Source organism: Klebsiella sp. 2-CIP_Kleb. (genome assembly GCF_050378715.1).
GTDB classification, from domain to species: domain Bacteria; phylum Pseudomonadota; class Gammaproteobacteria; order Enterobacterales; family Enterobacteriaceae; genus Klebsiella; species Klebsiella quasipneumoniae.
This window is the reverse complement of record NZ_JBNRLG010000002.1, coordinates 112356-168023: the sequence shown is the minus strand read 5'-3', so window position 1 is coordinate 168023 and position 55668 is coordinate 112356. Positions and strand designations below refer to the sequence as shown.

The window sequence follows — 55668 nt, the reverse complement described above, 5'->3', positions numbered from 1 at the left end:
TAATGATAAACTTCATGGCGACAATAGTTCGTTGGCAAGCCCGACGGGGCTTTAAGCAAAAGTTGTAAAGCAGCGCACACCGGTGCCTGCATCCTGGGCGCGGAGTATATCACCATTGCGCGTTATTTGCTTACACGCGTGACTTCGTTACCATACCCGGTATTGCCGTCGCGAAATAACAAGAGTCTATATTCACTATGCCAAAGAAAAATGAGGCCCCGGCCAGCTTTGAAACTGCACTGGGCGAACTGGAGCAGATCGTAAACCGTCTGGAAAGCGGCGATTTGCCGTTAGAAGAAGCGCTCAGCGAATTTGAGCGCGGGGTCCAGCTGGCCCGCCAGGGGCAAAGCCAGCTGCAGCAGGCCGAACAGCGCGTGCAGATCCTGCTGGCGGATAGTGAAGATTCCCCGACCACGCCTTTTACGCCGGACGCTGAATAAATGGATTTCCCGCAACAATTGCAGGCCTGTGTGGAACAGGCTAACGAGGCGCTGCGCCGTTTTATCGCGCCGCAGCCCTTTCAGAACACTCCGCTGGTGGAAGCGATGCATTATGGCGCACTCTTAGGCGGTAAACGCCTGCGTCCCTTCCTTGTCTACGCTACCGGCGAGATGTTCGGCGTGAGCCGCACCACGCTGGATGCCCCTGCCGCCGCGGTCGAATGCATTCATGCTTATTCTCTGATGCATGATGATTTGCCGGCGATGGATGATGACGATCTGCGTCGCGGACTGCCGACCTGCCATATTAAATTTGGCGAAGCCAACGCAATTCTTGCGGGAGATGCCCTGCAAACGCTGGCGTTCTCTATACTCAGTGATGCGCCGATGACGGACGTCCCTGACCGGGATCGTCTGGCGATGGTTTCCGAACTGGCGCAGGCCAGCGGCGTGGCGGGCATGTGCGGCGGCCAGGCGCTGGATCTACAGGCGGAAGGACAGCAGGTGAATCTGCAGGCGCTGGAACGTATCCACCGCCACAAAACGGGCGCGCTAATCCGCGCCGCCGTCCGCATGGGGGCGCTGAGCGCCGGCGAGCGCGGGCGTGCCGCCCTGCCCGCGCTGGATCGCTATGCGGAAAATATCGGCCTGGCCTTCCAGGTCCAGGATGACATTCTCGACGTGGTAGGGGATACTGCGACCCTTGGCAAACGTCAGGGTGCCGACCAGCAATTGGGTAAAAGCACCTATCCCGCCCTCCTGGGTCTTGAGCAAGCCCGGAAGAAAGCGCACGACCTGATCGCTGATGCCCGCCGTTCGTTAGATGAACTGGCCGCACAATCTCTGGATACTTCGGCACTGGAAGCGCTCGCGAATTACATTATTCAGCGCGATAAATAAACAATAAATGAGTCTCTGATGAGTTTTGATATTGCCAAATACCCGACCCTGGCGCTGGTAGATTCCACCCAGGAGTTGCGCCTGTTGCCAAAAGAGAGCCTGCCGAAGCTGTGTGATGAGCTGCGGCGCTACCTGTTGGACAGCGTCAGCCGCTCCAGCGGTCACTTTGCCTCTGGCCTCGGCACGGTGGAACTGACCGTGGCGCTGCACTACGTCTATAACACGCCCTTCGATCGCCTGATCTGGGACGTCGGTCACCAGGCCTACCCGCATAAAATTCTGACCGGCCGCCGCGACAAAATCGGCACCATTCGCCAGAAAGGCGGCCTGCACCCCTTCCCGTGGCGCGGTGAAAGCGAGTACGACGTGCTGAGCGTCGGTCACTCCTCCACCTCCATTTCCGCTGGCATCGGGGTGGCTATCGCCGCCGCGAAAGAGGATAAACAGCGGCGCGCGGTGTGCGTGATTGGCGACGGGGCGATCACCGCCGGGATGGCGTTTGAAGCGATGAACCACGCCGGGGATATCAAACCCGACCTGCTGGTGGTGCTGAATGACAATGAAATGTCGATCTCCGAGAACGTCGGGGCGCTGAATAATCATCTGGCGCAGCTGCTCTCCGGTAAGCTCTACTCCACCCTGCGCGAAGGCGGCAAAAAGGTCTTTTCCGGCGTACCGCCGATTAAAGAGCTGCTTAAGCGGACCGAAGAGCATATCAAAGGCATGGTGGTGCCTGGGACGCTGTTTGAAGAGCTGGGCTTTAACTACATCGGCCCGGTGGATGGCCACGATGTGCTCGGTCTGGTCAGCACCCTGAAGAACATGCGCGACCTGAAGGGCCCGCAGTTCCTGCATATTATGACCAAAAAAGGCCGCGGCTATGAGCCCGCCGAGAAAGACCCGATCACTTTCCACGCGGTGCCAAAGTTCGACCATACCAGCGGCGTACTGCCCAAAAGCAGCGGCGGTCTCCCTTCCTATTCGAAAATCTTCGGCGACTGGCTGTGCGAAACGGCGGCCAAAGACAGCAAGCTGATGGCCATCACCCCGGCGATGCGCGAAGGTTCAGGGATGGTGGAATTTTCGAAGAAATTCCCCGATCAGTACTTTGATGTCGCCATCGCCGAGCAGCATGCAGTCACCTTCGCCGCCGGACTGGCGATTGGCGACTACAAACCAGTGGTGGCCATCTACTCCACCTTCCTGCAGCGAGCCTACGATCAGGTGATCCACGATGTGGCTATTCAGAAGCTGCCGGTGCTGTTTGCCATCGACCGCGCCGGGATTGTCGGCGCAGACGGCCAGACGCATCAGGGGGCGTTCGATCTCTCCTTCCTGCGCTGTATTCCGGATATGGTGGTGATGACGCCGAGCGATGAAAATGAATGCCGCCAGATGCTGTACACCGGCTACCACTACAGCGACGGCCCCTGCGCGGTGCGCTATCCGCGCGGCAGCGGCACCGGCGCGACGCTGGAGCCGCTGGCATCGCTGCCGATCGGCAAAGGGGTAGTGAAACGCCAGGGCGAGAAGGTAGCGATCCTCAACTTCGGCACCCTGCTGCCGGAGGCCGCAGCGGTGGCGGACAAACTCAACGCCACCCTGGTGGACATGCGCTTTGTGAAGCCGCTGGATACCGCGCTGATTCTGCAGCTGGCAGGCGAGCACGACGTTCTGGTGACGCTGGAAGAGAACGCCATTATGGGCGGCGCCGGCAGCGGCGTGAATGAAGTGCTGATGGCCCATCGCCGGGCGGTACCGGTGCTCAATATTGGCCTGCCGGACGTCTTTATTCCGCAGGGCACTCAGGAAGAGATCCGCGCCGACCTCGGCCTCGATGCCGCCGGTATTGAAGCCAAAATCCTCGACTGGCTGGCATAATCGCCCCTCCCGCTCCTGCTATGCTTAAGGGATACCCTTGATGAATAGCAGGAGCGCACCATGCACTATATCCCCCTCGGCGATACTGCCTTACGTGTTTCCCGACTCTGCCTCGGCTGCATGACCTTCGGCGAGCCGGACCGCGGCAGACACGCCTGGACGCTTCCGGAAGAGAGCAGTCGCCCGCTCATCCAGCACGCCATTGAAGGCGGCATCAACTTCTTCGATACCGCAAACAGCTACTCCGACGGCAGTAGCGAAGAGATCGTCGGCCGCGCTCTGCGCGACTTTGCCCGCCGCGACGAGGTGGTTGTCGCCACCAAGGTCTATCACCAGGTCGGCGATCTGGCGGAAGGGCTTTCCCGGGCGCAGATCCTGCGCTCTATCGACGACAGCCTGCGCCGTCTCGGTATGGACTATGTCGACCTGTTGCAGATCCACCGCTGGGACTACAGCACCCCGATTGAAGAGACGCTCGAAGCGCTGGACGAGGTGGTGAAAGCCGGCAAAGCGCGCTATATCGGAGCCTCGTCCATGCATGCCCGGCAGTTTGCCCAGGCGCTGGCGCTTCAGCAGCAGAACGGCTGGGCGCGCTTCGTCACCATGCAGGATCACTACAACCTGATTTACCGGGAAGAAGAGAATGAGATGCTGCCCCTGTGCCAGCGTAACGGCGTGGCGGTGATCCCGTGGAGCCCGCTGGCGCGCGGCAGGCTGACCCGCCCATGGGGTGAGACCACCGCCCGGCTGGTCTCGGATGAGTTCGGCAAATCGCTTTACAGCACCAGCGAAGAGAACGACGCGCAGATCGCCGGGAATCTCGCGGACGTGGCGGAAGAGCTCGACGCCAGTCGCGCGCAGGTCGCCCTCGCCTGGCTGTTAAGCAAGCCCGGCGTCGCCGCGCCAATTATCGGTCCGTCGCGTCAGGAACAGCTCGATGACCTGTTGCAGGCGGTGGATTTGACGCTATCTCCGGAACAGATCGACAAACTGGAGGCGCCCTATCAGCCGCATCCGGTGGTGGGATTTAAGTGACGGGCGTGGTTTCCCCGACAGCATGGCGCTGCCGGGGAGAAGCGGTCAAAGCAGACCGATGGGCCAGTGATGGCCAATAACATACAGCACGCCGGCGGAGATCACGCCGGCGACGATATCGTCCACCATGATCCCCATTCCGCCGTGAATATTGCGGTCAAACCAGCGAATCGGCCACGGTTTCCACATATCGAAGATACGGAAAATGACGAAGCCGGCGGCCACCCACTGCCAGTCCAGGGTCGGCAGCGCCATCAGGGTGATCCACATCCCGACGAACTCGTCCCAGACGATGCTGCCGTGGTCATGGGTGCCCATATCTTTGGCCGTGCGATGGCACAGATAGACCCCGATACAGATGCTCATCATCACCACCAGCGAGTAGAGCTGCCAGGGGAGAAAAGTCATCAGATACCAGAACGGGATCGCCGCCAGCGACCCCATCGTGCCCGGCACCACCGGGCTTAAGCCGCTGCCAAAGCCGGTCGCCAGCAGATGCCATGGATTACGCATACTCAGGCGGCTAAGCGCCTCGTCTCGACTACGCAAAGTGATCGTATCCCTTTAAATCAAGCGTGACCGGCTTACCGTCGCGGATAAACTGCAGACCTTCGCTCTCCGGCGCAATCTGTCCGATACAGGTAAAACGCGCGCCAAGATGGCCAAGGGCCACGTCCAGCGCCCCACGGTTCAGTTCCGGTACGGTAAAGCACAGCTCGTAGTCTTCGCCACCGGCGAGCGCCCAGCGCAGCGCCTGCTCAGAATCAACCTGGCGTAGCATCGCGTCAGAGTACGGCATGGCATCAAGCTCGATACGCGCGCCGCAGCCGCTGGCTTTGAGAATATGACCCAGATCGGAGATCAGGCCGTCGGAGAGATCGATCGCCGACGTCGCCAGGTCGCGCAGCGCCTGGCCCTGCAGCACGCGGGGCATCGGACGCAGGTGACGGGCCAGCAAATAGTCGGCGTCAGTCGGCGTATCCACCGTCAGCCGGTTCTGCAACAGCGCCAGGCCGGCGGCGCTGTCCCCCGGGGTACCGGTGACATAGATCCAGTCTCCCGGCTTCGCACCTGAACGTTTCATGGCGCGCCCAGGCGGCACAAAGCCGTGTATACCCAGGGTCATGGCGAGCGGGCCACGGGTGGTGTCGCCGCCAATCAGCTGCATATCGTAGTAGTCAAGCTGGACAAACAGGCTGTCGCTGAAGGCTTCCAGCCAGGCTTCATCCACCTCCGGCAAGGTCAGCGCCAGGGTGAGCCACGCCGGCTCCGCGCCCATCGCTGCGAGGTCGCTCAGGTTCACCGCCAGGGCTTTATAGGCGAGGTCGGCCGGGTCGATATCGGGTAAGAAGTGATTGCCCGCCACCAGAGTGTCGGTGCTGATTGCCAGCGTTTTTTTCTCGGGAATATTCAGGAGAGCGCAGTCGTCGCCGATACCGGTCTCGACATCAAGACGAGCGCTTTTAACGCGATCAAAATAACGGGCAATCAGGGAGAATTCGCCACATGCCATACGTTATGCCTCAGCAAAATAATAAATAAGGCCGGGTTGCGAGACGACCCTCGCAAAACCCGGCCTGCAGTTTACTTCTTGTGGGGACGAATTACCGGAGCCGCTTTGTCCAGCACACCGTTGACGAACTTGTGGCTATCTTCAGCGCCGAAGGTTTTCGCCAGTTCGATAGCTTCATTGATGGCCACTTTATACGGTACGTCATCGCGTTTGGACAGCTCAAACAGCGCGATACGCAGCACCGCTTTTTCCACCTGACCCAGCTCTTCCAGCTGACGGGACAGGTAGGGCTTCATCAGGCCGTCGAGGTACGCGCTGTTAGTCGCCACTCCGGACAGCAGTTCGCGGAAATACAGAACATCAACATCTTTTACGTCCTGTTCCGCCAGGAACTGGTATTCGACATCAGCGATGTCGTTCTGGGACAACTGCCAGGAGTAGAGCGCCTGAACGGCACACTCACGGGCGCGGCGACGAGCAGCAGGTTTCACGGAATTCCCCTTACAAAAATCAGGCCTTGATGGCTTTCAATACGTTAATCATTTCCAGCGCGGTCAGCGCAGCTTCTGCGCCTTTGTTACCGGCTTTGGTGCCAGCGCGCTCAATGGCTTGTTCAATACTTTCAGTGGTCAGAACACCAAAGGCTACCGGGATTTCGCTGTCCTGAGCGACGTGCGCCAGGCCATTGCTGGCACCGCCTGCCACATATTCAAAGTGGGCGGTACCGCCGCGAATCACCGTACCCAGCGCGATCACCGCGTCATATTTACCGGTTTTCGTCAGTGCGCCAGCCGCCAGCGGCAGCTCATACGCGCCTGGAACCCAAACAACGGTGATGTTTTCATCTTTTACCTGACCAATGCGTTTCAGGGCGTCAATCGCACCTTCCAGCAGGCTGTCATTGATAAAGTTGTTGAAACGCGCAATGGTGATGGCGACGCGAGCGTCCGGGGTAGCAACGTTAGCTTCAATAATGTTCATACTCTTCCTTCGGGTTCATGTGCCCCGCAAGGGGGGCGGATTTTATCATATTATTCTGAGCGCTGCTTCCTAATAATCAGGAAAGCCTCACGCAGTGGTTAAATGCAGGCAGACATCCGGGCCAACCTGACGTATCTCATTGAATTTAAAATGGGGCGCCTGGCTCAGTTCTTCAAGCCCCGGCAGCGCGCATAATCCACGCGCCGCATTGCCTAACAGTTTAGGCGCAATATAGACGATAAGCTCGTCGACCAGCCCCGCCTGCAGCAGCGCCCCGGCAAGCGTGGCCCCCGCCTCCACCCAGACGCTGTTGATCTGCTGTTTGCCAAGCAGCAGCATCAGCAGCACCAGATCGAGATGGCCGTTATGTTCCGGAACCAGCAGCGTGCGCACGCTGTCCGGCCACTGGCGCTCATCGGCGCCCAGGCGGGCAAACAGCGTTTCCCCCGCCTGCTGCACAATACGATGCTCAGGCGTGACGCGGTTCTGACTGTCGATCACGACGCGCAGCGGCTGGCGCAAATTCTCTTGGGGATACAGCGCCTGGGTATCGGCGCTCAGCTCCTGCCAGCGCACGGTCAGCGCCGGATCGTCCGCCAGTACGGTGGCGCTGCTGGTCAGAATGGCATGGCTCTGTGCGCGCAGACGCTGCACGTCGCGTCGCGCCTGCGGGGAGGTGATCCACTGGCTTTCGCCGCTGGCCATCGCCGTGCGGCCGTCCAGCGAAGCACCCAGCTTGAGCTGCACCCAGGGAAAACCGGTGCGCATCCGCTTCAGGAAGCCCTTGTTCAGCGCTTCCGCCTCGTTCATCATCAGCCCGTGGCTGACTTCAATACCGGCCTGCTGCAGACGGTACAAGCCGCGCCCCGCCACCTGCGGGTTCGGATCCTGCATCGCGGCGACCACGCGGCTGATGCCGGCGGCAATCAGCGCATCGCAGCACGGCGGCGTACGGCCGTGGTGGCTGCAGGGCTCAAGGGTGACATAGGCGGTGGCGCCTCGCGCCTGTTCCCCCGCCATCCGCAGGGCGTGCACTTCGGCGTGCGGCTCGCCGGCGCGATAGTGGAACCCTTCGCCGACGATCTCGCCGTCTTTTACAATGACACAGCCAACGTTAGGGTTAGGATGGGTGGTAAAGCGACCGCGGGCGGCGAGCTTAAGCGCACGCGCCATGTACATTTCGTCCTGCATGGCTTAGTCCTGTAAGCGGGCGATCTCTTCGCCGAATTCTTTGATATCTTCGAAGCTGCGATAGACCGACGCGAAGCGAATATAGGCGACTTTATCCAGTTTTTTCAGCTGTTCCATCACCAGATTGCCGATCATTTTGCTGGCCACTTCGCGCTCGCCGGTGCCGCGCAGATGGGTTTTGATATGGTTGACCGCCATTTCGACGTCATCGGCGCTGACCGGACGTTTCTCCAGCGCTTTCAGCATCCCACTGCGCAGCTTGTCTTCGTTGAAGGGTTCACGCACATCGTTACTCTTCACCACCCGGGGCATCACCAGCTCCGCCACTTCGAAGGTGGTAAAGCGCTCATTACAGACCAGACACTGCCGACGGCGACGCACGGAAGAGCCTTCCCCCACCAGACGAGAGTCAATCACTTTGGTATCCACGGCGAAACAGAAAGGGCAATGCATAGCGCGTCCTGACAGGTAGTTAAACTGAAGGGTAGTTTACCGCGAAGTGACCTGACTACAAAGAAAGAGCTTTTGAGACAAAGGATCTATGGGAGAGACAGGCGGTTTGGCTACCATTAAGCATCCTCTGCAAACGGAATCCTGACCATGACAAGACGTTACCTGAAACTCGCCATCGCGGGCAGCCTGTTTACCCTGACCGCTTGCGCCCAGCAAAGCGAAATCCGCCAGATGCACCAGAGCGTGAGCACCCTGAGCCAGGAGATGACCCAGCTCAATCAGCAAACGATCAAAATTACCCAGCAAAACGCGCTGAACGCGAAATCTACCCGCGGCGTCTATTTGCTGCCGGAGGCGAAAACCCCGGCGCGGCTGGAGAGCCAGATCGGCACCCTGCGCATGTCGGTGGCGAGCATTACGCCGGATGGCGACGGATCACGCCTGACGTTACGTATTCAGGGCGAATCCAACGATCCGCTGCCGGCCTTTACCGCCACCGTCGCCTCCGGACAGATCACCGGCACTACCCACAGCTATCAGGAAGTGAATGTTCAGGATCAGTTGATCAGCGCCCCGGCCAGCATCCTCGCACCCAGCGATGTCAACATCCCGCTGCGCCTGAACGTAACGCCGGACAAAGTCGGTTTTATTCGCGTCCACGATATCCAGCCCGCCGCCGCACAGTAAGCCTTTGCGCCGGGCTTTCCCTGCCCGGCGACACCCTGCCCCGTCATTCTTCTCCACTTACAACTTTTCGCAAGAGTTCATTAGAAATCGTTCTGCATCGCGATTTTCAGTAGCATTTTGTCAAGAAATGCATAGAATCGTGAACGCAATCGATTACGCATGTTCTGGTTATGTGAAACAACACGTATTTTTGTGAGCAATGATTCCTATAATAGACCCCCACAGAAAGACGAAATATTTAGAAACGCTTCGGCACTTCTTTTAACGCCTTCAGGCTCAATTTAAACAGTGGCATTACTATGAAAAAAACATTACTGGCAGCGGGTGCGGTTGTGGCGCTCTCCACTTCTTTTACCGCGGGCGCGGCAGAAAACGACAAACCGCAGTATCTGTCTGACTGGTGGCACCAGAGTGTTAACGTGGTAGGGAGCTACCACACCCGTTTCGGACCGCAGATCCGTAACGATACCTACCTGGAATACGAAGCGTTCGCCAAAAAAGACTGGTTTGATTTTTACGGCTATATCGATGCTCCGGTGTTCTTCGGCGGCAATAGCACGGCAAAAGGTATCTGGAACAACGGTTCTCCGCTGTTTATGGAGATCGAACCGCGCTTCTCTATCGACAAGCTGACCAACACCGATCTGAGCTTTGGGCCGTTCAAAGAGTGGTATTTCGCGAACAACTATATCTACGATATGGGCCGCAATGATTCCCAGGAGCAGAGCACCTGGTATATGGGTCTGGGTACCGATATCGACACCGGCCTGCCGATGAGCCTGTCGTTGAACGTCTACGCCAAATACCAGTGGCAGAACTACGGCGCGTCCAATGAGAACGAGTGGGACGGCTACCGCTTCAAAGTGAAATACTTTGTGCCGCTGACCGACCTGTGGGGCGGTTCGCTGAGCTACATCGGCTTCACCAACTTCGACTGGGGTTCTGACCTCGGCGATGACAACTTCTACGATCTGAACGGGAAGCACGCGCGCACCAGCAACTCCATCGCCTCCAGCCACATCCTGGCGCTGAACTACGCGCACTGGCACTACTCGGTAGTGGCCCGTTACTTCCATAACGGCGGCCAGTGGGCTGACGATGCCAAGCTGAACTTCGGCGATGGCGATTTCAGCGTCCGCTCAACCGGCTGGGGTGGTTACTTCGTGGTTGGTTACAACTTCTAATTGCTGAAACGGCAAGACAGCGCCCGGGCCATCCGGGCGTTTTTATTTCTCCCACACGTCGCACCGAACCTTGCGCAGAAAATCATTTAACGAGCGGTCGGCGCACTCGCTGAATCGACGCTCGGTCACCCTGACCGCCAGACAGCGGTCGAGGCGAAAGTTGCGATAATCATTGCGCAGCTCACACCAGGCTACCAGCAGCCAGCGCTCCCCCCAGAAAAACAGCCCCAGCGGCAGCACGTCGCGCTCGGTCACCCGACCGGACTCATCCTGATAGCGCAACGCCAGCACCTGCTGGCCGGAGACCGCCTGATGAATGATGTCAAAGAAGGTTTTGGCATAGCGATGGGCGCCGAGATCGGGGGCAAACAGGCGGGTCTGCTCCGCCTGGCGTCGGCGCGCCTCCGGCAGGATCGCCAGCATCTTCTCCTGTGCGGATTCCAGCGATTGCGACAGCGCCTCGCCGCCCCAGGTTTTCAGCAGCCGGATCGCGGCGATCAGCGCTTCGGATTCTTTGGTGGTCAGCATTAGCGGCGGCAGATCGTAGCCCGCCAGCAGCCGGTAGCCGCTACCCGCCTCCCCCTCCACCGGCACGCCGGAGAGGGAGAGATCGCGAATATCGCGATACACGGTGCGCTCCGACACGCCCAGCCGCTCCGCCAGCAGCGAGGCGGTGGTGAGCCGCCTGCCGCGCAGGATCTGCACAATCTGAAATAAACGGTCGGCGCGTCGGGTCATGTTTCACTTCACAAAAAGTTCAGGTTAAGCCGGTTGGTGCAGGCCGACGCGGTTGCCCTCGCTGTCAGTAAACAGCGCGATGGTGCCAATATTATTCGGCAGCGTCAGCGGCCCGAAAACACACGCCCCACCCGCCGAGGCGACGCGGTCGAGTGTGGCGGCAAGATGGTCTGTATGCAGGTAAATAATAGCGCCCTGCGCTGAAGGCGCGATACCCTCAAATTTGGCCAGCGCGCCGCCGGGGGCCGGATCCTGATGCGGGAACACCGCCAGCTCGGCGCAGTCCATGGTTTCGCGACGCAGCGTCACCTGCATCACCGGCTCATAAAACGCGACGGCGCGATCCATATCGGCGACCGGAATTTCAAACCAGTTAATCACGTTATTCATACTTCCTCCTGCTCGTTATTGAGTTCAAAAGGAGTGTATGGGAGGGCTCCTGACAGCATACTGTCAGCAGGTTTTGTCGCGGGCAAAAAAAATCCCGGCCGCCTGGGCCGGGATTGCTTTATTTCAACTGAACCGTATTACGGCAGAATTGACGGCTGGTCCGCCCCTTCTTTTTCCACCTTCTGCTGCAGCAGATGCTCGCGCTTCATGCCCAGCTTCAACGCCAGCGCGGAGGCGACGTAGATAGAAGAAGCCGTACCGATGGAAACACCGATCAGCATGGTCAGCGAGAAGCCTTCCAGAATCGGGCCGCCGAACAGGAACAGCATCAGGATCACCATCAGGGTGGTCCCGGAGGTGATCAAGGTACGGTGCAGCGTCTGGGTCAACGACACGTTGAAGATCTCGTACGGCGTACCGCGGCGGATCTTACGGAAGTTTTCACGGATACGGTCCGATACCACGATACTGTCGTTCAGCGAGTAGCCGATAACCGACATCAACGAGGCCACAATGGTCAGGTCGATTTCGATATGGAACAGCGACAGCACGCCCATGGTGATCACCACGTCGTGCGCCAGGGCGATAACCACCCCCGCCGCCAGACGCCATTCGAAGCGGAAGCCGACGTAGATCAGGATACAGACCAGCGCGGCAATCAGCGCCAGGGCGCCGGTTTGCGCAAGGTCCGCACCGACGCTCGGGCCGACAAACTCAATGCGCTTCACCGCCGCGTTCTGGCTGGTCGATTCGTTAATCACCGTCACGACCTTACTGCCCAGCTCCTGGCTGCCGTTGGCGTCATGCACCGGCGGCATACGTACCATGATGTCGCGGCTGCTGCCAAAGTTCTGCACCTGCGGCTCTTCAAAGCCCGCTTTTTGCAGGGAATCGCGCATCTGGTCGAGATCGACCGGCTTCTCAAGGGTAATTTCGATCACCGTACCGCCGGTGAAATCGAGACCCCAGTTAAAGCCGCGGACGCCGATGATGGCGATCGACACAATCAGCAGAAAACCTGAAATGCCGAAGGCCCAGTAGTCCCAGCGCATAAAGTCCCAGACTTTACGGCCGTGGTTCAATTGTTCAACAGTATATTCCTGTGCCACAACGCACTCCTCAGATAGACAGCTTTTTAACGCGCTTGCCGCCGTACAGCAGGTTCACGATGGCACGGGTGCCGACGATAGCGGTAAACATTGAGGTCGCGATACCGATACCGGTAGTAATCGCAAACCCTTTAATGGCACCGGTACCGACCGCGTACAGGATGATCACTTTGATAAGCGTCGTCACGTTGGCGTCGAAGATAGAGCTGAACGCGCCGCGATAACCTTCGTCAATCGCCTGCTGAACGGTACGCCCGTTGCTCAACTCTTCTTTGATGCGCTCGTTGATCAGAACGTTAGCATCGACCGCCACCGCAAGGGTTAACACGATACCCGCGATGCCCGGCATGGTCAGCGTCGCCCCCGGGATGAGGGACATAATGCCGACAATCAGCACCAGGTTGGCAATCAGCGCCGAGGTCGCAATCAGACCGAACTTCTTATAGAAGAGGATCATGAACAGGATGGAGACCACCAGGCCGGCCAGACAGGCTTCCAGACCCTGCTTGATGTTCTGCATACCAAGGGTTGGGCCGATAGTCCGCTCTTCGACGATCTGAATCGGCGCAATCAACGCGCCGGCACGCAGCAGCAGCGACAGCTGGCGCGCTTCGTTCGGGTTGCTGATACCGGTAATACGGAAGCTGTTACCCAGACGCGACTGGATGTTGGCGATGTTAATCACCTCTTCCTCTTTCGCCAGGATAGCCCGACCGTTGGCGTCTTTCTTACCGCTGTCTTTATACTCCACGAACAGGGTCGCCATCGGCTTGCCGATATTGTCCTTGGTGAAGTTGGACATGATGTTACCGCCCGCGCTGTCCAGCGAGATGTTGACCTGCGGCTGGTTGTACTCATCCATGCTGGAGGTCGAGTCGGTGATATGGTCACCGGTCAGGATCACCCGCTTGTACAGCACCACCGGCTGGCCTTCACGCGTCTGCTTCACTTCCGAGTCGCCCGGTACGCGGCCAGAGGCGGCGGCGGACTGGTCAACGTTGGTATTGACCAGACGGAACTCGAGGGTCGCGGTCGCGCCAAGGATCTCCTTCGCCCGCGCGGTATCCTGGATACCCGGCAGCTCAACGACGATGCGGTCAGCGCCCTGACGCTGAACCAGCGGTTCGGCGACGCCTAGCTGGTTCACACGGTTACGCAGAATGTTAATGTTCTGCTGAACCGCGTACTCACGGGCTTCTTTCAGGCGCTCATCGGTCATCACCGCTTTCAGGCTGTTGTCACCCTGAGAGGAGATCACCAGATCGCGATGGCGAGGGCTGAGATAAGAGATAGCCTGGTCGCGCGCCGCGCTGTCGCGGAAGACGATGCTCAGACCGTAGTTGTCTTCCTTGCGCACGGTCGCGTAAGGAATGCCTTTGTCGCGCAGCTCGCTGCGCAGGCTATCGATGTTCTGTTCCTGCAGTTTGCCTAACGCGGTGTCCATGTCGACTTCCATCAGGAAGTGCACGCCGCCGCGCAGATCAAGACCCAGCTTCATCGGTTCGGCATAGAGTGCCGCCAGCCAGCGTGGGGTTGCCGGAGCAAGGTTTAGCGCCACGACGTATTTGTCACCCAGCACGGTAAGCAGCGCTTCACGCGCGCGCAGCTGGGTATCAGTGGTGTCGAAGCGCGCAAGAATAGCGCCCTCTTCCAGTGCCACAGACTTCGCGGTAATTTTTTCTTCTTGTAAAGTTTTCTGGACCTGGATCAGCGTTTGCTCACTGGCGGCGACGCCGCGCGCGCCAGTGATTTGAACAGCCGGATCCTCACCATACAGGTTGGGAAGCGCATAGATCAGGCCGACGACAATGACGACGACCAGCATGACATACTTCCACAAAGGATAACGGTTTAACACGGCAGTTCCCTTTGGGAAAAGTTAGATTACAGCGCCTTCATGGTGCCTTTCGGCAGAACGGCAGCAACGAAGTCACGTTTGATAACCACTTCAGTGGTATCGTTCAGCGCGATAGCAATGTAGCCAGTTTCCGCTACTTTGGTCACGCGACCGACCAGACCGCCGTTGGTCAGCACTTCATCACCTTTGGCGATGGAGTTCATCAGGTTCTTATGTTCCTTGGTGCGCTTCTGCTGTGGACGCAGGATCATGAAGTAAAAAATCAGACCGAACACCACCAGCATCAGAATCAGAGACATCGGGCTGCCCTGCGCCGGTGCACCCGTTGCCGCTACCGCATCAGAAATAAAAAAGCTCATTGAAATTCCCTCATTATTAAAATTAATCAACGTTCAAAGGAGGCACGGTGCGCCCCTGACGTTGGTAAAAATCGGTCACGAAGCTCTCTAATTTACCCTCTTCGATAGCCTTGCGTAAACCAGCCATTAAACGCTGATAGTAGCGCAGGTTATGAATGGTATTGAGACGCGCGCCCAATATTTCGTTGCAACGGTCAAGGTGATGCAAGTAAGCGCGTGAATAATTGCGACATGTATAGCAATCACACTCGGCGTCCAGCGGCGCGGTATCGCTTTTGTGCTTCGCGTTGCGGATTTTCACCACGCCGTCGGTGACGAACAGGTGGCCGTTACGCGCGTTGCGCGTCGGCATGACGCAGTCGAACATATCGATACCGCGACGTACCCCTTCCACCAGATCTTCCGGCTTCCCGACGCCCATCAGGTATCGTGGTTTATCGGCCGGGATCTGCGGGCAGACGTGCTCCAGAATACGGTGCATGTCTTCCTTCGGCTCGCCGACCGCCAAACCGCCGACAGCGTAGCCATCAAAGCCAATCTCTACCAGACCTTTCACCGAGATATCACGTAAATCTTCGTAAACGCTGCCCTGAATGATGCCGAACAGCGCATTTTTATTGCCAAGGCTATCGAAACGGTCACGGCTGCGCTTCGCCCAGCGCAGAGACATCTCCATTGAGCGCTTGGCGTAATCCCAGTCCGCCGGATACGGCGTACATTCGTCGAAGATCATCACGATATCAGAGCCGAGATCGTACTGAATCTCCATGGATTTTTCCGGATCGAGGAAAATCGGATCGCCGTTGATCGGGTTGCGGAAATGCACGCCCTGCTCGGTGATCTTACGGATATCGCCAAGGCTGAACACCTGGAAGCCGCCGGAGTCGGTCAGGATCGGTCCTTTCCACTGCATAAAATCGTGCAGATCGCCGTGCAGCTTCATGATCTCCTGACCCGGGCGCAGCCACAGGTGGAAGGTGTTGCCGAGAATAATCTGCGCGCCGGTGGCTTCCACCTCTTCCGGCGTCATCCCTTTGACGGTGCCGTAGGTGCCAACGGGCATAAAGGCAGGTGTTTCCACCACGCCGCGCTCAAACACCAGGCGACCGCGGCGGGCGCGACCGTCGGTGGTATCCAGTTCAAATTTCATGCTTGCTCCTGCGTCAGAAAAACAGTCCGACGTTTTCATACTCGCCACGGAATGATTCCGTGGCTAAAAAAATGCGTCATGGCGTCCAAAAAGCCGGCGGGCCGGCCTCTTCAGGGACGCTCAGAAATAGCCTGCGGATTGTACGTGATAAACATCGCATCCCCGTAGCTAAAAAAGCGATATTTCTGCTCCACCGCTACCTTATAGGCGTTCATGGTGTGCTGATAACCCGCAAACGCCGACACCAGCATAATCAGTGTGGATTCAGGGAGATGGAAGTTGGTTACCAGCGCATCGATCACCTGGTACTGATAACCCGGGTAGATGAAAATCTGCGTATCGTCGAAGAACGGCGCAATCAGGGCGTCTTTCGCCGCCTGCGCCGCGCTCTCCAGCGAGCGTACCGAGGTGGTGCCCACCGCGATCACGCGATTGCCGCGCGCCTTCGCCGCCAGCACCGCATCGACTACCTCCTGCGGCACTTCCGCATATTCAGAGTGCATGGTGTGCTCTTCAATGCTGTCGACGCGCACCGGCTGGAAGGTACCCGCGCCCACGTGCAGGGTGACAAACGCCATCTCAACGCCTTTGGCGCGCAGTTTATCCAGCAGCGGTTCGTCGAAGTGCAGACCAGCGGTCGGGGCGGCTACCGCGCCCGGCCTGGTGCCGTAGACGGTTTGATAAAGCTCGCGGTCAGCGTCTTCATCCGGGCGGTCAATGTAGGGCGGCAGCGGCATATGGCCAATCCCGTTAAGGATCTCCAGCACCGGGCGCTCGTCGTTAAATTCCACTTCAAACAGCGCGCCGTGACGCGCCAGCATGGTGGCCTGAATGCTCTCGTCGTCGCCCAGCAGCAGCTCGGCGCCCGGCTTCGGCGCTTTCGAGGCGCGAATATGGGCGAGGATGCGCTTATCATCCAGCATCCGCTCCACCAGCACTTCGATCTTGCCGCCGCTGGCCTTACGACCGAACAAACGCGCCGGGATCACCCGGGTGTTGTTAAACACCAGCAGATCGCCAGGATTGAGCTTATCGAGGATGTCGGTGAAGGTGCCATGCGTCAGCGCGCCCGTCGGCCCGTCCAGGGAAAGTAAGCGGCAGCTGCTGCGCTCAGGCATCGGATAGTGGGCGATCAGAGATTCGGGTAGTTCAAAAGCAAAATCGGTAACGCGCATGACGGTAACTCAGACTGAATAAAGAGGCGGGTAGTCTAGTGCCGGGGCGTTCTGCCTGCAACCTTTACCCCTCCGGACGAATGACATAATCTATATTCCAAATCATTCCGAATGCCGCCATGCGGCAGCCGAATGCATCACCGGTGGCAGAGGGCCGCGCGCGGCCAGACAGCACGCCATTCGGGCACCGGGGCTGCCGTTCAGGGCGACGCGCAGCGCTACACCGCTCACTCTGCTCGCCATAAAGTATTTAAAGGATGTCGTCGCTATGAATTTTCTCGCCCACCTGCACCTGGCCCATCTCGCCGACAGTTCGCTGCCCGGCAATCTGATGGCCGACTTTGTGCGCGGCAACCCGCAGGGCGACTATCCGGCGGCGATCGTCGATGGCATCTATATGCATCGGCGAATTGACGTGCTGACTGACAACCTGGCGGAAGTCAAAGAGGCGCGGGAGTGGTTTCGCCCGCAGACCCGCCGCGTCGCCCCCATCACCCTCGACGTCATGTGGGATCATTTCCTGTCGCAGCACTGGGCGCAACTCTCCCCTGACCTGCCGCTGGACGAGTTCGTGCGCTACGCCGAGCGGCAGATCGTGCCGATCCTGCCCGACTCGCCGCCCCGCTTCGTCAATCTCAATCAATACCTGTGGTCGGAGCGCTGGCTGGAGCGCTATCAGGAGATGGATTTTATTCAGCGCGTGCTCAATGGCATGGCCAGCCGCCGCCCGCGTCTCGAGGCGCTGCGCGACTCCTGGCAGGATCTGGATACTCACTACGACCGGCTGGAGGGGCAGTTCTGGCGCTTTTATCCGCAGATGATGCGTCAGGCGAAAAACAAACAGCTGTAATCGCTGCGACATTGATAGGTAAAAGCTGGCTGAACGATTGTCAGCGCCTCTTTGTGTTATTGGCGGACAGGCTCTATACTTGCCCGCGTTGCGTTCCAAATAACCTTAGTAATTACAGGAGAATCAAATGGTTCTGGTCACTCGTCAAGCGCCGGATTTTACTGCAGCCGCTGTGCTGGGTAATGGTGAGATCGTTGAGAAATTCAATTTCAAACAGCACACCAACGGTAAACCTACCGTTCTGTTCTTCTGGCCGATGGACTTCACCTTCGTTTGCCCGTCTGAGCTGATCGCGTTCGACAAACGTTACGAAGAATTCCAGAAACGCGGCGTGGAAGTGGTTGGCGTTTCCTTCGACTCCGAGTTCGTGCACAACGCATGGCGTAATACCCCGGTAGACCAGGGCGGTATCGGCCCGGTTAAATACGCGATGGTTGCCGACATCAAACGTGAAATCCAGAAAGCTTACGGTATCGAGCATCCGGACGAAGGCGTAGCGCTGCGCGGCTCCTTCCTGATCGACGCCAACGGCGTGGTTCGCCACCAGGTGGTTAACGACCTGCCGCTGGGCCGTAACATCGACGAAATGCTGCGCATGGTTGACGCGCTGCAGTTCCACGAAGAGCACGGCGAAGTCTGCCCGGCGCAGTGGGAAAAAGGAAAAGAAGGTATGGCTGCCTCTCCGGAAGGCGTGGCAAAATACCTGACCGAAAACGTCTCCAGCCTGTAATCGGCACACGTTTTTATAAAAGGCCCGCTCAAGCGGGCCTTTTTTGTTAGCGGCGTCAAAATTTAAGAAAATGACCCGCTGATATTTGTGACCAGCAATACACTTCTGCTGAAAAATTTCGCTCTGCCTCTCATTTTTTCTCTGTCAAATTTCAGCGTTAAATCTCAACCACTTCATAACAGTCTGAAAAACAAATAAATTAATTATATGATTTTCAGCCAGCACTTTGCCGTCGATGTGATCGCCATCAATATTTAAAACCGCGGATGTGATCTCATCCATCATTTTTATCAATGTATTTGGTCATGATTTTACTCAGGAACAGGAATACGTTCAGGAGAAGAGAATGGATATTATTTTTGACCCGACGTTAATCGCCCTGAAGCAGAATATTTCCCATGCGGAGGAGGCCATCGAACTGGCGGGTTCATTACTCGCCAGGCGCCAGATTTGCAGCGCCGAATATGTCAACGAGATGCTGACAGTATACGAGGATTTTGGCGCCGCCATCGTGATAGATGACGGGATTGCCATGCCGCACGCCCGCCCGGAAAAAGGGGCATTGCAGACCGGATTTTCGCTTGTCACCACCGCCACACCAGTGACCTTCGGCCACGATGAGTTCGATCCGGTTACCGTCGTCATCGCGATCGCCGGCGCCGATGCTGACAGTCATATCAAAATGATCCAACTGATTGCCTCGCTGATCGAGTCAGATATCGTGACTTTTCTTCAGCAGGAAAATGACGTGAATTCAGTCTTACATTTCATCCAAAAACAAATGGAGTAGTCATTATGTTAGTTATCAGAACGGTTTGTGGTAACGGTATTGGCAGTTCATTGATGGCTGCGAATAATGTGAAGAAGATCTGTGAAGAATTAGGTATCAAAGCGGACGTCGCTTCGGTCGATTTTGCTAACGCCGTCGGGGAAAAAGCCGACCTTTACGTCACGATCAAAGAACTGGCAAATCAATTTCCGGCCCACTGTCATGTCGCCATTATTCGCAGCTACGTCCATAAAGCAAAAATCGCCGAGGATATTACCGACGCGCTGATGAAAATTGCTGCGACTCACTCTTAATCAGCATAGAGGGAACGACCATGCAGGCTATTCTTAGTTTCTTAACGGAAATATTCAGTCAACCCGCTTTTTTAATGGGGCTTATCGCCTTCGTTGGCTTAGTGGCGCTGCGCTCCCCCGGCAACAAACTCCTTACCGGCACATTAAAGCCGATTTTAGGCTATTTGATGCTGAGCGCTGGCGCAGGCGTTATCGTTGCCAATCTCAACCCGCTGGGCGGTATTATCGAAGCTGGATTTAATATCCGCGGCGTTATTCCTAACAATGAAGCCATTGTCTCCGTCGCCCAGAAAATGCTGGGCGTGGAAACCATGAGTATTTTGCTGTTGGGCTTTATTTTCAACCTGATCATAGCCCGCTGCACCAAATATAAATATATCTTTCTCACCGGCCATCATTCGTTCTTTCTCGCCTGCCTGTTCTCCGCCGTCCTGCAGGCGGCGGAGTTCCAGGGCTGGATGTTGATCCTGATCGGCGGATTCCTGTTGGGCTCATGGTCGGCCATTTCCCCGGCCATTGGCCAGCGTTACACCAGGCAGGTAACCGAAGACGGCGGGATCGCCATGGGCCATTTCGGCTCCCTGGGCTACTACCTCTCGGCGTGGATCGCCAGCCGGACCGGCAATCCGGCAAACTCCTTCGCCGATACCGAAATTTCAGAAAAATGGGGTTTTCTGCGCGATACCACCGTCACCACCGGTATCGTGATGTTTGTTATCTACTTCATCTGCAGCGCTGTCGCCGGATCGGCGTACCTGAGCACCATCACCGACCAGAATATGCTGATCTTCTCCGTGCTGACCGGTCTGCAGTTCGCCGTTGGCGTAGCCATTGTCTACAACGGCGTGCGGTTGATCCTCGGCGATCTGGTGCCGGCATTCCAGGGCATCAGCCAGAAACTGATCCCGGACTCCATCCCGGCCGTTGACTGCGCGGTGTTCTTTACCTTTAGCCCCACCGCGGTGGTGGTGGGATTCATCAGCTCCTTTGTAGGCGGTCTGGTCGGGATGCTCATGCTCGGCGGACTGGGCATGGCGCTGATTATTCCCGGCATGGTGCCGCACTTCTTCTGCGGCGGCACCTCCGGGGTCTTTGCCGACAAGCTGGGCGGTAAGCGCGGGTGTATCATCGCCGCCTTTATCGGCGGGATCTTCCTCGCCTTCCTGCCGGCGATGCTGCTGCCGGCGCTCGGCAACCTCGGGTTTGAAAACAGCACCTTCGCCGATTTCGACTTCGCAGTATGGGGCATCATTATTGGTAACGCGTTCACCCAGTTTGGCCAGGTCACTATCTACCTGATTTGTCTGGCGCTGCTCGTCGCGCTGCTGGTGCCTTTCTGCTTCCGTCAAGTACGGGTAGTGGGCAACACGCTCAGCTATGAGGAGCTTACTGCCAAGCAGAAAAATGAATAAGCGAGGTCATTTTTCCCTGCGGGAAGGTCACGCTTCCCGCCGCTGACAAATAATCAGGAGTGGTTATGGCTATTTTGTCCATTGGATTTGCCTGTTTCGATCAGTTTTTCTTTCTCAATGAATGGCCCAAGGAGAATACCAAAAACTTTTGTCATGATTTTATAGAAAGCGGCGGCGGCCCGGCGGCCAATGCAGCCTGGCTGCTGGGATTATGGGGTGAGGAGGTCTATTACATCGGCCATCTGCATCAGGACCTTTACGGTCAGCGCATTATCGATGAGTTTGCCGAAGCGGGGGTGGATACCAGCCAGGTGGTTTTCTCCGATGACATGATCACCCCGCTGGCCTCGGTGCTGGTCAATCGCTTAACGGGTTCGCGGACGATTATTACCCGCAAGATGCAGACACCGCCTTCCCTGACCTACGATCAAAAGCTCAAACTGGACGACCTCGCCGAACGACTGATTGCCGCCGAGGATCCGGTCACCATTTTAATTGACGGCCATGAGCCGGAAATCAGTGAATATTTAATTAAGAAACTGCCCAACGCCAGAGTGGTGATGGACGGCGGGTCACTGCGCGCCAGCAATATAAAACTCGCAGCCTGGACCGACTATTTTGTAGTGAGCGAACATTTTGCCCGCGATTATATGAGCTATCGCTCTTTGAGCACCGAAGCAGAAATTAAAGCGGCGCTGATTGAGCTGAATAAAATTTGCCGCGGTGAAGCATTTATTACCCTTGGCGAAAAAGGCTGCGCTTTTTTAAAAAGCGGTATGCTGCAGATCGTTCCTTCCTGGCTGTGCAATGCCGTTGATACCACCGGAGCCGGGGATGTATTTCACGGCGCCTTCACCTATGGCGTCCACTACTCATGGCACATAGATAATATTATTTTATTTGCCAGCCTGACCGCCGCCATTTCTATTGAGAAAAAAGGGGTACGGGAATCTATGCCGGACCTGGCGGTCGTCCACCACTCGTTAAATAGCTACGAGAGAAACTTAAAGCAATATTTTGAAGAATAACTGCATTTAATAAATATCAAGAGGTGAATATGTTAGTGTCGATGAAGGACATGCTTCAGCATGCCCTGCGGGACGGCTACGCCGTCGGTCAGTTCAACATTAATAATCTGGAATGGGTCGGCGCCGTATTAAGCACTGCCCAGCAGTGCCGCTCACCGGTTATTTTGGGCGTGTCCGGCGGCACGGTTAAGCATATGCTCGGGTTAAAATGTATTCATGACATCGTAGTTAACGCCATGGAGTATTTGCATATTGATGTTCCGGTGGCGCTGCATCTGGATCATGGCACCTCCCGGGAGGCCTGCGAAGCGGCGATCGCCGCCGGCTTCAGTTCCATTATGTTTGATGGCTCGCATCTGCCGTTCAGGGAAAACCTGGCCATTACTCGCCATCTGGTGACGCTGGCGCACAGCAAAGGTATCTCTGTTGAGGCCGAACTGGGGACTATCGCCGGCAGTGAAGACGGCATTGTCAATTCCGAAGTCATCTACGCCGATCCCGAGGAGTGCTACACCCTGGTGACAGAAACCCAGGTGGATTGCCTCGCCGCCGCGCTGGGCTCCACCCATGGCCTGTATAAAGGCAAAGCCCGACTGGGATTTACCGAGATGAAAGCCATTGCCGAGCGGGTGAAGGTTCCGCTGGTGCTGCATGGCGGCACCGGTATTGCCGATGAGGATATGCGCCGGGCGATTGCCTGCGGCACCGCCAAGATTAACGTTAATACCGAAAATATGTACGCCTGGTGCCAGCAGGTGAAGGCGATCTTTGCTGCCGATACCGGGCACGATGTGAACGATCCGCGGAAAGTGATCGCCCAGGGACTGCAGCCAGTACGCGAAATGATTGCCCGCCGCATGGCGCTTTTTGGCTCACAGCAGCGCTATTGATGCGTGAAAGGTGGCTGAGACCTCCGCCCCTTAGCAACCGGGGCGGAGGCGTCAGGCATCAGAAGGCAAAGCAGGAGCAACCCAGCACGCCCCAGAAGGCCTGCTCGTCGGAGACCGGGATCGACGATTTTCGCGCGATATCATGCTGATGGCCGTGGACACCGCAGCTACCGCAGCACTGGTGCATCTGCACTATGGCGCCAATTTTGGCCGCCGCTGGCGGAGCGGAACGGTAATGGCCCGGGACCTTCACCACCGGCGACCACTCCGGCAGCACCGGGATCGGCGGCGGCGCCAGCGGCGAGAAGTGACCGGCGGCGTACACCACTTTGCCATCAACCACCGTCAGCACCGACTCAATGCCTTTGATCTCCTCTTCCGCGACGCTGAAATAGTCCTTCGACAGCACCACCAGATCGGCAAGCTGACCGGCGGCCAGACGGCCCTTTTTACCCTGCTCGCTGGAGAACCAGGCGCTGCCCGCCGTCCACAGCTCCAGCGCGACATCGCGCGGCAGGCGGTTGTTGTCGTCATACATCGCCATCCCGCCAACGGTGCGCCCGGAGACCAGCCAGTACAGCGCGGTCCATGGATTATAGCTGGCGACGCGGGTGGCATCGGTCCCTAACCCTACCGGTACGTCCAGCTCCAGCATTTTCGCTACCGGCGGCGTATGTTTCACCGCCTCTTTGCCGTAGCGATCGACAAAATATTCGCCCTGGAAGGCCATCCGGTGCTGCACCGCAATGCCGCCCCCCAGCGCCTTCACCCGCTCAATGTTGCGCTCGGTAATGGTCTCGGCATGATCGAAGAACCAGTGCAGGCCATTAAACGGAATGTCACGGTTCACCTTCTCAAACACGTCCAGCATCCGGCTGATGGACTCGTCGTAGGTGGCATGCAGGCGGAACGGCCAGCGATGTTCCACCAGATGGCGCACCACCCGCTCCAGCTCATCTTCCATGCCTTGCGGCAAATCCGGCCGCGGCTGCAGGAAATCTTCAAAATCCGCCGCCGAAAACACCAGCATCTCGCCGGCGCCGTTGGCGCGATAGAAATCGGTTCCCTGCCCCGGCTTCAGCATATCGGTCCAGCGCTCGAAGTCCTCCAGCTCCTGCTTCGGTCGCTGGGTAAACAGGTTGTAGGCGATGCGCACGGTCATCTGATCTTTTGCGTGCAGCTGCTCGATAATTTCGTAATCTTCCGGGTAGTTCTGGAAACCGCCCCCGGCGTCGATGGCGCTGGTCAGCCCCAGTCGGTTCAGCTCGCGCATAAACTGACGGGTGGAGTTCACCTGCAGATCCAGCGGCAGCTTCGGCCCTTTGGCCAGGGTGGCGTAGAGGATCATGGCGTTTGGTTTGGCAATCAGCATCCCGGTCGGGTTGCCGTGGCTATCGCGGACGATCTCTCCGCCCACCGGATCCGGCGTCTCTTTGGTATACCCCACGGCTTTCAGCGCCGCGCGGTTCAGCAGTGCGCGATCGTAGAGATGTAGCACAAACATTGGCGTATCGGGCGCCGCGTCGTTTAGCTCTTCCAGGGTCGGCATCCGTCGTTCGGCGAACTGGAATTCGCTCCACCCGCCGACCACCCGCACCCACTGCGGCGACGGTGTGCGATCCGCCTGATCCTTAAGCATTCGCAGGGCATCGGCCAGCGAGGGCACGCCCTCCCAGCGGAGCTCAAGGTTGTAGTTCAACCCACCGCGGATCAGATGCAGGTGAGAATCGTTGAGGCCCGGGATCACCGTATGCCCTTTGAGATCGACGATCTGCGTTCCCTCGGCGGCAAAGCTCATGATCCGATCGTGGCTTCCGGTGGCAACAATTTTTCCGTCGGCGATGGCCACGGCTTCCGCCAGCGGATTCGTACGATCGAGGGTATGAATCTGGCCGTGGGTCAGAATCAGTGTGGCAGTTTGCGACATAACACACTCCTTGGGGAGGCTGACTCAGTTTTTCTTCAACCAGCCAGCAAACAGGCGGGTCACGATGGGCATCCAGAACCAGACCACCAGCGCAACCACGCAGGCATCATTGATCAGGTGCAGCAGCAGGCTCCCCTTAAGCGACGGCAACAGCATGCCGGTCACCGTCGGCACCAGGTTGGTGCTGGGGAAAATCACCAGCAGGGTGATCAGAAACTGTTTCCAGCGCCGCGGCTGGCGCACATTCGCCACCGGCGGGGTAAACCAGAAGGCCGGTTCGGTCCGCACCTCCGTCCGATCGCCCTCCGTCAGCAGCGGGGCAATTTCCGCCACCAGCTGACGACGGGTTTCCGACTGCGTCCAGGCATAGAGATGCTCCAGGGTGTCGAAGCGGATAATCACGCTCCACAGATTCTGCCCTGCGGCGGGCCGGATCACATTCGCCCCGAGATGGCCGGGAAACTCAGCCGCGATGGGCATGATTTTGCCGAGCCACTCTTCGTAGCGCTGGCCGTGTTGCGGATCGAGCAGATGGCTGATGACCAGGGTCACCGATTTTTGCTGCGCCATAAAGATTCCTTGCTTCAGGGGAATGGCAGGATGATTCTCGCCATTAGCCATAGATGACCATACACAACGTCATTCATGCTGCGTCGAGGCGGCAAGCCGGCACGTCCCGGGAGCTGACATCAGTCAGTGACCGGGGCGGGCAAACCCAGCTAACAAAGAGGCAGCCTGAAGGGTGAAGTGTATTTAAGCTTTACGCTCTGGCGCGCCATGCACCATGGTATAAGCGTAATCCACGCCCATCCCGTAGGCGCCGCTGTGTTCGCGCACCAGGTCCATCACCGCATCGTAAGTCGCTTTGCGCGACCAGTCGCGCTGGTACTCCAGCAGCACCTGCTGCCAGGTCACCGGCACCGCGCCCGCCTGCACCATCCGGTCAATGGAGCGCTCATGGGCGTCGACAGAGGTACCGCCGGAGGTATCGGTGACCACATACACTTCGTAGCCCGCCTCCAGGGCCATCAGCGCCGGAAACGTCAGGCAAACTTCGGTCCACAGAGCGGAGATCACCAGCTTTTTACGGCCGGTCGCTTTCACCGCCGCAACGAAGGCATCGTCTTCCCAGGAGTTCATTGAAGTACGCTCAATCGGCTTGACGTCAGGATGCACGGCCAATAATTCCGGCCAAATATAACCGCTGAAGCTTTTGGTCTCTACGGAAGTGTAAATCACCGGTACATTAAAAATTTTGCCGGCTTTAGCCAGCGCCACGGTGTTATTTTTGAGGGTCTGGCGATCGATATTCGCCACGCCAAATGACATCTGTGGTTGATGATCAATAAAGATAAGGGCGGAATTAGTGGGATCGAGCAGTTCACGAATAGACATTAAATACCTTCTTAATCAATTAGTTAAAAAGATGACATGATGGTTAATGCGTCGTGTAGATCCTGACTGATAAAGCATGGTGAGTATAGCGAGTTATTTCTAACAAGTTATTAAAGTTTTTTTGTGGTTTATATTTTGTCAGCGGTTAGTATTTACTCATGCCAGCGTTCATCAAAATTTTACGGCAAACTGTTCTGATTTATTCACTGGCATTGATTATTGCGCTTAGGTACAACAAGGGGAAATTAATGAATGGAAACTCCTGATGCGCGTAAACTTTGATGTTCTGATGATCCTTGATGCGCTGGACCGACACGGATCCTTCGCCACCGCCGCAGAGTCGCTGTATAAAACCCCCGCCGCTCTGAGCTATATGATCCAGAAGCTGGAGAGCGATCTGGAGATCGTCTTGTTGGATCGTTCCGGCCATCGGGCAAAATTTACTGATACCGGGCGGCTGATGCTGGAGAAGGGGCGACAGCTTTTAAGCGCCGCCAAAGATCTGGAAAAGCAGGCCCAGCAGCTGAGCGCGGGCTGGGAGCGAGAGCTGGCGATCGCCCTCGACGCCTCGTTTCCCTTTTCGGCCCTGCTGCCGCTGATCGCCGAGTTCTACGCGCAAAACCCGCAGACCCGGCTGAACTTCAGTCATCACACCCTCGCCGGTTCATGGGAAGAGCTGACCCACCATGGCGCGGATATTATCCTCGGCGCCATCAATGAGCCGCCCACCTCCGCCGAGTGGTCATGGCAAACCCTCGGTGCGCTGGATAACATTTTCGTGGTCGCCCCGGCCCACCCGCTGGCGGGAGCGGAAACGCCGCTCAGCAATAAGCAGCTCAGCCAGCACCGGGCGGTGGTGATCCGCGACAGCGCCCGCTATTGCCATCCGCTGAACAGCAATCTGCTTGATGAACAGCCGCAAATCGGCGTCGATGATTTCGCCAGCAAAGTCGAACTGCTGTGCGCCGGGCTGGGCTGCGGCTTTCTGCCGCGTCATATCGCCCGCCCGTGGCTGGAAAAAGGCTGTCTGGTGGAGAAAAGCGTCGCCGGCTGGCGGGAAAAAGATATCACCTACATGGCCTGGCGCAGCGGGAATGACGGGCTGGCTCAGCGCTGGTGGCGGGAGGCGCTCCTCCGCGACGACCTGCTGAGCCAGCTCTATCGTTAACGACCGGACCAGACGCAGGCGGAGATAGCCGGGAGCGTCAGTACCCCGTTATGGAAGGCGCCGGCGCCCTCCTGCAGCGTCCAGGCTCCCACGTCCAAGAGCGGCGAATCCTCGATAACCACTTCGCAGGCTTCGCCGCGGTTAATCGCCACCAGTACCCGCTGCTGTTTGTAGACGCGGACAAACACCACCACGTTATCCTCGGCGTAAATCACCTGGCAGCCGCCGTAGCGCAGCGCCTGGTGGGCTTTACGCAGTTTCGCCATTCGCTGATACAGCGCCAGCAACTGGGTATCCTGCAGCGCCGGATCCCACGGGAACGGTTTGCGGCAGAACGGATCGTTATTGCCATCTACGCCCACCTCATCGCCGTAGTAGATACACGGTACCCCGGGCCAGCTGAACAGCCACACCACCGCCAGCGGCAGACGCGCTACGTCTTTGCCAAGGAGAGATTTAAAACGCGCCGTATCATGGCTGTCGAGCTGGTTGAACATCCGCAGCTGCTGCTGATGCGACAGCCCGGCGCGATAATTATCCATCCACGCCATACAGGTCTGGGCGTCTATCTTCTGCGGATCGTAAGAGATATCGGTATTGGCGAGGAATCCCCAGATCGGGAAGGTGAAGCCGCGGTAGTTCATTGCCGCATCTTCGGCATCCGCCTGCAGCCACTGGCGCGCGTCGCCAAAATGTTCGCCAAAGACAAAGGCTTCCGGCTGCGTTTGTTTCGCCGCCTGGGTGATGCCGGCGATATGCCGCAGGTTATTCCGCGCCCCGCCGCCTTCGCCCAGCATGTGCACCACGTCCAGACGCCAGCCGTCCATACTCCACGGCGCCTTCAGCCAGTGGCGTACGATGCTGTCCTCGCCGGCATAGATCTCGTTGACCAGGCTGGTCGACCGATAGTCGAGCTTCGGCAGACTGGCATAGCCCAGCCAGTTGTGCGCCTGCCCCTCCCCGGAGAAGGTAAACCAGTCGCGCCACGGGGAGTCCGGATGGTGGCCGGCGCCGCCGCTGCCCTGCTGGTGGCGATCGAACCAGGGATGGGAATCGCCGGTATGGTTGAACACGCCGTCGAGGATCATGCGCATCCCCGCCCGCTGGGTGTTGTGGCGCAAGCGGAGCAGCGCCGCGTCGCCGCCAAACTGCGGATCGACGCGCCGATAATCCTCGGTGTCGTATTTATGCACGCTGGGGGCGGCGAAGACCGGGTTCAGATACAGGGCGGTGACGCCGAGCTGCTTCAGGTAAGGCAGTTTTTCGCTGATGCCGTCGAGATCCCCGCCGTAGAACGTCGACCCGCCCGCCTCGCCGGTAAGCGGTTCGTCCCACGCCTTGCGCACAATCTCCCGTCCCGCCGCGTGATGGTAATAGACCGCATCCTGTTCGGCGTCACGCGCAGCGCTGCGGGCAAAGCGATCGGGGAAAATCTGGTAGAAAACCTGATCGGCCACCCACTGCGGGCCGGCGTCCGGCAGGTCGACGGCGAACTGCTCCAGCCTGGCCGGCGGGAAACGGCTGAAGCCCTGCGGCGTAAACCAGCGCTGATGGTCGGCCCACAGTAGCTTAAAGCTGTAGCGGCGGCGCGGCTGACCGCTGGCGAGATGGATTTCACCGCGCCATGCCACTACACCCGGCCTCGGCGCCTGGCGGAGGCGCTGCATCGGCAGCGACAGCTCTTCGTTATCTTCTTCCGCGCGCAGCGTGATCCGCTGCGGCAGCGACTCACCGCTCAACCACAGGGTAATAAACAGTCGGTCCTGTTGCACCTTGATAAAGGGTGCAACCGGAAGGTGCCATGCCTTCAACATCGTGAATCCTCATTGTGCAGAATGGGCACACCTTGCCATAGCCGTCAGGCGCAGAACTCATCGTCACAGGATTTTTTGGGGGAGGATAACGGGGGAGGACGCGGGTCGGCAAGCCGCCCCGGTCGCGCGATGCTGACCGGGGCGATGTTGATTACTGTGCCTGCGCCAGGCGGCGCTCACGACGGGTCTTAAAGACCCAGCCCAGCAGCAGCAGCGCAATCCACGCCATACCGACGTACAGCGAGATGCGGGTGTCCGGATGATAGCCGATCAGGGCGATAATAAACGCCAGGAACACCAAGCCGACAACCGTGGTCGCCACCCCGCCGGGGACTTTGAATTTCAGGGCTTTGACCTCCTCCGGCGACAGACGGCGGCGGAAGGCAATCTGCGACAGCAGGATCATAATCCACACCCACACGGTGGCGAAGGTGGCCAGCGAGGCGATCACCAGGAAGACGTTTTCCGGCATGATGTAATTGAGGTATACCGCAAACAGCAGCGCAATGGTCATCACCATCACCGTCACCCACGGAATACCGCGACGCGAGGTTTTAGCGAACACCTTCGGCGCGCTCCCCTGCTCGGCCATGCCGTGCAGCATACGGCCCACGCCGAACACGTCGGAGTTAATCGCCGACAGCGAGGCCGTCAGGACCACGAAGTTAAGAATGCTGGCCGCGAAGGTAATGCCCAGATGCTGGAAGGTCAGGACAAAGGGGCTGCCGTCGGTACCCACCTGGTTCCACGGATAGATAGACATAATGACAAACAGCGTGCCGACATAGAACACCAGAATGCGCATCGGCACCGAGTTGATAGCGCGTGGAATGGATTTCTCCGGATCTTTCGCCTCACCGGCGGTAATGCCGATGATTTCGATACCACCGTAGGCGAACATCACCATCTGCAGCGACATCACCATTCCCAGCCAACCGTTGCTGAAGAAGCCGCCGTTGCTCCAGAGGTTATGAATGCCCGTCGGCTGGCCGCCGTTGCCGATCCCCCAGATAATGATGCCGAACCCGGCGAGGATCATAATGATGATGGTGGCCACTTTGAAGAACGAGAACCAGAACTCCAGCTCGCCAAACACCTTGACGCTCATCAGGTTGACGGCGCAGATGATGAGCACCACGCTGAGCACCCAGATCCAGTGCGGCACCGTCGGGAACCAGACGCCCATGTAGATACCGAAGGCGGTGACGTCGGCGATGGCGACGATCAGGATTTCAAAGCAGTAGGTCCAGCCGGTGATATAGCCCGCCAGTCCGCCGAGGTTTTCCTGAGCATAGCGGGAGAATGAGCTGGCGGAAGGGTTATGCACCGACATCTCACCGAGCGCGCGCATAATGATATATGCCGCGACGCCGCCGATAATGTAGGCCAACAGTACGCTGGGTCCGGCCATTTTAATCGCGTCGGCTGAACCGTAAAAAAGCCCGGTGCCGATGGCGGAACCCAGGGCCATAAAGCGGATGTGCCGGGTGCTTAGCCCGCGCTTAAGCTTGTTACTACTTTCCATCGTGGTTTTTCAATGCCGTTTAACACAAAAAATAAAAAACCACGGAACCCGAAGTCCCGTGGTTAAACGCTTGTCCTCAACGCCGGTTAGTGCGCGCTGGAGGTCACCTGACGTCCGGCGGCACGGTCCCAGATCACCGCGAGGATTGCCATCACGGCGGTCGGCATCAGCCAGGCCAGACCTTGCTCCGCCAGCGGCAGACGCGCGGTCCAGGCCGGCAGGATAGCGGCAAACGCCGATGACTTAATCCCGTCAATGATACCAAACATCAGACTGATAAACATGGCCGGCGCGATAACACGTGACGAATTATGCCACCAACTGCGGGTAAAGCTTAATACAACCAGTGCGATACACGGCGGATAGATAGCGGTCAACACCGGAATCGACACCTGAATCAGGTGGCTCAGACCAAGGTTGGAGACCGCCATCGAGAACAGGCCGAGGATGAAGACCAGCGTGCGATAGGAGAACGGCAGATACTGGGCAAAGAACTCAGCGCAGGCGCAGGTCAGACCCACCGCCGTCACCAGGCAGGCGATGAAGATCAGCGCTGCCAGCAGGAAGCTGCCCGCCCCGCCGAAGGTATGCTGCACGTAAGCGTGGAGGATTGCCGCGCCGTTAGCGGACTGGTCCACGAGGGTGGCGCTATCAGAGCCCAGACGGAACAGCGCCAGATACAGCAGGGTCAGACCGACGCCTGCCATCAGGCCCGCCCAGACGGTGTAGCGGGTCAACAAACGCGCTTCGCTGACGCCGCGGGAGCGTGCGGCATTGACAATCACGATCCCGAACACCATCGCGCCGAGGGTGTCCATGGTCAGGTAGCCGTTGACGAAGCCATTGGAGAATGGCGCGGTACGATACGCTTCCATCGCGTCGCTGATCGGGCCCGCCGGCCAGACAACTGCGGCAACCGCCAGCACAATCAGGGCGATAATTTTCAGCGGCGCAAGGAAATTTCCCACCGTATCCAGCAGTTTGCCCGGATAGAGTGAGACCAGGATCACCAGCGCGAAGTAGATAACGCTATAGATCAGCAGCGGCAGCGGGCCGTCGCCGGTCAGCGGCGCAATCCCGACCTCAAAAGAGACGGTCGCGGTGCGCGGGGTCGCGAACAGCGGTCCTACCGCGAGATAACACACCACCGCCAGCAGGATACCCGCCACTTTACCAATCGGGGTGCTCAGGCTTTCAACGCCGCCGCCGACTTTCGCCAGCGCCACCACCGTCAGCACCGGCAGACCCACCGCAGTGATCAGGAAGCCGATCGCCGCCGTCCAGACGTGCTCGCCCGCCTGTAAGCCAACCATCGGAGGGAAAATAATATTGCCTGCGCCAACGAACAACGCGAAGGTCATAAAGCCCAACGCTATGATGTCGCGAGATTTTAACTGATGGGTCATAAATTCATTACTGCCTGTGGATGTGGTGTTGTAAAAAAATGGAAAAATACCGCGCTACCCTCTCAGGGACGATACAGCGGCGATTGCCGGTAAACTCAGCGAGATATGCTCCCGAAGCGGCGTGGGAAAGAATTGTTTTTGGTATTACCACGCAAAAGCAGTCTGTCATCGACTGCGCAGGCGCAATTTAAACGCTTATAACGTTTTAAAGCAAGGCACGATCGCAAAAGCAGATGATTATGCCAATTATCAGTTTAACACCAGAATCATTTACCATATTGATGGAAAACCCGTGGCTTATCATGCGAACAAAAAAGCAGCGCACGTTCATTAAATAGGCGAGGGGAAAATGACTGCCAATGAAAATGACCAGCCGAAGCTGGTCATTGGCAAGATAAGCTGACAGTGCGCCGCTCAGGTGTCGTTTCTGGCAATTAATCGTTCCGGGAGCAGGAAGCTAAAACGGGTTCCCTTGCCCACCGTACTCTCTATTTCCAGTCGGCTGTCATGATGGTTGACCGCGTGTTTGACAATCGCCAGCCCCAGGCCGCTCCCCCCCGTTTGCCGGGAGCGGGCTTTATCCACCCGATAGAAACGCTCGGTCAGACGGGGAATATGCTCCGGCGCAATGCCTGGCCCATTATCTTCGACGCTGAACAGCGCCCCCTGCGGCGTTCGCTGCCAGCTGACGCGAATTTCAGTGCCCGGCGGGGTGTGGTTCACCGCGTTATAAACCAGGTTAGAAATGGCGCTGCGCAGCTGCTCCTCGTTGCCCAGCACCTTGAGCTGCTCATCGACGGTAAAAAACAGCGTCTGCTTATCCTGGCTGAGGGTCTGCGCCTCGCGCTCCACCACCCGCAGCATCATCGGCACGTCGATGCGGTCATTCATCGCCAGCGCCGGCGCGGCTTCAATACGCGACAGCGTGAGCAGCTGCTTCACCAGCCCCTCCATACGCTGGGTTTGCTCACGCATGGTGTGCAGGGCCTTTTCACGGGTCGCCCCTTCCAGCACCTGCTCCTGCATCATCTCCAGATAGCCTTGCAGCACCGTCAGCGGGGTGCGCAGCTCATGGCTGACGTTAGCGAAGAAGTTACGCCGCGCCCCTTCCAGTTGATGCATCTGCGTCACGTCGCGCGCCACCATCAGCCACTGCTTGTCGCTGTAGGGCATCACGCGAATTTCCAGATGACGGGCATTATTCAGCACCAGATTGAGCGGTTTTGAAAAATCACGCTGTTTCAGGTAGGTGGCGAATTCAGGATAGCGCAGAAGGTTAAGAATGTTTTGCCCACTGTCGTCCGGCCAGCGCAGGTTTAAAATCTGCTGCGCCAGGCCATTACACCAGAAAATGGCTCCCTCCTCCGTGGTCAGGACCACCGCGTCCGGCAACGATTCCGCTCCACTGCGGAAGCGTTTAATCAGACTTCCCAGCTCACGTCGACGCTTTTTATTACGCATCTGCATCTGGTGCAGACCATACAGCAGCGGCTCCCAGCTGCCGCGGCCGGGCGGAGGGGTCATGCTCCGGTCCACCCACAGCCACCACGACAGGCGCATCAAATTCCAGAAATGCCAGATCAGCAAACCGGTCACTGCCGCCAGTAAAAACCACGGCAAATGACCCACAAACGCCCCCAGAATCAGGGCCGGAATACACGCTAAAAAGAGCTCCAGCGCCAGCCTTTTCCATGACAGCCGTTCCAGCACGGGTCACACTCCTGTCAAAATTCAGAAACGGGCGGAGAAACGATACCCCGTGCCGCGAACCGTTTGCACCATCCGATCATGGCCACTGTGTTCCAGCGCTTTGCGCAGGCGACGAATATGGACGTCCACCGTGCGGTCTTCCACATAGACGTTGGTTCCCCAAACGTGGTTCAGCAGCTGCTCGCGGCTGTACACCCGCTCCGGATGGGTCATAAAGAAATGCAATAATTTAAATTCCGTTGGCCCCATGTCCAGCGGACTTTCGCCGGTCATCACCCGGTGCGATGAGGGATCGAGGCTCAGCCCCTGCATTTCAATCACCTCTTCCACCGCCATCGGCGAAATACGGCGCATCACCGCTTTGATTCTCGCCACCAGCTCCTTCGGTGAGAAAGGCTTGGTAATGTAGTCGTCCGCCCCGGTCTCCAGGCCGCGAACGCGATCCTCTTCTTCTCCGCGCGCGGTCAGCATCACCACCGGAATATCACGGGTCATCGCCTCGCGCTTGAGCAGCTTAATAAACTGCAGCCCAGAACCGCCCGGCAGCATCCAGTCAAGGAGAATCAAATCAGGCCAGGGTTCATTGAGTTGATTCACCGCGCTGTCATAATCTTCCGCTTCGACAGGCTGAAAGCCATTTTGCTCCAGAACAAAGCAGACCATTTCGCGGATTGGAGCTTCATCTTCAACGACCAGAATTCTTCTCGCCATTATTTACCCTGTGTTTTTTAGCCATCAGTATAGAAGTGCGGCGTCATTATGCGTCACTTTTGTGACAGATTTATGAAAAAAATGACCGTCTGATGATCGGGTATTTTGAAGCATGACGCGGACTTACCCCTCTCCGACAAATGGTATACTGCCGCTCATGCTTTTTTCGCTAGGGAAGATTTATGCGCATCCTTCACACCTCCGACTGGCACCTGGGCCAGAATTTTTACAGCAAAAGCCGTGCGGCCGAACATGACGCCTTCCTGACCTGGCTGCTGGCCCGCGCGCAGGAGCATGAAGTCGACGCCATCATCGTAGCCGGCGATATTTTTGATACCGGATCGCCGCCGAGCTACGCTCGCGAACTGTATAACCGCTTTGTCGTCCAGTTGCAGCAGACCGGCTGTCGCCTGGTGGTGCTGGCGGGCAACCACGATTCGGTGGCGATGCTCAATGAATCCCGCGATATCCTCGCCTTTTTACACACCACCGTCGTGGCGAACGCCGGCTGCCCGCCCATTGAGCTGCCGCGGCGCGACGGCACCCCTGGGGCTATCTTCTGCCCGGTGCCGTTTTTACGCCCGCGCGAGCTGGTCATCAGCCAGGCCGGCCACTCCGGTCGGGAAAAACAGCAGCAACTGCTGCACGCCATCAGCGACTATTATCAGGAACAGTATCATCAGGCCTGCGCGCTGCGCGGCGATCGCCCCCTGCCCGTCATTGCCAGCGGCCATCTGACCACCGTCGGCGCCAGCAAAAGCGATGCCGTTCGCGACATTTATATCGGCACGCTGGATGCTTTCCCGGCGCAGCACTTCCCCCCTGCCGACTACATTGCGCTGGGCCATATTCACCGGGCGCAGGTGGTCGGCGGCTGCGAGCACATCCGCTACAGCGGCTCGCCGCTGCCGCTGAGCTTTGATGAAACCGGCAAAGCGAAATCGGTGCATCTGGTGAGCTTTAGCGATGGGCGACTCAGCGCCGTGGAAACCCTCGAGGTGCCCGTCACCCAGCCGCTGGCGGTCATCAAAGGCGATCTGGCCGCCATCACCGCCCAGCTGGAGCAGTGGCGCGGCGTTGAACAGGACCCGCCGGTGTGGCTGGATATCGAAATCACCACCGAGGAGTACCTGCACGATATTCAGCGTCAAATTCAGGCGCTGACGGAGGATCTGCCGGTGGAAGTATTGCTGGTGCGCCGCAGCCGCGAGCAGCGCGAGAAAATACTGCTCAACGCCCAGCGGGAGACCCTCAGCGAACTGAAGGTGGAAGAGGTGTTCGAGCGCCGGCTGGCGCTGACCGAGATTGACGATGAGAAGCGCGCCCGGCTGCACGAGCTGTTCGCCCATACGCTGCATACGCTCACCGCGGAGGACGAAAACGCATGAAAATCCTCAGTCTGCGTCTGAAAAACCTTAACTCCCTGAAAGGGGAATGGAAGATAGACTTTACCGCCGAGCCGTTCGCCAGCAACGGCCTGTTCGCCATTACCGGCGCCACCGGCGCCGGGAAAACCACCCTGCTCGACGCCATTTGCCTCGCGCTTTACCACGAAACGCCGCGCCTGAATAAAGTCTCCCAGTCGCAAAACGACCTGATGACCCGCGATACCGCCGAGTGTCTGGCGGAGGTGGAGTTTGAAGTGAAGGGCATCGCCTACCGCGCCTTCTGGAGCCAGAACCGGGCGCGTAACCAGCCGGATGGCAACCTGCAGGCGCCCCGCGTCGAGCTGGCGCGCTGCGCCGACGGCAAAATCCTCGCCGATAAGGTCTCGGATAAGCTGGAGCAAACCGCGACGCTCACCGGCCTCGACTATGGCCGCTTCACCCGCTCGATGCTGCTCTCCCAGGGACAATTTGCCGCCTTCCTGAACGCGAAGCCGAGCGATCGCGCGGAGCTGCTGGAGGAGCTGACAGGCACGGAAATCTACGGTCAGATTTCGGCGATGGTCTATGAGCAGCACAAAGCCGCTCGCCATACGCTGGAGAAGTTCGAAGCCCAGGCGGCGGGCATCGTACTGCTGACGGAGGCCCAGCAGCAGGCGCTGCAGGAAAGTTTGCAGGTGCTTACTGACGAAGAGAAAGCCCTGCTGGCGCAGCAGCAAAACCAGCAGCGGCAGCTCCAGTGGCTAACGCGCCGCGACGAGCTGGCGCAGCAGCAGCAGCAGGCGGTCAGCGGCCAGGAGCAGGCCCGCCAGGCGCTGGCCGACGCCGCGCCGGCGCTGGCGAAGCTTGAGCTGGCCCAGCCCGCCGCCCAGCTGCGCCCCCTGTGGGAGCGCCAGCAGGAGCACGCGGCAGGCCTGGAGCAAACCCGCCAGCGAATCAATGAAGTAAATGCTCGCTTACTTGCCAGCACGGCGCTGCGCGCGCGCATCCGCCGCAGCGCCCTGCACGCTCAGCAGCAGCGGCAGGCTGAACTGACCGATCTGGCGCAGTGGCTGGCGGCCCATGAGCGATTCCGCTTGTGGGGCCAGGAGATTGCCGGCTGGCGGGCGCAATTTTCGCAGCTAACGCGGGATAAACAGCAGCTGACGGCCCAGACCAGCCGCCTGGCCGCGCTGCGCCAGAAGCTGACCGCGCTGCCAGCCAGTCCTCTGTCGCTGAGCGCCGATGACGTTGCGGCGGCGATAGCGCAGCAAACCCAGTCGCGACCGCTGCGCCAGCGGCTGCTCTCCCTGCATGAACAGCATCAGCTGCTGCGCAAGCGTCTGCGCCAGAACGCCGAAAGCGTACAGCAGGCGCAGGCGGAGCAGGCAAAACTCAACGCTACCCTGGCGCAACGCCGGGCGCAGTACAAAGAAAAAAACCAGCACTATCTCGACCTGAAAGCGCTCTGCCAGCGGGAAGAAACGATTAAAGATCTGGAAGATTACCGCGCCCGGCTTGAGGCGGGTAAGCCCTGCCCGCTGTGCGGCTCCTGTGAACATCCGGCGATTGAGCAATACGCTTCGCTAACAGTCACGGATAATCAGCGCCGCCGCGATGCGCTGGAAAAAGAGGTCGCCGCGCTAAAAGAAGAAGGTCTGCTGATCCTCGGGCAGGTCAACGCCCTGACGCAGCAGCTCCAGCGTGAGACCGAAGCGGCCGGGCGGCTCGCTGAGGAAGAGCAAGCGCTCACTAAAGCGTGGCAGGAAACCTGCGCCTCTCTGCAGGTCACGCGGGATATTGCGCAAGAGATAAACGACTGGATCCAGGAGCAGGAGCGCTACGAGCAGCAGCTCTACCAGCTCAGCCAGCGCCTGATGCTGCAGAGCCAGCTCAACGATCAGGAGGCGCTGGAGCGCCAGGCTCTGCAGCAGCTGACGGCCACGCGCCAGGGGCTGGAGAGCGCCCTGCAGGCCCTGACGCTGACCCTACCGGAAGAAGGGACAGAATCCGCCTGGCTGAACGCTCGCGAAAGCGAATTTGCCCAGTGGCAGGCGCAACAGACCCGGCATGGCGCCATTCAGGAGCAGATTGCCGCCCTGCAGCCGCTGCTCGAGACGCTGCCAGCCAGCGACGAGGCAGAGGCTGAAGCTGAAGCGGAACCGGCGATCCCCGACAACTGGCGCGCGATCCACGAAGAGTGCCTGGCGCTGCACAGCCAGCTTGTCGCCCAGCAGCAGCTGGAGACCGAAGAGAAGGCGCGCCTGGACCAGTCGCAGGCGCAATTTACCGCCGCCCTGGCCGCCAGCCGCTTTAACGATCGGCAGGCGTTCCTCGCCGCGCTGCTGGACGACGAGACCGCCCAGCGGCTAACGCAGTTAAAACAGACGCTGGAGCAGCAGCTTCAGCAGGCGACGGCGCTCTGCGAGCAGGCGACCCGGCAGCAGCAGGCGCACCTGGCGCTGCGTCCGCACGGGACGGACGCGGACATCCCCGCCCTGCAAACTCAGCTGCACGACCTGGCCCAGCGGCTGCGGGACAACACCACCCGCCAGGGCGAGATCCGTCAGCAGCTCAGGCAGGACGCAGAGAGCCGTCAGCATCAGCAGGCGCTGGGGCGGCAGATTGCAGAGGCGGCGCAGCTGGCGGATGACTGGGGCTATCTCAACTCGCTGATCGGCTCCAGCACCGGCGATCGGTTCCGCAAATTCGCCCAGGGGCTGACGCTGGATAATCTGGTCTGGCTGGCAAACCAGCAGCTTAACCGCCTGCACGGGCGCTATCTGCTGCAGCGCAAAGCCAGCGAAGCGCTGGAGCTGGAGGTGGTCGATACCTGGCAGGCCGACGCCGTGCGCGACACCCGCACCCTCTCCGGCGGCGAAAGTTTCCTCGTCAGCCTGGCGCTGGCCCTGGCGCTGTCAGACCTGGTGAGCCATAAGACGCGGATTGACTCTCTGTTTCTTGATGAGGGCTTCGGCACCCTCGACAGCGAAACGCTGGACACGGCGCTGGACGCGCTGGATGCCCTCAACGCCAGCGGCAAGATTATCGGGGTGATCAGCCACGTGGAGGCGATGAAAGATCGCATTCCGGTGCAGATCAAAGTGAAGAAGATAAATGGCCTGGGCTACAGTCGGCTGGATAGAGCGTTTGCGGTGGAGTGAGGTCTGAGTCATTACGATGTTCCCTCACCCTAACCCTCTCCGGGGGGAGAGGGAACCGTCCGGCGCTGGTTTTCCGTTTCGCACGTTGTTGCGATTACCCCTCTCCCCGCAAGAGACCGGGGGTTCCTGCCACACCCCCAACCACCGACGCCGCCTTTCCCCCTCTCCCTCCGGGAGAGGGCCGGGGTGAGGGGAAGTGGTTCAGGTCCCCTGTAGCGGCCACAGCCATGCCGCGCCGCGTACTCCGCTGGAGTCGCCGTGCATCGCTTTACGGATCGGCGTTTCACACTCGCCGCCGAAGACCCACTGTTTCACCAGGTCCGGCACCGTCTGATACAGCCGCTCGACGTTGCTCATCCCGCCGCCCAGCACGATGACGTCCGGATCGAGGATGTTGACCACGTGGGCGAGCGATTTCGCCAGCCGCTGTTCATAGCGGCTCAGCGCCAGTTCGGCTTTTTCGTCACCTTCACCCACCAGGCGCATAATCTCGCTGCCGCTTAACCCCTTGCCGCTCAGCCGCTGATAGTCAGTGGCAAAGCCGGTGCCGGAGATAAAGGTTTCGATACACCCCTGTTTACCGCAGTAGCAAGGCACTTCCGCACGGTAGCGCAGCTCATCGTCGTTCATCCACGGCAATGGGTTATGTCCCCACTCGCCGGCGTTACCGTTGCCGCCGATATGCGCCCGCCCGTTGAGCGCTACGCCCGCGCCGCAGCCGGTGCCGATAATCACCGCGAACACCGTTTGCGCCCCCGCCGCCGCGCCGTCCACCGCTTCCGACACTGCCAGACAGTTGGCGTCGTTAGCCAGCCGGACTTCACGGTCAAGGCGCAGGCTGAGGTCCTTATCGAAAGGCTGACCGTTGAGCCAGGTCGAGTTGGCGTTTTTCACTACCCCGGTATAGGGCGAAATCGAGCCCGGGATCCCCATCCCCACGGTGCCACGCTGTCCGGTCGCCTGCTCGGCCATCGCCACCAGGGTAGCGATAGTCTCGATGGTTTGCCGGTAATCCTCCCGCGGCGTGGGTAACCGATGGCGAAACAGCTGCTCTCCCTGGTCGCTCAGGGCTATCACTTCGGTTTTTGTACCACCTAAATCAATACCAATACGCACGCTCAGCTCCTCACCCCGATTAACAATGCAAGCATAGCGACAATTCGCTATCATGCCCGCCTGATTTAACGACAAAGCCGTGGAAATTATCATGCTGTGGTTCAAAAATTTAATGGTTTACCGTCTCAGCCGCGATATCGAATTGCGCGCCGAGGAGATGGAAAAACAGCTGGCCGAGCTGACATTTACCCCTTGTGGCAGCCAGGATATGGCGAAAACCGGTTGGGTATCGCCGATGGGATCGCACAGCGACGCGCTGACGCATACGGCGAACGGCCAGATCATTATCTGCGCGCGTAAAGAAGAAAAGATCCTGCCGTCGCCGGTGATCAAGCAGGCGCTGGAGGCGAAGATCCAGAAGCTCGAAGCCGATCAGGGGCGCAAGCTGAAGAAGACTGAGAAAGATTCCCTGAAAGATGAAGTGCTGCACTCGCTGCTGCCGCGCGCCTTCAGCCGCTTCAGCCAGACGATGATGTGGATCGACACCGTCAACGGCCTGATCATGGTGGACTGCGCCAGCGCGAAAAAAGCGGAAGATACCCTGGCCCTGCTGCGTAAAACCCTCGGCTCGCTGCCGGTGGTGCCGCTGACCCTGGAGAATCCGATCGAGCTGACGCTGACCGAGTGGGTCCGCTCCGGCACCGTAGCGCAGGGCTTCCAGCTGCTGGACGAAGCCGAGCTGAAAGCGATGCTGGAAGATGGCGGCGTGATCCGCGCCAAGAAGCAGGATCTGGTCAGCGACGAAATCGCTGTGCACATTGAGGCCGGGAAGGTCGTCACCAAGCTGGCGCTGGACTGGCAGCAGCGTATTCAGTTTGTGATCTGCGACGACGCGTCAATTAAGCGCCTCAAGTTCTGCGATGAATTACGCGACCAAAACGAAGATATCGATCGGGAAGATTTCGCCCAGCGCTTTGACGCCGACTTTATCTTAATGACCGGCGAACTTGCTGCCCTGATCCAAAGCCTGGTGGAAGGGCTCGGCGGCGAAGCGCAGCGCTAAGCGCAGCGCTAAGCGCCGCTTTCTTTCCTGCCTGACAGGAAAAAAATACAACCCGGCGGCAAGCGCCGGGCGTTACGCTGACTTACAGATAGCGGCACAGATAGGAGGTTGGCTCAGCCACCTGCAGATGGAATTCGCTGTTGCCTGGCACATTGAAGGCTTCGCCGGCGGCGTAAACTTTCCACTCAGTCTCACCCGGCAGCAGGACATTCAGCGCCCCGCTGACCACCGTCATCTCTTCCGGCTGCGCCGTACCAAAGGTGTATTCTCCTTCCGCCATCACGCCAACGCTGGCGCGACCGGTACTGCTGCTGGTGAAGCCAATGGATTTCACTTTTCCGTCAAAGTATTCATTGCTTTGAAGCATAAACAAGCCCTTCTGATCGTCGTTGAAAGGCTCAATATAGGGGGCGCTCCTTGCCCCTGTCACGTGAAATTAACACATTAGACTAATAGTTCTGCCGCCAGTCGGGAAACCAGCACATTCGACAGCAAAACCGGGACATCAAGGGCTTTTTGTAACACATCGCGATGATGCTGATAGTAACCGAGACAGTCGAGGACCAGCACGTCGGCCCCCTGCTCCAGCAGCGCTTGACCGGCGGTTAACAGCTCACTGTCGCTACCGGTAAACGGGTTGGCCAACGCGTAGTACGGTGACTTCTCCAGTGAATGCCACTTTTGTCGCTGCATGGGCATGATCTCTTCCACCGGCACGATCACCCCGACCTGGTGCCCATCGACGATCGACGCCACCAGCGGCGGAATGATCCGCTGCGGCTCGAGGAGGATCGCGTGGTGGGTGGTAAAACCGGTCAGCTGTTCGGAGCTGAGCAGCAGGATCACATCAAAATGCTGTCGATCCAGCATGGCGATCACGCTGCGAACATCACGTTCAATTTTTTGTCGCGACACCATCACCAGCTGGTTATCGCTGAGCAAGGTCAACAGACCCTGTTCGCCGTCACCCACGGCGTACTCTGCCATCACGTCGTCACGCGTCATCTCGCCCAGCAGGCTGATGTGAGCGATCTGTTCTTCCCTGATATGTTCGGTCAGGAGCGGTAATACTCCCGCCAGCGGCACAACGCCGATGGTCAAAATTGCCATCGTTGCACTACTCATATCATGTACCTTTTCACTACCACTGCTTCAACACAGGCTTACCACACACAGCATTCGCCCCCCTGGTGAGTAAAAATCAACCGTCGAGAAGCGTAGCAGCTCCACGCCGCGGTTGAATGTAAAGATTACCGGGCGGCGGCGGCGTGCCTGAAAAATCCGTGTGTTAGAAATTCATTAGTACGACTGATAAATAAAAAATGTGAGATACGCCCGATATTGCCCGCAGGACAGGCAATCCGGGCTCAGGGGTTAAGACTTGTCGGGATCTTCATAACGCCGCTTGGCATCCACGGCTTCCTGCTCGGTAGGATGTTCGCTGATTAGCGAATCGGGCTCAGGATAGTCCGCGCGGAGTTGATACCAGGTCACCGTCTGACCCTGAGGACCTTTCTCTACCGCAACCACGCGCGCTTCTCTCGGATATGGGGGTCTGTTTGGCATAGTTCTTCCTTCTTCCGGTATCAGAACTATCAAGTATAGGCGCCCCTCGCCGCCTTAATGTAAGTAAATTCTTAACTTACCGGAGCTGCCGTCGCGCCGCACAGCATGGTCATAATTTGCTCCACCACCCGATCCGGGGAGGCTGTAGCATCGACAATATGATGGGCAGCATCACGGTATAACGCTTCACGCTGCGCCAGCACCTCGCCCACTTCCTCACGCACCGGTTTCCCGGTGAGCGTCGGCCGTTGTTCGGCTTTCGGGTAGGCTTCCAGACGGTCAATCAGCGCCGACACCGACGCCTGAAGATAAATCACCACGCCGTTCTCCCGCATAAACTGACGGTTACATTCCGCGAGGATGATGCCGCCGCCGGTGGCGATCACCGTATTCGGCAGGGTCACGGCCTTTAGCGACAGGGTCTCCAGCTCGCGAAAGCGCGCCCACCCTTCCGCCTGCACGATCTCCGCCACCGTCCGCTGCTCATGGGCCTGCAGCCGATGATCGGTATCGGAGAACTGAAAATGTCGCGCTCGCGCCAGCGCATGGCCGACGGTGGTTTTACCGCAGCCGCGTGGCCCGATGAGAAAGATTGGCTGTGTCATAACCGAAGACCCCCTGGTTCCGTCTGTCGCAAAAAAAGGAAAACGAAAGAACGTATTATCGCTGTCTGTTCCGCAACGTAGTCGTAAATAAAACGTTACACAACTTCTTTACACCCCATCACCGCAGTGAGACAAAGGGCTCTTAATGTAAACTTATCATTGCATTTGGTGTTTAACCAGCTTTACTTTTCTGCCTGGCGTTATTTTTTATCCACTGCTGGCGTAAACGGTAACACATTTATGCATAGCTTTACGAAGCAACATATTTACAACATCGTGTTTCAGACGCACCCTGATGCCTATTCGACAGTGTGACAGAGGAATGTAACATGCAATCTGAAGAACAACGCCTTATTGATGGACTGTTTTCCCGGCTGAAAGAGGCTGAGGCGCACAGTGCATCGCGCGATGCCAGCGCCGAGGAGCGGATTGCCCAACACGTGAGCGCGCAGCCGGCGGCCCCCTACTATATGGCGCAAACCATCCTTATCCAGGAAGCCGCGATTAAACAGCTCAACGATCGCATCCAGGCGCTGGAGAGCCAGGTCAGCCAGCTGCAGGCGGCGAAGCCCAGCAGCGGCGGTTTCCTCTCCGGCCTGTTTGGCGGCGGCGGCTCGTCACGCGGTTCTGACCCGATCCCGGGCGCGGAGCAATACGGTCGCCCGCAGGCCAGCTCACAGCCGCAGTATGCCCCACAGCAGCAGCAGAGCTATGCCCCGCAGGCTGCCGCACGCGGCGGCGGCTTTATGGCGGGCGCGCTGCAAACGGCCGCAGGCGTAGCGGGCGGGGTGGTGCTGGGCAATATGCTGACCAGCATGTTCAGCGGCTCGCACCCGCAGGAGATTGTGAATATCATCGAAGAGAAGCCGCAGCCTGATGCTGACGCCCCCGCCGCACAGGAGACCGCCGCGGGTGACGATCCGTTCCGTCAGGGAGACGATCAGTTCCTTGCCGACAACACCTGGAACGACGACTTCGACGCCGGCTTTGGCGATGATGATATTGGCAGCGATGACGACAGTTGGGTTTAACCCTGCTGACGTTTAACCGCCAGCAACCACTTCTCCAGCTCGGCGGCAAACTGTTGCCGATCGCGCTGCGATAAACTATCCGGGCCGCCGGTCTGAACGCCGCTGGCCCGTAATGTCTCCATAAAATCCCGCATCGTCAACCGCTCGCGGATCGTCGCTTCGCTGTAGCGCTCTCCGCGCGGATTGAGCGCCGCCCCGCCCTTCGCCAGCACCTCCGCAGCCAGCGGAATATCGGCGGTGATCACTAAATCCCCCGCCGCGCACTGACGGACAATTTCGTTATCCGCCACGTCAAAACCCTGCTCAACCCGCAGGGTGCGGATGAAACGCGACGGCGGTACGCGCAGCGGCTGGTTCGCCACCAGCGTCAGCGGCGTCTGGGTCCGCTCTGCCGCGCGGAACAATATCTCTTTAATCACGTTCGGACACGCGTCTGCATCCACCCAAATGGCCATGCCAGCTCCTGTTACCTGCAATAAGTGTCGCCAATGTTACCTGCTTTTCTCCCCCATGAAAGCGCCAGGATGATAAGCTAATCAGATCGTAACGAAAAAAGCAGAGGGGAATGGTGATGGATAAGAAAATTGGCTTTATCGGCTGCGGCAATATGGGTAAGGCCATTCTGGGTGGACTGATCGCCAGCGGCCAGGTACAGCCGGGACAAATTTGGGTCTACACCCCGTCGCCGGACAAGGTTGCGGCTCTGCGCGACCAGTACGGCATCAACGCCGCCGATAGCGCCCAGGAAGTGGCGCAAATTGCCGATATCGTCTTCGGCGCGGTGAAGCCGGGGATCATGACCAAAGTGCTGGGCGATATCGCCTCCAGCCTGAATAAAGAGTCGCTGGTGGTCTCCATCGCCGCCGGCGTCACGCTTGACCAGCTGGCGCGCGCGCTCGGCCACGATCGCAAAATTATTCGCGCGATGCCCAATACCCCGTCGCTGGTTAACGCCGGCATGACCTCCGTTACGCCAAACGCGCTGGTGAGCAGCGAAGATGTGGCTGAAGTGTTGACCATTTTCCGCTGCTTTGGCCAGGCGGAGCAAATTGCCGAGCCGATGATCCATCCGGTGGTGGGTGTGAGCGGCTCCGCGCCGGCCTATGTCTTCATGTTTATCGAAGCGATGGCCGATGCCGCCGTCCTCGGCGGGATGCCGCGCGCCCAGGCCTACAAATTCGCCGCGCAGGCGGTGATGGGCTCTGCCAAAATGGTGCTGGAGAGCGGTGAGCATCCGGGAGCGCTGAAAGATATGGTCTGCTCTCCTGGCGGGACCACCATCGAAGCCGTGCGCGTGCTGGAAGAAAAAGGCTTCCGCTCCGCGGTGATCGAAGCCATCAGCCAGTGCATGGAAAAATCAGAGAAACTGAGCCGCTCCTGAAGCTGAGCTGGCGGGCTGCAAGCCCTGAGAGGTCAAAGAACAAGGGAGCGCGTGCGCTCCCTTTTTTTCAGGCTTTCTTCAGGCAGCTACTCATGAAGGTACTGCGTTCATCGCCCTTCAGTGATTTTGCCGAAGCCGCTTTGTTGCAGTCGCTCATCTTCTGCTGTTGGGGCGTGAGGGGCTTTCCTTGCGAGGTCGTGGTCTCTTTTTTGAGACACTGACTCATAAAGGTTTTGCGCTCCTCCCCTTTCAGCGTTTTGGCTGACGCTTGCTGATTGCAGTCCGTCATCCTTTGCTGCTGAGGAGTGGGCGTTTTTTCTGCCGCGCCAACCGCGCTGATAAAGATCAAGCCAAACAGTAGGGTCATCAGTAAGGTTATTTTCATCGCACCATCCTTCTGTGAGTGGATCGTTGTAAGTCTGGACGCAGATAGAAAAAAAACCAGCCGGTGACGCGATTTCGCCACCGGCAGCGACTTATTTCAGACTCAGGGCAGCTTTCATAGTTGAGAAGAGGTCGGTCTGATCGGTCAGGCCGACGACGTTAGCCGCATGCGGACCGTAGGCCGCAATGCGCAGCTGGGTGCCGGTGTGCTCCATCGACTCTTCCTCTGAGTTGCCGTAGCTCATGACCATCACTGCGCCATCGTGAGTATTCAGAGCCTGAGTCAGGCCCGGGGCTTTGCTATCCGCCGGGATGATCTGGCTGGCGTGCGCATGGTCGGCGGTGACGATCACCAGGGTATTGCCGTCTTTTTTGGCAAATTCCAACGCCTTCTGCACCGCCTCGTCGAGATCAACCGTTTCGCCGATCTGGCCGCACGGATTCGCCGCATGATCCTGCTTATCGATGGAGGCACCTTCCACCTGCAGGAAGAAGCCTTTCTCGTGGCGGCTCAGCAGGTCAATCGCTTTCTCCGTCATCTGCGCCAGCGTCGGCACCGAGGCGTCGCGTTTCGGGTTTGGGGTACAGGTTACCGGCGGCTTATCGATATTACCGTGATAAGACGCCTTGGGCCCTTCCCAGCGTACCGGCATATTGCCGTCGGCGAACAGTCCCAGCAGCGGTTTATCCTGGCTGGCTTCCGTCGCGGCGGCAAGAGAGGCCGCGTCGGTCACAATCTGGTAGCCGCGCGCTTCCGCCTGCTCACGCAGGGTTTTGCCCTGCCACTCGCCCGCCGTCGCCGTTTCGGCAAAAGTCTTCGCGCCGCCGCCCAGGGTGACATCCGGCCGGGCATTCAGCAGCTGTTCGGTAATGGAGCCTTTGCCCCCTTTCTCCAGCGCATTGCTGGGGCATTTTTCGCTGGTGACCGTAGGGCCGTAGCATTTACGCGATGTCACATGCGCCACCAGCGCCGCGGGGGTGGCGTCCTGCAGCTCGGCGGTAGAAACGTTGCCGGTGGCCAGGCCCGCCGCTTTCGCCAGCTCGAGGATGGTCTGATGCGCGTTCTCATGAATATCGACGCCCAGCGCGCCGTTATAAGTCTTCACGCCGGTGGTCCAGGCGGTGGCGGAGGCCGCCGAGTCGGTGACGTAGTCCGGTTTACCGGTTTTTTTATCCAGCGAATAGTGCGTGTACTGCCCGGTTAACGGCAGGGCGTCAATGCCTTTAAAGAAACCGCCCGCCCCTTCCGCATAATTTCGCGCAGCGGTAATTTCAGAATCGCCCATCCCATCGCCAATCAGCAAGATAATGTTTTTGGCCGGCTTATTGATTATCGAGGCGCGCAGCGCTTCGGTTTGATCGCCCGTTAAACGACGCGCGCCGCCGGGAGTAGTGATATCTCCCTGGGCAGCGCGATTTTCCAGAACCGGCGCGGTCGTGGTTTCCGCATGAATAACCGGCGAGCCCAGCAGAGGCAGCAGGGCAATAAACAGGGCGCTTAATTTCACTTTTGTCATCTCCATGTAAAAAATACTTAAAAAACAAAACGTGGGAGACTTTATAAAAGGGAGATGACAGAAAAATGACGGCATCCTTGTCGCGTCGCAAAGATTAGCTACGAGGATGCCGCAACAGCTTCTTTAGATATTGCTGCAGCAGGATGGCATCCTGGTCGTTGACCGGCGGACAAGGCGTCACCTGGTCTATCGCCTGCTCAATATCCTGAATCAATGCCTGCTGGGCATCGTGCTCCATATGGCGCAATAATGCGGTGACCACGATCTCCAGCGCTTCAACCTGCACCGTCAGTTCCTTTGCTTCTTCTTCTTTTTGCGCCAGTTTAACCAGTAACTCAGCAATGAGATTCTTCATAGCACCAGTTCCTTATGCGAGGCCTGTTTTTCGATTGAGATGTCATACCTGATGACGGACCCCAGAATTACTTAAAATAAGAATCGTCGCAACACCCAATATACAGCGAAACGTTTTACCACAACAAAATACCACTATAAATAGTATTGTTTAATCACAACCGGGGCTGTTTATAACTAAATGATGTCGGAAATAATAAAATGGAATAGCGCTCACGCAATGGCGATAACAAAAAGTAATGGTAAATCGACCGACGTTGAATAACGCTGACGGTATTGCGTTAAATACCGTCAGCAGAGGTTCAGGCGTTAGCCCGGCGGGTACGGCGCAGCATCCATGCCAGTTGCCAGAGGTTAATGAAAACGATAATGGCGGTAGCAATAAACACCCAGCGGAAGCCGGCCATCGCTGATACGGAAGCGCCAATTAGCGGCCCGGCGACGTTGCCCAGATACATAAACGACTGGTTATAGCCAAAGATGCGCCCGGTGACGCTGTCGCTGCTGTATTTCAGCAGCAGGGTCTGCACCGCCGGAAGCATCGCGCCATCGGCAAAGCCGAGCAGAAAACGCAGCGTACCTAATTGCAGCGGGGTGGTGACAAAGGACATGGCGAAGAACATCACCACCGCGCAGCAGAGCGTCGCCAGCAGGATCCGCGAGGTGCCGATGCGGTCGCCAAGCTTACCCAGCCGTGGCGCAGAGATCAGCGCCGACACCCCGGGCACCGCGGCGATCATCCCGGCCAGAAAAGCGATATTGTTGCTGTCCGGCGCCATCGACTTGATAAACAGCGCCAGAATCGGGCCGATTGAGCCGTTGCACAACTGGATCACCAGAGTGGTGAAAAAGAGGCTGATTACCAGCCCCGGATAGGGCAAGGAGGCAAAGACCTGTTTCCCGGTGAGACGATCGCTTTTGCTGACCTGCGGGCGAACGCCCTCTTTAATCAGAAACAGGGTCACCAGAAAACTGATGGTCAGCAGGATCGCCGTAATAAAAAAGACCATTCGCAGCCCGACGTGGTCCGCCAGGAAGCCGCCCAGCAGCGGGCCGCCGATCACGCCGCTGATTTGCGCCGTCGACAGGGTGCTCAGCGCCCAGCCGCTGCGCTCGCGCGGCACCTGGGAGGCCACCAGCGCCATGGCGTTAGGGATATAACCGGAGGTTAAGCCCATGATCGCCCGCAGAATAAACAGCTGCCAGACGTTGGTGGCGAAGGCCTGCAGCAAAATGGCGATCGCCATTCCCAGCGAGGCGCGCAGCAGCATCAGCTTGCGACCTTTGCGGTCCGCCAGGCTCCCCCACATCGGCGAGACGATCGCCGAGACCAGGAAGGTGACGCTGAAGGTCAGCCCCGACCACATCGACAGCGCTTCATGCGAGGTGACGCCCAGCTGGGAGACGTAGAGCGGTAAAAAGGGGAGAATTTGACTGATCGCCAGGCCGGTAAAAAAGCAACCAAACCAGACAGAGATAAGATTAACCTTCCAGGATTCCATAACTACGCGTATTCATTAATGATTTGCCAATTATTACCTAGCTTAGCAATTTCATTGCACTGGTGTACTACCATAGATGCGCTGGCGGTGAGTTTGGTGTTTTATGACTGCGCATGAGAGGCTGACGAAGCATTTTCTGGTCATTCAGGCTGCTCACAGGGCTTTATGCTCAAAAGCAGAAGCCCTGCCCGCGCATCCCAAAGTGAAAATGGTTGGCGTGCGCCGCGTTGTACTCCGGCCCCAGGGCGTTGCCGAAGTAAGGGCAGCTGTTGCTTAACAGCGCCGCCAGCCAGGGGTGAGAGCGATCGCTGCGCCAGCCCTGCAGGACGCTGATGCGTCTGCCGTCCGTCAGGCGGAAGCCGCTAACATCAAGGGCATCCGCCGTCGCGTGTTCACTACGCCGCGCCTGTTCCCGATGGTAGATATTGCGGCAGGCGAAGCTGCCGAGATGATCGATCTGGCGCAGATCGCTGGCCATCAGCTGACGGGTTAGCGGCTTCGCCTGTTGCTCGACGTACAGCGCGCTGCTGAGCGCCAGCGGGCAGCTGGCGAGGAAACTACTGCTCAACTGCACCGAGCCAAAATTAGCCACCCGCACCACGTTACGCAGCGGGCAGGCGCCCTCGCTGTCGGCCACCGGCTGGCTGGCGATGAGCCGCCGGCGGTTGGCCTCCGCCAGCAGGGAGGCGCACTGGTCGGCCGTCAGGCTGCGCAGCTTGAACGACGTCAGCCAGCCCGGGGGATCGTCAAGGGCCAGCGGCGCCAGCGGATTCAGGTGTGGCGGCAGATAGCGATATCCCACAAGGCCCGCGCCGAGCAGCCCGGCCAGCACCAGCAGCGTCTTTCCTCTCACGCCCGCTCCCGTCAATTGATCAGGTAAATATTATGGCAGGCAGGCGGCGGTTTCACATGGTATGTTATGCCCTTTGATGTAATCTGGATGGAAGTTGAAATGGCAAAGATGAGGGTTGGGATCGTTTTTGGCGGTAAGTCGGCAGAGCATGAAGTGTCGCTGCAGTCAGCGAAGAATATCGTGGAAGCGATTGATAAATCACGCTTCGATGTGGTTCTGTTGGGGATTGATAAACAGGGGCTATGGCACATCAACGACGCCGGCAACTACCTGCTCAACGCTCAGGATCCTGCCCGCATCGCCCTGCGCCCTTCAACGGTGACCCTGGCGCAGATCCCGGGCCGCGAGGCGCAGCAACTGATTAACGCCGAAAGCGGCCAGCCGCTGGCGGCCATCGATGTAATTTTCCCCATCGTCCACGGCACGCTGGGCGAAGACGGTTCCCTGCAGGGGATGCTGCGCATGGCCAATCTGCCTTTCGTCGGATCCGATGTGCTGGGCTCTGCGGCCTGTATGGACAAAGATGTGACCAAACGCCTGCTGCGCGACGCCGGTCTCGCCGTCGCACCGTTTATCACCCTAACCCGCGCCAACCGCGCGCAGTTCAGCTTTGCCGATGTCGAAGCGAAGCTGGGCCTGCCGCTGTTCGTTAAGCCGGCCAACCAGGGATCGTCGGTTGGCGTCAGCAAAGTTAAAAACGAAGAGCAGTACCATCAGGCGGTGGCCCTGGCCTTTGAATTTGACCATAAAGTGGTGGTGGAGCAAGGCATTAAAGGGCGGGAAATTGAGTGTGCGGTGCTGGGTAACGACCATCCGCAAGCCAGCACCTGCGGTGAAATTGTCCTCAACAGCGAGTTTTACGCTTACGACACCAAGTATATCGACGACCAGGGCGCGAAGGTGGTGGTCCCGGCCGCTATCGCCCCGGAGATCAACGACAAGATCCGCGCTATCGCGGTGCAGGCTTACCAGACCCTGGGCTGCAGCGGCATGGCCCGCGTCGACGTCTTCCTCACCGCCGACAACGAGGTGGTGATCAACGAGATCAACACCCTGCCGGGCTTCACCAATATCAGTATGTATCCGAAGCTGTGGCAGGCCAGCGGCCTCGATTACACCAGTCTGATCACCCGCCTGATTGAGCTGGCGCTGGAGCGCCATGCCGCGGACCGGGCGCTGAAAACCTCCATGAACTAAAACGCGTTTTACCCCGCCTGGCAGCGGCGGCCTCAGGCCTCTTCTGCCGGGCGGCGGCGGATCACAAAGCCCGCAATCCAGAAGCTTATTACCCAGGTGACCAGACCGACGGCGTAGGATTGCCAGCCCTGCGTCTCAAACCCCAGCAGCCCCACCACGCCATTAAGAATAAAAATTAACCCCAGCGCCACCGCGTAGTAGTGCCAGTCGCGGCGAATTTTATCAGTGAGCTTCATGCGGCCTCCAACAGCAAAAAACGCATCTTCGCATAGCCGCCCGCGGCGGTCTGTAGCGATATGGAGAATGTTGCTGGATTGCGACGCCGGTCTCCCTTTTCCCTTCCTCTGGCGCGGTTAACACAACGGCGAAAACAGGATTATTCCTGGAGGGCAATTACCAGCAATCTGATACTGGCGACGGCGTCGCACTGCCAGAATACCTGCCATAGAGCTGGAGAAAAAACCAGCAGTACAGAGGTGGGAGGGCCTATGGCTGAATTCAGTTTTTCAAAATCGCTTTTGGGAAATAAAAAAAGAGGGGCGCTGACCGGCAGCCATGTCGCCTACGGGCTGTTCGTGCTGATCTGCTGCTGGGCCGGCGCGCAGATGCTCAGCATGCTGATCCACGCCCCGGGGGTGTTTGAGCGCCTGATGCAGGCCCAGGACGCCAGCCGTCCGCAGGTCGACATCAGTCTCGCCGTTGGCACCCTCTTTGGCCTGATCCCTTTCCTGGTCAGCTGCGCGTTCATCGGGCTGCTGGCGATCATTGTACGCTGGCGTCGGCGCCGTTAACGCCGCGCCATACAGCTTGCCCGCCGCTCATCGACCCGTTTCGCAAACCACGCCGTCGTCAGATTACGGGTGATTTTCGGACTCTCAAGCTGGATCCCCGGTAACATCTCCCGCGGCAGGGTTTTGCCCGCTTTTTTATCAGCGAGACGGAAAACCTGTTGATAGAGGTCGGTCTTCTCAAACGCCAGGCTGTCGCCCTTTTTCAGCTGGCTGTGGATCTCGCTGTCGCTCATCCCCAGCTGGCCCGCCAGGCGACGTACCGCCAGCTCGGTGCTGCCCGGCTCATCGCTGTCATAGCGGATAAGGTCGCCATCGAGCGCCAGTTTCACCCCGCTGGCTTTCACCACCGCGTTCTGGAAGGCGGCGTTACGGCTGGCATACCAGCCGGCGTTAAAGTCGGCAAAACGGTACAACGGCACGCTGTAGCTGGCCGGGTAGTTCAGCAGATGATAGGTACCAAACCACAGGCCGCCGCGCAGGCTGAAGACCTCCTGGCGCACCGTACCGTTCATTTTCCACGGGTAGCCGGAGGTATGCTGCTCAGCAAAGGCGATGCTGACCTGCATTGGGCCGCCGGTGTGCACCGGGTTCAGGGAGCCGAACAGCTTCTGCCCCATCGGCACCATCCCGATAAAGTCATCAAAAATAGCGCTCAGCTGCTTTTCCGTCTTCACATTGTCCAGACGGTCGCTATAGCTTTTGCCGTTTGGCGAGGTGATCTTCAGCGCGGTATGGACCAGAAACAGCGGAATGTGCATTTTTTCCGCCCGGCGGTCGATCTCCTGCCAGGCGATTTTATTCAGCCCCGGCACCACCGGATCGGACTGATAATTGGACTCCTGCTGCGCGACCGCCAGCACCGAGCAGACGTTCTCTTCCGTCGGCGCCAGCTTCTGGCTGTCAAAGGCGGTGGCGATGGCTTGCGCCCAGGCCTCCCGATCCTTGACGCTGGCGGGCATTTTCTGCCGCACCACCGACGCCACGTCAACGGGCTTCTCACCCTCTTTCAGCACCGGCGCCTGCTGGCTGGTACAGGCGCTGAGCACCACGGCCGCCAGCAGCGTCAATGAACCGGGTATAATGCGCGATAAACGTGCGGCCATCCTGCTTCCTTGTCTTGATTAACGTAATGTCGGGATCGCTTCCTGCAGCGGCTTGCCGTCCAGTTCGCGCTCAAAGCTGCGCAGACGTTTGTAGATGGACATCAGTTCCACCAGCGTCGTCCACGAGCTGATCAGGTACTGGAACGAACCGCGCACCTGGCCGAAAACGTTGGTAATTTGCGTCATCAGCCCGAGGGTAATCGTACCGGCAACGATCGACGGAAACAGCAGGAAAAGGCCGAAAACGTTATCCACCTGCAGATAGAGAATGCGGGCGATATTGAAGTACATATAGTGAAAATAGAGACGGAAATAGTTGCGACGCACCGCGCTGAACAGCTCGCGCACCGTCGGCGGCGTGGCGCGGGTTTCATCGTCCTCGCCGTAGACCAGCTCTTTACGATAGGCCGCTTCCACGCGCTGGTTTTTAAACTCCAGACCCGGCAGCTTAATCCCCACCACCGCCAGCAGGCCGGTCCCCATCAGCGACCAGACGATCGCGGCAATAACCAGGCCATACGGCAAGTGACCGACGATGGGCAGGTCGGGAACGTGTTCGGAGAGCGTCACCAGCACCGGCAGGAAGGCGATCAGGGTCATCACCGCGTTGATAAAGCTCACGCCCATATCTTCCAGGGTGGAGGCAAAGCGCATGGTATCTTCCTGCACACGCTGCGCGGCGCCTTCGATATGGCGCAGATGCTGCCAGTGGGCCATGTAGTGTTCGTTCATCGCCGTGCGCCAGCGGAAGACGTAGTGGCTGACGAAAAAGTTGTTCATCACGCCGATAATCACCGCGATGAGCGCGATGCCGAGAAAGATGCCGATCTCATGATAAAACTGGTTGATACTGACCTTATGCGGGGTGGCCAGCGCGCTCTGGATCAGATCATAGAACGGCGCATACCAGGCGTTGATCGCCACCCCCACTTCCACCAGAAACCAGGTGACGAAGATGATGAGCGACGTGCCGAGAATCGACCAGTACTGCCAGCGATGCGGGCAGTAGACAAACCAGAACAGCGCAAACACGCCGACGCAAAACAGATAGTAAGCGTAGAACACCAGATAGTTGAGCGACCAGAAGCGCGCCGCGCTGATCGCCACATCCTTCGATGCCCCGGTGACCCGCAGCAGCCAGTCGCCGCCGCCCGCCTGCCAAAAGATCACCGCCAGCAGCGACCAGATAAAGGCAGAAATAAAAAACGGCCCCGGTTTGGGGAAAAAAGATTTAAACATCATTGTCTCCTGCTAACTTCTTATCGTTCTGCTATTGCTGTATACGACGCATACGTCGGCCGCCGCGTGAAAGCGCTCTCGCGGGGCAGACGGATGATAAGACCGGATATCAACAGCTTAGTTCTGCTGCCAGGCGTGCAGAATTGTTTCTGTGGGTTTCACCTGTAAAGGATTGCCAGGAACGGTCAGCGTACGCCACACTTCATTGTAGTGGGCGATCAGCGTCGCGGCCTGCGCGGCGGGGCGGTTGGCGGTGGTGTGGGCATCTTCCGCGATAACAATGCCGTACCCGCGGCTGGCGCCGTTTTTAATGGTGGTGTCGAGGCAGTAGTCGGTGGCGCAACCGCAGATGACGAACTGCTGAATGTCGTGTTCCCGCAGCACCTGCTCCAGCGAGGTGTGGTAGAAGGCGTCGCAGGCGGTTTTGGTGACATACAGCGCGCCGGCCGGCTGTTCCAGCTCAGGGAGCAGGGCGAAGCCTTCGCTGCCGGCTTCGAGGCCGCCGGCCTCATCATGCTGAATAAAAATCACTTTATCCGCCGCGCGCACCAGACGATTAATTTGCGCGACGCAGCGCTCGCGCGCCAGACGCGGCGTGGCGAACACGCCGTTTTGCATATCCACGACCATCACTACCCGTTGAGCCGCCATTGTTTTCTCCCGCAAACCTTCAGCCAAACGGTCATCATACGCGCCGGCGAAAAAAGCCGGTATCCGAAAGCGTAAAAAAGTCTTTTTTACGCACCGTTACCTTTTTCCTGCAGGAATGTCGTGAATCCCGCTTTGTTCTGCGCCACTTCGTAGT

59 protein-coding genes and 1 pseudogene (1 of these 60 cut by a window edge) are annotated in these 55668 nt (G+C 58.4%); 21 read left to right on the top strand and 39 right to left on the bottom strand.

From position 1 onward, the window contains the following. A protein-coding gene (thiI, locus tag ACQUTP_RS08785) for a tRNA uracil 4-sulfurtransferase ThiI (protein WP_004204823.1) crosses the window boundary here: on the bottom strand, positions 1–16 show its 5' end (the start). It extends 1433 nt beyond the left edge of the window; only the first 16 of its 1449 coding nucleotides appear in the window; the start codon lies at positions 14–16; its stop codon lies beyond the left edge, outside the window. A gap of 181 nt (positions 17–197) precedes the next feature. On the opposite strand from thiI, the gene xseB reads away from it, so the two are divergent. The 4 genes from xseB to ACQUTP_RS08765 are packed head-to-tail and all read left to right on the top strand — an operon-like array spanning position 198 to position 4256. Continuing rightward, a complete protein-coding gene (gene xseB / locus ACQUTP_RS08780; RefSeq protein ID WP_004204824.1) occupies positions 198–440 on the top strand; it encodes an exodeoxyribonuclease VII small subunit in 243 nt (80 codons plus the stop codon). After that, positions 441–1340: a (2E,6E)-farnesyl diphosphate synthase gene (ispA, locus tag ACQUTP_RS08775; RefSeq protein ID WP_004204826.1), complete on the top strand. Its 900-nt coding sequence runs from the start codon at positions 441–443 to the stop codon at positions 1338–1340. A gap of 18 nt (positions 1341–1358) precedes the next feature. Further along, positions 1359–3221, top strand: coding sequence for a 1-deoxy-D-xylulose-5-phosphate synthase (gene dxs, locus ACQUTP_RS08770; RefSeq protein WP_004204827.1), 1863 nt, complete (start codon positions 1359–1361; stop codon positions 3219–3221). A gap of 60 nt (positions 3222–3281) precedes the next feature. Next, positions 3282–4256 (top strand): aldo/keto reductase, encoded by a 975-nt coding sequence (locus ACQUTP_RS08765; protein ID WP_017898927.1) that lies wholly within the window; start codon positions 3282–3284, stop codon positions 4254–4256. 45 nt (positions 4257–4301) lie between these two features. Here ACQUTP_RS08765 and pgpA read toward each other — a convergent pair whose 3' ends face one another. The 6 genes from pgpA to nrdR all read right to left on the bottom strand — a co-directional run bounded on the left by pgpA (position 4302) and on the right by nrdR (position 8394). After that, positions 4302–4805, bottom strand: coding sequence for a phosphatidylglycerophosphatase A (gene pgpA / locus ACQUTP_RS08760; RefSeq protein ID WP_004177266.1), 504 nt, complete (start codon positions 4803–4805; stop codon positions 4302–4304). Then, a complete protein-coding gene (gene thiL / locus ACQUTP_RS08755) occupies positions 4798–5769 on the bottom strand; it encodes a thiamine-phosphate kinase (RefSeq protein WP_004204831.1) in 972 nt (323 codons plus the stop codon). Before thiL ends, pgpA begins: the two co-directional genes overlap by 8 nt. Before the next feature lie 71 nt (positions 5770–5840). Beyond that, positions 5841–6260: a transcription antitermination factor NusB gene (nusB, locus tag ACQUTP_RS08750; protein WP_004204833.1), complete on the bottom strand. Its 420-nt coding sequence runs from the start codon at positions 6258–6260 to the stop codon at positions 5841–5843. A 19-nt stretch (positions 6261–6279) separates the two neighbouring features. Continuing rightward, complete coding sequence (gene ribH, locus ACQUTP_RS08745) at positions 6280–6750, bottom strand: 6,7-dimethyl-8-ribityllumazine synthase (protein WP_063416619.1); 471 nt, start codon at positions 6748–6750, stop codon at positions 6280–6282. An 87-nt stretch (positions 6751–6837) separates the two neighbouring features. Then, complete coding sequence (gene ribD / locus ACQUTP_RS08740; protein ID WP_032455628.1) at positions 6838–7941, bottom strand: bifunctional diaminohydroxyphosphoribosylaminopyrimidine deaminase/5-amino-6-(5-phosphoribosylamino)uracil reductase RibD; 1104 nt, start codon at positions 7939–7941, stop codon at positions 6838–6840. 3 nt (positions 7942–7944) lie between these two features. Next, on the bottom strand, positions 7945–8394 hold the full coding sequence (gene nrdR / locus ACQUTP_RS08735) for a transcriptional regulator NrdR (protein ID WP_002890417.1): 450 nt from the start codon (positions 8392–8394) through the stop codon (positions 7945–7947). Between the two features lie 147 nt (positions 8395–8541). Between nrdR and ACQUTP_RS08730 the strand changes: the two genes are divergently transcribed. Both ACQUTP_RS08730 and ACQUTP_RS08725 read left to right on the top strand, forming a co-directional pair. Then, positions 8542–9081: a DUF3251 domain-containing protein gene (locus tag ACQUTP_RS08730; protein ID WP_004204835.1), complete on the top strand. Its 540-nt coding sequence runs from the start codon at positions 8542–8544 to the stop codon at positions 9079–9081. A 299-nt stretch (positions 9082–9380) separates the two neighbouring features. Then, positions 9381–10265: a nucleoside-specific channel-forming protein Tsx gene (locus ACQUTP_RS08725; protein WP_004204836.1), complete on the top strand. Its 885-nt coding sequence runs from the start codon at positions 9381–9383 to the stop codon at positions 10263–10265. A gap of 42 nt (positions 10266–10307) precedes the next feature. On the opposite strand, the gene ACQUTP_RS08720 is transcribed toward ACQUTP_RS08725, so the two are convergent. The 8 genes and pseudogenes from ACQUTP_RS08720 to ACQUTP_RS08685 form a co-directional block, all read right to left on the bottom strand. Further along, entirely contained in the window at positions 10308–11003 is a 696-nt protein-coding gene (locus ACQUTP_RS08720; RefSeq protein ID WP_048323151.1) for a helix-turn-helix transcriptional regulator, read from the bottom strand. Positions 11004–11027: 24 nt separating this feature from the next. After that, positions 11028–11393, bottom strand: a complete 366-nt coding sequence (locus ACQUTP_RS08715; RefSeq protein ID WP_004204838.1) for a VOC family protein — start codon at positions 11391–11393, stop codon at positions 11028–11030. A gap of 137 nt (positions 11394–11530) precedes the next feature. Beyond that, positions 11531–12502: a protein translocase subunit SecF gene (secF, locus tag ACQUTP_RS08710; RefSeq protein ID WP_004204839.1), complete on the bottom strand. Its 972-nt coding sequence runs from the start codon at positions 12500–12502 to the stop codon at positions 11531–11533. 10 nt (positions 12503–12512) lie between these two features. Next, entirely contained in the window at positions 12513–14360 is a 1848-nt protein-coding gene (gene secD / locus ACQUTP_RS08705; RefSeq protein WP_004204840.1) for a protein translocase subunit SecD, read from the bottom strand. 26 nt (positions 14361–14386) lie between these two features. Continuing rightward, positions 14387–14719 (bottom strand): preprotein translocase subunit YajC, encoded by a 333-nt coding sequence (gene yajC, locus ACQUTP_RS08700; protein ID WP_002890398.1) that lies wholly within the window; start codon positions 14717–14719, stop codon positions 14387–14389. Positions 14720–14741: 22 nt separating this feature from the next. Continuing rightward, the gene (gene tgt, locus ACQUTP_RS08695) at positions 14742–15869 is read right to left on the bottom strand and encodes a tRNA guanosine(34) transglycosylase Tgt (RefSeq protein WP_002890395.1); all 1128 of its coding nucleotides are present in this window, start codon (positions 15867–15869) and stop codon (positions 14742–14744) included. A gap of 110 nt (positions 15870–15979) precedes the next feature. Beyond that, complete coding sequence (queA, locus tag ACQUTP_RS08690; protein WP_004204841.1) at positions 15980–17044, bottom strand: tRNA preQ1(34) S-adenosylmethionine ribosyltransferase-isomerase QueA; 1065 nt, start codon at positions 17042–17044, stop codon at positions 15980–15982. A 64-nt stretch (positions 17045–17108) separates the two neighbouring features. Beyond that, positions 17109–17224 (bottom strand): annotated as a pseudogene (locus tag ACQUTP_RS08685) (hypothetical protein). 88 nt (positions 17225–17312) lie between these two features. Between ACQUTP_RS08685 and acpH the strand changes: the two are divergent. Both acpH and ACQUTP_RS08675 read left to right on the top strand, forming a co-directional pair. Then, the gene (gene acpH / locus ACQUTP_RS08680) at positions 17313–17894 is read left to right on the top strand and encodes an ACP phosphodiesterase (protein ID WP_004204843.1); all 582 of its coding nucleotides are present in this window, start codon (positions 17313–17315) and stop codon (positions 17892–17894) included. Between the two features lie 127 nt (positions 17895–18021). Further along, positions 18022–18624 carry a peroxiredoxin gene (locus ACQUTP_RS08675; RefSeq protein ID WP_004178733.1) on the top strand — a complete coding sequence of 201 codons (603 nt, stop codon included), beginning with the start codon at positions 18022–18024 and terminating at the stop codon, positions 18622–18624. 144 nt (positions 18625–18768) lie between these two features. Here ACQUTP_RS08675 and ACQUTP_RS08670 read toward each other — a convergent pair whose 3' ends face one another. Next, entirely contained in the window at positions 18769–18915 is a 147-nt protein-coding gene (locus ACQUTP_RS08670; protein ID WP_032446996.1) for a hypothetical protein, read from the bottom strand. A 55-nt stretch (positions 18916–18970) separates the two neighbouring features. Here ACQUTP_RS08670 and ACQUTP_RS08665 point away from each other — a divergent pair, with 55 nt between their 5' ends. From ACQUTP_RS08665 to fba, 5 genes are all read left to right on the top strand, one after another. Next, positions 18971–19414 carry a PTS sugar transporter subunit IIA gene (locus ACQUTP_RS08665; RefSeq protein ID WP_004204845.1) on the top strand — a complete coding sequence of 148 codons (444 nt, stop codon included), beginning with the start codon at positions 18971–18973 and terminating at the stop codon, positions 19412–19414. A gap of 5 nt (positions 19415–19419) precedes the next feature. Further along, entirely contained in the window at positions 19420–19707 is a 288-nt protein-coding gene (locus ACQUTP_RS08660) for a PTS sugar transporter subunit IIB (RefSeq protein WP_017898931.1), read from the top strand. A gap of 20 nt (positions 19708–19727) precedes the next feature. Next, positions 19728–21119: a PTS ascorbate transporter subunit IIC gene (locus tag ACQUTP_RS08655; RefSeq protein ID WP_004204848.1), complete on the top strand. Its 1392-nt coding sequence runs from the start codon at positions 19728–19730 to the stop codon at positions 21117–21119. A 65-nt stretch (positions 21120–21184) separates the two neighbouring features. Continuing rightward, a complete protein-coding gene (locus ACQUTP_RS08650; protein ID WP_151628467.1) occupies positions 21185–22147 on the top strand; it encodes a carbohydrate kinase family protein in 963 nt (320 codons plus the stop codon). 35 nt (positions 22148–22182) lie between these two features. Beyond that, positions 22183–23037 carry a class II fructose-1,6-bisphosphate aldolase gene (gene fba, locus ACQUTP_RS08645; RefSeq protein WP_074186558.1) on the top strand — a complete coding sequence of 285 codons (855 nt, stop codon included), beginning with the start codon at positions 22183–22185 and terminating at the stop codon, positions 23035–23037. Positions 23038–23095: 58 nt separating this feature from the next. On the opposite strand, the gene ACQUTP_RS08640 is transcribed toward fba, so the two are convergent. The 3 genes from ACQUTP_RS08640 to ACQUTP_RS08630 form a co-directional block, all read right to left on the bottom strand. Beyond that, positions 23096–24964, bottom strand: a complete 1869-nt coding sequence (locus ACQUTP_RS08640; RefSeq protein WP_428902410.1) for an amidohydrolase — start codon at positions 24962–24964, stop codon at positions 23096–23098. Positions 24965–24988: 24 nt separating this feature from the next. Next, entirely contained in the window at positions 24989–25534 is a 546-nt protein-coding gene (locus tag ACQUTP_RS08635; protein WP_004204853.1) for an antibiotic biosynthesis monooxygenase, read from the bottom strand. 183 nt (positions 25535–25717) lie between these two features. After that, entirely contained in the window at positions 25718–26359 is a 642-nt protein-coding gene (locus ACQUTP_RS08630) for a hydrolase (RefSeq protein ID WP_002890357.1), read from the bottom strand. Positions 26360–26624: 265 nt separating this feature from the next. On the opposite strand from ACQUTP_RS08630, the gene ACQUTP_RS08625 reads away from it, so the two are divergent. Then, entirely contained in the window at positions 26625–27527 is a 903-nt protein-coding gene (locus tag ACQUTP_RS08625; RefSeq protein WP_048294243.1) for a LysR substrate-binding domain-containing protein, read from the top strand. Here the strand turns inward: ACQUTP_RS08625 and malZ are convergent. The 5 genes from malZ to phoB form a co-directional block, all read right to left on the bottom strand. Continuing rightward, complete coding sequence (malZ, locus tag ACQUTP_RS08620; protein ID WP_080847350.1) at positions 27524–29341, bottom strand: maltodextrin glucosidase; 1818 nt, start codon at positions 29339–29341, stop codon at positions 27524–27526. The two genes, ACQUTP_RS08625 and malZ, sit on opposite strands and share 4 nt — an antisense overlap. Positions 29342–29492: 151 nt before the next feature. Next, entirely contained in the window at positions 29493–30866 is a 1374-nt protein-coding gene (gene proY, locus ACQUTP_RS08615) for a proline-specific permease ProY (RefSeq protein ID WP_023288583.1), read from the bottom strand. 86 nt (positions 30867–30952) lie between these two features. Beyond that, positions 30953–32272 carry a branched-chain amino acid transporter carrier protein BrnQ gene (brnQ, locus tag ACQUTP_RS08610; RefSeq protein WP_004204859.1) on the bottom strand — a complete coding sequence of 440 codons (1320 nt, stop codon included), beginning with the start codon at positions 32270–32272 and terminating at the stop codon, positions 30953–30955. 414 nt (positions 32273–32686) lie between these two features. Further along, positions 32687–33982, bottom strand: coding sequence for a phosphate regulon sensor histidine kinase PhoR (phoR, locus tag ACQUTP_RS08605; RefSeq protein ID WP_017898936.1), 1296 nt, complete (start codon positions 33980–33982; stop codon positions 32687–32689). 21 nt (positions 33983–34003) lie between these two features. Next, positions 34004–34693 carry a phosphate response regulator transcription factor PhoB gene (gene phoB, locus ACQUTP_RS08600; protein ID WP_004204861.1) on the bottom strand — a complete coding sequence of 230 codons (690 nt, stop codon included), beginning with the start codon at positions 34691–34693 and terminating at the stop codon, positions 34004–34006. A 182-nt stretch (positions 34694–34875) separates the two neighbouring features. On the opposite strand from phoB, the gene sbcD reads away from it, so the two are divergent. Together sbcD and sbcC are read left to right on the top strand one after the other, a co-directional pair. After that, on the top strand, positions 34876–36081 hold the full coding sequence (gene sbcD / locus ACQUTP_RS08595; RefSeq protein WP_064183759.1) for an exonuclease subunit SbcD: 1206 nt from the start codon (positions 34876–34878) through the stop codon (positions 36079–36081). Beyond that, positions 36078–39221 (top strand): exonuclease subunit SbcC, encoded by a 3144-nt coding sequence (sbcC, locus tag ACQUTP_RS08590; protein ID WP_100098520.1) that lies wholly within the window; start codon positions 36078–36080, stop codon positions 39219–39221. Before sbcD ends, sbcC begins: the two co-directional genes overlap by 4 nt. A gap of 201 nt (positions 39222–39422) precedes the next feature. Here the strand turns inward: sbcC and mak are convergent, their stop codons facing one another. After that, complete coding sequence (gene mak / locus ACQUTP_RS08585) at positions 39423–40337, bottom strand: fructokinase (RefSeq protein WP_004204864.1); 915 nt, start codon at positions 40335–40337, stop codon at positions 39423–39425. A gap of 91 nt (positions 40338–40428) precedes the next feature. On the opposite strand from mak, the gene rdgC reads away from it, so the two are divergent. Continuing rightward, complete coding sequence (gene rdgC / locus ACQUTP_RS08580) at positions 40429–41340, top strand: recombination-associated protein RdgC (RefSeq protein WP_002890285.1); 912 nt, start codon at positions 40429–40431, stop codon at positions 41338–41340. Positions 41341–41422: 82 nt separating this feature from the next. Here rdgC and ppnP read toward each other — a convergent pair whose 3' ends face one another. The 4 genes from ppnP to aroL form a co-directional block, all read right to left on the bottom strand. Beyond that, on the bottom strand, positions 41423–41707 hold the full coding sequence (ppnP, locus tag ACQUTP_RS08575) for a pyrimidine/purine nucleoside phosphorylase (RefSeq protein ID WP_004204865.1): 285 nt from the start codon (positions 41705–41707) through the stop codon (positions 41423–41425). 77 nt (positions 41708–41784) lie between these two features. Then, entirely contained in the window at positions 41785–42465 is a 681-nt protein-coding gene (locus ACQUTP_RS08570) for an AroM family protein (RefSeq protein ID WP_094333957.1), read from the bottom strand. 249 nt (positions 42466–42714) lie between these two features. Next, positions 42715–42906: a YaiA family protein gene (locus tag ACQUTP_RS08565; RefSeq protein ID WP_002890278.1), complete on the bottom strand. Its 192-nt coding sequence runs from the start codon at positions 42904–42906 to the stop codon at positions 42715–42717. Positions 42907–42977: 71 nt separating this feature from the next. Further along, on the bottom strand, positions 42978–43511 hold the full coding sequence (aroL, locus tag ACQUTP_RS08560; RefSeq protein ID WP_023319827.1) for a shikimate kinase AroL: 534 nt from the start codon (positions 43509–43511) through the stop codon (positions 42978–42980). Positions 43512–43840: 329 nt separating this feature from the next. Between aroL and ACQUTP_RS08555 the strand changes: the two genes are divergently transcribed. Further along, the gene (locus ACQUTP_RS08555) at positions 43841–44542 is read left to right on the top strand and encodes a DUF2076 domain-containing protein (RefSeq protein ID WP_004204868.1); all 702 of its coding nucleotides are present in this window, start codon (positions 43841–43843) and stop codon (positions 44540–44542) included. Here ACQUTP_RS08555 and ACQUTP_RS08550 read toward each other — a convergent pair. Continuing rightward, positions 44539–44997: a YaiI/YqxD family protein gene (locus ACQUTP_RS08550; protein WP_004204870.1), complete on the bottom strand. Its 459-nt coding sequence runs from the start codon at positions 44995–44997 to the stop codon at positions 44539–44541. The two genes, ACQUTP_RS08555 and ACQUTP_RS08550, sit on opposite strands and share 4 nt — an antisense overlap. 116 nt (positions 44998–45113) lie before the next feature. On the opposite strand from ACQUTP_RS08550, the gene proC reads away from it, so the two are divergent. Next, positions 45114–45923, top strand: coding sequence for a pyrroline-5-carboxylate reductase (proC, locus tag ACQUTP_RS08545; RefSeq protein ID WP_004204871.1), 810 nt, complete (start codon positions 45114–45116; stop codon positions 45921–45923). A gap of 67 nt (positions 45924–45990) precedes the next feature. Here proC and ACQUTP_RS08540 read toward each other — a convergent pair whose 3' ends face one another. From ACQUTP_RS08540 to ACQUTP_RS08520, 5 genes are all read right to left on the bottom strand, one after another. Beyond that, positions 45991–46308 (bottom strand): PsiF family protein, encoded by a 318-nt coding sequence (locus tag ACQUTP_RS08540; protein ID WP_004204873.1) that lies wholly within the window; start codon positions 46306–46308, stop codon positions 45991–45993. A 91-nt stretch (positions 46309–46399) separates the two neighbouring features. Beyond that, a complete protein-coding gene (gene phoA / locus ACQUTP_RS08535; protein WP_025999123.1) occupies positions 46400–47830 on the bottom strand; it encodes an alkaline phosphatase in 1431 nt (476 codons plus the stop codon). A gap of 88 nt (positions 47831–47918) precedes the next feature. Then, a complete protein-coding gene (gene iraP / locus ACQUTP_RS08530; RefSeq protein ID WP_004204875.1) occupies positions 47919–48179 on the bottom strand; it encodes an anti-adapter protein IraP in 261 nt (86 codons plus the stop codon). Positions 48180–48480: 301 nt separating this feature from the next. After that, complete coding sequence (locus ACQUTP_RS08525; RefSeq protein WP_004204877.1) at positions 48481–49680, bottom strand: multidrug efflux MFS transporter; 1200 nt, start codon at positions 49678–49680, stop codon at positions 48481–48483. 169 nt (positions 49681–49849) lie between these two features. Beyond that, positions 49850–50533, bottom strand: coding sequence for an extensin family protein (locus ACQUTP_RS08520; protein ID WP_017898943.1), 684 nt, complete (start codon positions 50531–50533; stop codon positions 49850–49852). A gap of 99 nt (positions 50534–50632) precedes the next feature. Here ACQUTP_RS08520 and ddlA point away from each other — a divergent pair, with 99 nt between their 5' ends. After that, a complete protein-coding gene (gene ddlA, locus ACQUTP_RS08515) occupies positions 50633–51730 on the top strand; it encodes a D-alanine--D-alanine ligase (RefSeq protein WP_004204880.1) in 1098 nt (365 codons plus the stop codon). Positions 51731–51762: 32 nt separating this feature from the next. On the opposite strand, the gene ACQUTP_RS08510 is transcribed toward ddlA, so the two are convergent. After that, complete coding sequence (locus tag ACQUTP_RS08510; RefSeq protein ID WP_004204881.1) at positions 51763–51966, bottom strand: DUF2754 family protein; 204 nt, start codon at positions 51964–51966, stop codon at positions 51763–51765. Between the two features lie 252 nt (positions 51967–52218). Between ACQUTP_RS08510 and ACQUTP_RS08505 the strand changes: the two genes are divergently transcribed. Next, the gene (locus ACQUTP_RS08505) at positions 52219–52521 is read left to right on the top strand and encodes a YaiY family protein (RefSeq protein WP_004204882.1); all 303 of its coding nucleotides are present in this window, start codon (positions 52219–52221) and stop codon (positions 52519–52521) included. Here ACQUTP_RS08505 and ACQUTP_RS08500 read toward each other — a convergent pair. The 3 genes from ACQUTP_RS08500 to ACQUTP_RS08490 form a co-directional block, all read right to left on the bottom strand. Continuing rightward, complete coding sequence (locus ACQUTP_RS08500; protein WP_017898945.1) at positions 52518–53624, bottom strand: DUF1615 domain-containing protein; 1107 nt, start codon at positions 53622–53624, stop codon at positions 52518–52520. The genes ACQUTP_RS08505 and ACQUTP_RS08500 overlap by 4 nt on opposite strands. 18 nt (positions 53625–53642) lie before the next feature. Continuing rightward, positions 53643–54863, bottom strand: coding sequence for a peptide antibiotic transporter SbmA (sbmA, locus tag ACQUTP_RS08495; RefSeq protein WP_004204884.1), 1221 nt, complete (start codon positions 54861–54863; stop codon positions 53643–53645). A gap of 117 nt (positions 54864–54980) precedes the next feature. Further along, positions 54981–55493, bottom strand: coding sequence for an isochorismatase family protein (locus tag ACQUTP_RS08490; RefSeq protein ID WP_072096510.1), 513 nt, complete (start codon positions 55491–55493; stop codon positions 54981–54983). Positions 55494–55668: the final 175 nt, after the last annotated feature.

Excerpts from the sequence above, each read along its gene's own strand:
- xseB (WP_004204824.1), top strand. The coding sequence starts at position 198 with ATGCCAAAGAAAAATGAGGCCCCGGCCAGCTTTGAAACTGCACTGGGC.
- ispA (WP_004204826.1), top strand. The coding sequence starts at position 441 with ATGGATTTCCCGCAACAATTGCAGGCCTGTGTGGAACAGGCTAACGAG.
- dxs (WP_004204827.1), top strand. The coding sequence starts at position 1,359 with ATGAGTTTTGATATTGCCAAATACCCGACCCTGGCGCTGGTAGATTCC.
- ACQUTP_RS08765 (WP_017898927.1), top strand. The coding sequence starts at position 3,282 with ATGCACTATATCCCCCTCGGCGATACTGCCTTACGTGTTTCCCGACTC.
- thiL (WP_004204831.1), bottom strand. The coding sequence starts at position 5,769 with ATGGCATGTGGCGAATTCTCCCTGATTGCCCGTTATTTTGATCGCGTT.
- ribH (WP_063416619.1), bottom strand. The coding sequence starts at position 6,750 with ATGAACATTATTGAAGCTAACGTTGCTACCCCGGACGCTCGCGTCGCC.
- ribD (WP_032455628.1), bottom strand. The coding sequence starts at position 7,941 with ATGCAGGACGAAATGTACATGGCGCGTGCGCTTAAGCTCGCCGCCCGC.
- nrdR (WP_002890417.1), bottom strand. The coding sequence starts at position 8,394 with ATGCATTGCCCTTTCTGTTTCGCCGTGGATACCAAAGTGATTGACTCT.
- ACQUTP_RS08730 (WP_004204835.1), top strand. The coding sequence starts at position 8,542 with ATGACAAGACGTTACCTGAAACTCGCCATCGCGGGCAGCCTGTTTACC.
- ACQUTP_RS08725 (WP_004204836.1), top strand. The coding sequence starts at position 9,381 with ATGAAAAAAACATTACTGGCAGCGGGTGCGGTTGTGGCGCTCTCCACT.
- ACQUTP_RS08720 (WP_048323151.1), bottom strand. The coding sequence starts at position 11,003 with ATGACCCGACGCGCCGACCGTTTATTTCAGATTGTGCAGATCCTGCGC.
- ACQUTP_RS08715 (WP_004204838.1), bottom strand. The coding sequence starts at position 11,393 with ATGAATAACGTGATTAACTGGTTTGAAATTCCGGTCGCCGATATGGAT.
- yajC (WP_002890398.1), bottom strand. The coding sequence starts at position 14,719 with ATGAGCTTTTTTATTTCTGATGCGGTAGCGGCAACGGGTGCACCGGCG.
- tgt (WP_002890395.1), bottom strand. The coding sequence starts at position 15,869 with ATGAAATTTGAACTGGATACCACCGACGGTCGCGCCCGCCGCGGTCGC.
- queA (WP_004204841.1), bottom strand. The coding sequence starts at position 17,044 with ATGCGCGTTACCGATTTTGCTTTTGAACTACCCGAATCTCTGATCGCC.
- acpH (WP_004204843.1), top strand. The coding sequence starts at position 17,313 with ATGAATTTTCTCGCCCACCTGCACCTGGCCCATCTCGCCGACAGTTCG.
- ACQUTP_RS08675 (WP_004178733.1), top strand. The coding sequence starts at position 18,022 with ATGGTTCTGGTCACTCGTCAAGCGCCGGATTTTACTGCAGCCGCTGTG.
- ACQUTP_RS08665 (WP_004204845.1), top strand. The coding sequence starts at position 18,971 with ATGGATATTATTTTTGACCCGACGTTAATCGCCCTGAAGCAGAATATT.
- ACQUTP_RS08660 (WP_017898931.1), top strand. The coding sequence starts at position 19,420 with ATGTTAGTTATCAGAACGGTTTGTGGTAACGGTATTGGCAGTTCATTG.
- ACQUTP_RS08655 (WP_004204848.1), top strand. The coding sequence starts at position 19,728 with ATGCAGGCTATTCTTAGTTTCTTAACGGAAATATTCAGTCAACCCGCT.
- ACQUTP_RS08650 (WP_151628467.1), top strand. The coding sequence starts at position 21,185 with ATGGCTATTTTGTCCATTGGATTTGCCTGTTTCGATCAGTTTTTCTTT.
- ACQUTP_RS08640 (WP_428902410.1), bottom strand. The coding sequence starts at position 24,964 with ATGTCGCAAACTGCCACACTGATTCTGACCCACGGCCAGATTCATACC.
- ACQUTP_RS08635 (WP_004204853.1), bottom strand. The coding sequence starts at position 25,534 with ATGGCGCAGCAAAAATCGGTGACCCTGGTCATCAGCCATCTGCTCGAT.
- ACQUTP_RS08630 (WP_002890357.1), bottom strand. The coding sequence starts at position 26,359 with ATGTCTATTCGTGAACTGCTCGATCCCACTAATTCCGCCCTTATCTTT.
- ACQUTP_RS08625 (WP_048294243.1), top strand. The coding sequence starts at position 26,625 with ATGCGCGTAAACTTTGATGTTCTGATGATCCTTGATGCGCTGGACCGA.
- malZ (WP_080847350.1), bottom strand. The coding sequence starts at position 29,341 with ATGTTGAAGGCATGGCACCTTCCGGTTGCACCCTTTATCAAGGTGCAA.
- proY (WP_023288583.1), bottom strand. The coding sequence starts at position 30,866 with ATGGAAAGTAGTAACAAGCTTAAGCGCGGGCTAAGCACCCGGCACATC.
- brnQ (WP_004204859.1), bottom strand. The coding sequence starts at position 32,272 with ATGACCCATCAGTTAAAATCTCGCGACATCATAGCGTTGGGCTTTATG.
- phoB (WP_004204861.1), bottom strand. The coding sequence starts at position 34,693 with ATGGCGAGAAGAATTCTGGTCGTTGAAGATGAAGCTCCAATCCGCGAA.
- sbcD (WP_064183759.1), top strand. The coding sequence starts at position 34,876 with ATGCGCATCCTTCACACCTCCGACTGGCACCTGGGCCAGAATTTTTAC.
- sbcC (WP_100098520.1), top strand. The coding sequence starts at position 36,078 with ATGAAAATCCTCAGTCTGCGTCTGAAAAACCTTAACTCCCTGAAAGGG.
- rdgC (WP_002890285.1), top strand. The coding sequence starts at position 40,429 with ATGCTGTGGTTCAAAAATTTAATGGTTTACCGTCTCAGCCGCGATATC.
- ppnP (WP_004204865.1), bottom strand. The coding sequence starts at position 41,707 with ATGCTTCAAAGCAATGAATACTTTGACGGAAAAGTGAAATCCATTGGC.
- ACQUTP_RS08570 (WP_094333957.1), bottom strand. The coding sequence starts at position 42,465 with ATGAGTAGTGCAACGATGGCAATTTTGACCATCGGCGTTGTGCCGCTG.
- ACQUTP_RS08565 (WP_002890278.1), bottom strand. The coding sequence starts at position 42,906 with ATGCCAAACAGACCCCCATATCCGAGAGAAGCGCGCGTGGTTGCGGTA.
- aroL (WP_023319827.1), bottom strand. The coding sequence starts at position 43,511 with ATGACACAGCCAATCTTTCTCATCGGGCCACGCGGCTGCGGTAAAACC.
- ACQUTP_RS08555 (WP_004204868.1), top strand. The coding sequence starts at position 43,841 with ATGCAATCTGAAGAACAACGCCTTATTGATGGACTGTTTTCCCGGCTG.
- ACQUTP_RS08550 (WP_004204870.1), bottom strand. The coding sequence starts at position 44,997 with ATGGCCATTTGGGTGGATGCAGACGCGTGTCCGAACGTGATTAAAGAG.
- proC (WP_004204871.1), top strand. The coding sequence starts at position 45,114 with ATGGATAAGAAAATTGGCTTTATCGGCTGCGGCAATATGGGTAAGGCC.
- ACQUTP_RS08540 (WP_004204873.1), bottom strand. The coding sequence starts at position 46,308 with ATGAAAATAACCTTACTGATGACCCTACTGTTTGGCTTGATCTTTATC.
- phoA (WP_025999123.1), bottom strand. The coding sequence starts at position 47,830 with ATGGAGATGACAAAAGTGAAATTAAGCGCCCTGTTTATTGCCCTGCTG.
- iraP (WP_004204875.1), bottom strand. The coding sequence starts at position 48,179 with ATGAAGAATCTCATTGCTGAGTTACTGGTTAAACTGGCGCAAAAAGAA.
- ACQUTP_RS08525 (WP_004204877.1), bottom strand. The coding sequence starts at position 49,680 with ATGGAATCCTGGAAGGTTAATCTTATCTCTGTCTGGTTTGGTTGCTTT.
- ddlA (WP_004204880.1), top strand. The coding sequence starts at position 50,633 with ATGGCAAAGATGAGGGTTGGGATCGTTTTTGGCGGTAAGTCGGCAGAG.
- ACQUTP_RS08510 (WP_004204881.1), bottom strand. The coding sequence starts at position 51,966 with ATGAAGCTCACTGATAAAATTCGCCGCGACTGGCACTACTACGCGGTG.
- ACQUTP_RS08505 (WP_004204882.1), top strand. The coding sequence starts at position 52,219 with ATGGCTGAATTCAGTTTTTCAAAATCGCTTTTGGGAAATAAAAAAAGA.
- ACQUTP_RS08500 (WP_017898945.1), bottom strand. The coding sequence starts at position 53,624 with ATGGCCGCACGTTTATCGCGCATTATACCCGGTTCATTGACGCTGCTG.
- sbmA (WP_004204884.1), bottom strand. The coding sequence starts at position 54,863 with ATGTTTAAATCTTTTTTCCCCAAACCGGGGCCGTTTTTTATTTCTGCC.
- ACQUTP_RS08490 (WP_072096510.1), bottom strand. The coding sequence starts at position 55,493 with ATGGTCGTGGATATGCAAAACGGCGTGTTCGCCACGCCGCGTCTGGCG.